At 42.6% G+C, this 57,384-nt stretch carries 58 protein-coding genes, 4 pseudogenes and 1 other annotated feature (1 of these 63 cut by a window edge); of the genes and pseudogenes, 46 read left to right on the top strand and 16 right to left on the bottom strand.

The genetic code is table 11. The annotated features are described in order from the left end of the window. Positions 1–67 precede the first annotated feature (67 nt). The 3 genes from trmB (at position 68) to AU387_RS10260 (ending at position 3,407) form a co-directional block, all read left to right on the top strand. Positions 68–709 carry a tRNA (guanosine(46)-N7)-methyltransferase TrmB gene (gene trmB / locus AU387_RS10270; RefSeq protein ID WP_044153822.1) on the top strand — a complete coding sequence of 214 codons (642 nt, stop codon included), beginning with the start codon at positions 68–70 and terminating at the stop codon, positions 707–709. A 69-nt stretch (positions 710–778) separates the two neighbouring features. After that, complete coding sequence (locus AU387_RS10265; RefSeq protein ID WP_059335605.1) at positions 779–1,624, top strand: YtnP family quorum-quenching lactonase; 846 nt, start codon at positions 779–781, stop codon at positions 1,622–1,624. A gap of 82 nt (positions 1,625–1,706) precedes the next feature. Further along, a complete protein-coding gene (locus AU387_RS10260; protein WP_044153824.1) occupies positions 1,707–3,407 on the top strand; it encodes an NAD-dependent malic enzyme in 1,701 nt (566 codons plus the stop codon). Positions 3,408–3,461: 54 nt separating this feature from the next. On the opposite strand, the gene AU387_RS10255 is transcribed toward AU387_RS10260, so the two are convergent. After that, a complete protein-coding gene (locus AU387_RS10255) occupies positions 3,462–3,779 on the bottom strand; it encodes a PepSY domain-containing protein (protein ID WP_010331516.1) in 318 nt (105 codons plus the stop codon). A 157-nt stretch (positions 3,780–3,936) separates the two neighbouring features. Between AU387_RS10255 and AU387_RS10250 the strand changes: the two genes are divergently transcribed. Beyond that, positions 3,937–5,010 (top strand): M42 family metallopeptidase, encoded by a 1,074-nt coding sequence (locus AU387_RS10250; RefSeq protein WP_059291824.1) that lies wholly within the window; start codon positions 3,937–3,939, stop codon positions 5,008–5,010. A gap of 58 nt (positions 5,011–5,068) precedes the next feature. Here the strand turns inward: AU387_RS10250 and AU387_RS10245 are convergent, their stop codons facing one another. Further along, a complete protein-coding gene (locus AU387_RS10245) occupies positions 5,069–5,515 on the bottom strand; it encodes a YtoQ family protein (protein ID WP_024122523.1) in 447 nt (148 codons plus the stop codon). 77 nt (positions 5,516–5,592) lie between these two features. On the opposite strand from AU387_RS10245, the gene AU387_RS21610 reads away from it, so the two are divergent. The 13 genes from AU387_RS21610 to motS all read left to right on the top strand — a co-directional run bounded on the left by AU387_RS21610 (position 5,593) and on the right by motS (position 17,763). Beyond that, on the top strand, positions 5,593–5,709 hold the full coding sequence (locus AU387_RS21610; RefSeq protein ID WP_125825412.1) for a hypothetical protein: 117 nt from the start codon (positions 5,593–5,595) through the stop codon (positions 5,707–5,709). Between the two features lie 39 nt (positions 5,710–5,748). Beyond that, on the top strand, positions 5,749–6,072 hold the full coding sequence (locus AU387_RS10240) for a thioredoxin family protein (protein WP_010331513.1): 324 nt from the start codon (positions 5,749–5,751) through the stop codon (positions 6,070–6,072). Between the two features lie 15 nt (positions 6,073–6,087). Continuing rightward, positions 6,088–6,897 (top strand): DUF1444 domain-containing protein, encoded by an 810-nt coding sequence (locus tag AU387_RS10235; RefSeq protein ID WP_082687875.1) that lies wholly within the window; start codon positions 6,088–6,090, stop codon positions 6,895–6,897. A gap of 16 nt (positions 6,898–6,913) precedes the next feature. Beyond that, positions 6,914–7,519, top strand: coding sequence for a YtpR family tRNA-binding protein (gene ytpR / locus AU387_RS10230; RefSeq protein WP_059335604.1), 606 nt, complete (start codon positions 6,914–6,916; stop codon positions 7,517–7,519). Between the two features lie 160 nt (positions 7,520–7,679). Further along, the gene (locus tag AU387_RS10225; protein ID WP_059335603.1) at positions 7,680–10,595 is read left to right on the top strand and encodes a DNA translocase FtsK; all 2,916 of its coding nucleotides are present in this window, start codon (positions 7,680–7,682) and stop codon (positions 10,593–10,595) included. A gap of 246 nt (positions 10,596–10,841) precedes the next feature. Then, a complete protein-coding gene (gene murC / locus AU387_RS10220; RefSeq protein WP_024122519.1) occupies positions 10,842–12,140 on the top strand; it encodes a UDP-N-acetylmuramate--L-alanine ligase in 1,299 nt (432 codons plus the stop codon). A 162-nt stretch (positions 12,141–12,302) separates the two neighbouring features. Then, positions 12,303–12,722 (top strand): DUF948 domain-containing protein, encoded by a 420-nt coding sequence (locus tag AU387_RS10215; RefSeq protein WP_024122518.1) that lies wholly within the window; start codon positions 12,303–12,305, stop codon positions 12,720–12,722. 30 nt (positions 12,723–12,752) lie between these two features. Continuing rightward, entirely contained in the window at positions 12,753–13,208 is a 456-nt protein-coding gene (locus AU387_RS10210) for a YtxH domain-containing protein (protein ID WP_044153829.1), read from the top strand. Positions 13,209–13,232: 24 nt separating this feature from the next. Then, complete coding sequence (gene ytxJ / locus AU387_RS10205; RefSeq protein ID WP_059335602.1) at positions 13,233–13,559, top strand: bacillithiol system redox-active protein YtxJ; 327 nt, start codon at positions 13,233–13,235, stop codon at positions 13,557–13,559. Between the two features lie 234 nt (positions 13,560–13,793). Beyond that, entirely contained in the window at positions 13,794–14,870 is a 1,077-nt protein-coding gene (locus AU387_RS10200; RefSeq protein ID WP_024122514.1) for a bifunctional 3-deoxy-7-phosphoheptulonate synthase/chorismate mutase, read from the top strand. Between the two features lie 282 nt (positions 14,871–15,152). Beyond that, positions 15,153–16,157, top strand: a complete 1,005-nt coding sequence (gene ccpA / locus AU387_RS10195; protein WP_024122513.1) for a catabolite control protein A — start codon at positions 15,153–15,155, stop codon at positions 16,155–16,157. Between the two features lie 69 nt (positions 16,158–16,226). Then, entirely contained in the window at positions 16,227–17,045 is an 819-nt protein-coding gene (gene motP / locus AU387_RS10190; protein WP_044153831.1) for a flagellar motor protein MotP, read from the top strand. After that, a complete protein-coding gene (gene motS, locus AU387_RS10185; protein WP_044153832.1) occupies positions 17,035–17,763 on the top strand; it encodes a flagellar motor protein MotS in 729 nt (242 codons plus the stop codon). The genes motP and motS overlap by 11 nt, the downstream gene beginning before the upstream one ends. A gap of 11 nt (positions 17,764–17,774) precedes the next feature. On the opposite strand, the gene AU387_RS10180 is transcribed toward motS, so the two are convergent. The 3 genes from AU387_RS10180 to acuA are packed head-to-tail and all read right to left on the bottom strand — an operon-like array spanning position 17,775 to position 20,208. Then, a complete protein-coding gene (locus AU387_RS10180; protein ID WP_059335601.1) occupies positions 17,775–18,941 on the bottom strand; it encodes an acetoin utilization protein AcuC in 1,167 nt (388 codons plus the stop codon). After that, positions 18,938–19,582, bottom strand: coding sequence for an acetoin utilization AcuB family protein (locus AU387_RS10175; protein ID WP_059335600.1), 645 nt, complete (start codon positions 19,580–19,582; stop codon positions 18,938–18,940). Before AU387_RS10175 ends, AU387_RS10180 begins: the two co-directional genes overlap by 4 nt. Positions 19,583–19,608: 26 nt before the next feature. Then, positions 19,609–20,208 (bottom strand): acetoin utilization protein acetyltransferase AcuA, encoded by a 600-nt coding sequence (acuA, locus tag AU387_RS10170; protein WP_059335599.1) that lies wholly within the window; start codon positions 20,206–20,208, stop codon positions 19,609–19,611. Positions 20,209–20,401: 193 nt separating this feature from the next. Here acuA and acsA point away from each other — a divergent pair, with 193 nt between their 5' ends. The 3 genes from acsA to sr7p all read left to right on the top strand — a co-directional run bounded on the left by acsA (position 20,402) and on the right by sr7p (position 23,996). Then, positions 20,402–22,123 carry an acetate--CoA ligase gene (acsA, locus tag AU387_RS10165; RefSeq protein WP_059335598.1) on the top strand — a complete coding sequence of 574 codons (1,722 nt, stop codon included), beginning with the start codon at positions 20,402–20,404 and terminating at the stop codon, positions 22,121–22,123. A gap of 54 nt (positions 22,124–22,177) precedes the next feature. Next, positions 22,178–22,419 (top strand) — a binding site (T-box leader). A 48-nt stretch (positions 22,420–22,467) separates the two neighbouring features. Beyond that, complete coding sequence (gene tyrS, locus AU387_RS10160; RefSeq protein ID WP_044153837.1) at positions 22,468–23,736, top strand: tyrosine--tRNA ligase; 1,269 nt, start codon at positions 22,468–22,470, stop codon at positions 23,734–23,736. Positions 23,737–23,867: 131 nt separating this feature from the next. Next, positions 23,868–23,996: a small protein SR7P gene (gene sr7p / locus AU387_RS22205; protein ID WP_024122505.1), complete on the top strand. Its 129-nt coding sequence runs from the start codon at positions 23,868–23,870 to the stop codon at positions 23,994–23,996. Positions 23,997–24,102: 106 nt separating this feature from the next. Here the strand turns inward: sr7p and AU387_RS10155 are convergent. Continuing rightward, positions 24,103–25,248 (bottom strand): annotated as a pseudogene (locus tag AU387_RS10155) (tyrosine-type recombinase/integrase). Between the two features lie 83 nt (positions 25,249–25,331). Further along, positions 25,332–25,877 carry a hypothetical protein gene (locus AU387_RS10150; RefSeq protein ID WP_139127441.1) on the bottom strand — a complete coding sequence of 182 codons (546 nt, stop codon included), beginning with the start codon at positions 25,875–25,877 and terminating at the stop codon, positions 25,332–25,334. Between the two features lie 25 nt (positions 25,878–25,902). On the opposite strand from AU387_RS10150, the gene AU387_RS10145 reads away from it, so the two are divergent. The 7 genes and pseudogenes from AU387_RS10145 (at position 25,903) to AU387_RS10120 (ending at position 29,357) form a co-directional block, all read left to right on the top strand. Continuing rightward, positions 25,903–26,130, top strand: a complete 228-nt coding sequence (locus tag AU387_RS10145; protein ID WP_232460774.1) for a hypothetical protein — start codon at positions 25,903–25,905, stop codon at positions 26,128–26,130. Beyond that, positions 26,130–26,303, top strand: coding sequence for an XkdX family protein (locus AU387_RS21205; RefSeq protein ID WP_082687874.1), 174 nt, complete (start codon positions 26,130–26,132; stop codon positions 26,301–26,303). The genes AU387_RS10145 and AU387_RS21205 overlap by 1 nt, the downstream gene beginning before the upstream one ends. Before the next feature lie 51 nt (positions 26,304–26,354). Next, complete coding sequence (locus AU387_RS10140; RefSeq protein WP_031600555.1) at positions 26,355–26,567, top strand: BhlA/UviB family holin-like peptide; 213 nt, start codon at positions 26,355–26,357, stop codon at positions 26,565–26,567. A gap of 14 nt (positions 26,568–26,581) precedes the next feature. Then, positions 26,582–26,845, top strand: a complete 264-nt coding sequence (locus tag AU387_RS10135) for a phage holin (RefSeq protein WP_059291834.1) — start codon at positions 26,582–26,584, stop codon at positions 26,843–26,845. Positions 26,846–26,900: 55 nt separating this feature from the next. Then, a pseudogene (locus tag AU387_RS10130) lies at positions 26,901–27,845 on the top strand (N-acetylmuramoyl-L-alanine amidase). Positions 27,846–28,050: 205 nt separating this feature from the next. Continuing rightward, positions 28,051–28,551, top strand: coding sequence for a hypothetical protein (locus AU387_RS10125; RefSeq protein ID WP_059291836.1), 501 nt, complete (start codon positions 28,051–28,053; stop codon positions 28,549–28,551). A 71-nt stretch (positions 28,552–28,622) separates the two neighbouring features. Beyond that, complete coding sequence (locus tag AU387_RS10120) at positions 28,623–29,357, top strand: DUF6060 domain-containing protein (protein ID WP_059291837.1); 735 nt, start codon at positions 28,623–28,625, stop codon at positions 29,355–29,357. A gap of 80 nt (positions 29,358–29,437) precedes the next feature. Here AU387_RS10120 and AU387_RS10115 read toward each other — a convergent pair whose 3' ends face one another. The 4 genes and pseudogenes from AU387_RS10115 to AU387_RS22200 form a co-directional block, all read right to left on the bottom strand. Next, entirely contained in the window at positions 29,438–29,626 is a 189-nt protein-coding gene (locus AU387_RS10115; RefSeq protein WP_059291838.1) for a hypothetical protein, read from the bottom strand. A gap of 49 nt (positions 29,627–29,675) precedes the next feature. Continuing rightward, on the bottom strand, positions 29,676–30,221 hold the full coding sequence (locus tag AU387_RS10110) for a hypothetical protein (protein WP_059335596.1): 546 nt from the start codon (positions 30,219–30,221) through the stop codon (positions 29,676–29,678). A gap of 191 nt (positions 30,222–30,412) precedes the next feature. Next, complete coding sequence (locus tag AU387_RS10105) at positions 30,413–30,874, bottom strand: SMI1/KNR4 family protein (protein ID WP_059291840.1); 462 nt, start codon at positions 30,872–30,874, stop codon at positions 30,413–30,415. Between the two features lie 15 nt (positions 30,875–30,889). Then, a pseudogene (locus AU387_RS22200) lies at positions 30,890–32,654 on the bottom strand (T7SS effector LXG polymorphic toxin). Positions 32,655–33,003: 349 nt separating this feature from the next. Here AU387_RS22200 and AU387_RS10095 point away from each other — a divergent pair. Together AU387_RS10095 and AU387_RS21760 are read left to right on the top strand one after the other, a co-directional pair. Next, positions 33,004–34,119, top strand: a complete 1,116-nt coding sequence (locus AU387_RS10095) for a Rap family tetratricopeptide repeat protein (RefSeq protein WP_059335595.1) — start codon at positions 33,004–33,006, stop codon at positions 34,117–34,119. Further along, positions 34,116–34,268, top strand: coding sequence for a PhrK family phosphatase-inhibitory pheromone (locus AU387_RS21760; protein WP_014479495.1), 153 nt, complete (start codon positions 34,116–34,118; stop codon positions 34,266–34,268). The genes AU387_RS10095 and AU387_RS21760 overlap by 4 nt, the downstream gene beginning before the upstream one ends. A 629-nt stretch (positions 34,269–34,897) precedes the next feature. On the opposite strand, the gene rpsD is transcribed toward AU387_RS21760, so the two are convergent. Beyond that, positions 34,898–35,500: a 30S ribosomal protein S4 gene (rpsD, locus tag AU387_RS10085; protein WP_024122504.1), complete on the bottom strand. Its 603-nt coding sequence runs from the start codon at positions 35,498–35,500 to the stop codon at positions 34,898–34,900. Positions 35,501–35,794: 294 nt separating this feature from the next. Between rpsD and AU387_RS10080 the strand changes: the two genes are divergently transcribed. Next, on the top strand, positions 35,795–37,537 hold the full coding sequence (locus AU387_RS10080; RefSeq protein WP_059335594.1) for a diguanylate cyclase domain-containing protein: 1,743 nt from the start codon (positions 35,795–35,797) through the stop codon (positions 37,535–37,537). Positions 37,538–37,582: 45 nt separating this feature from the next. On the opposite strand, the gene AU387_RS10075 is transcribed toward AU387_RS10080, so the two are convergent. Beyond that, positions 37,583–38,071, bottom strand: a complete 489-nt coding sequence (locus tag AU387_RS10075) for a GAF domain-containing protein (protein WP_059335593.1) — start codon at positions 38,069–38,071, stop codon at positions 37,583–37,585. 129 nt (positions 38,072–38,200) lie between these two features. On the opposite strand from AU387_RS10075, the gene refZ reads away from it, so the two are divergent. Then, positions 38,201–38,836, top strand: coding sequence for a transcriptional regulator RefZ (gene refZ / locus AU387_RS10070; protein WP_010335311.1), 636 nt, complete (start codon positions 38,201–38,203; stop codon positions 38,834–38,836). Here refZ and hisJ read toward each other — a convergent pair. Beyond that, on the bottom strand, positions 38,820–39,626 hold the full coding sequence (gene hisJ, locus AU387_RS10065) for a histidinol-phosphatase HisJ (RefSeq protein WP_059335592.1): 807 nt from the start codon (positions 39,624–39,626) through the stop codon (positions 38,820–38,822). The two genes, refZ and hisJ, sit on opposite strands and share 17 nt — an antisense overlap. A gap of 196 nt (positions 39,627–39,822) precedes the next feature. Between hisJ and ezrA the strand changes: the two genes are divergently transcribed. Beyond that, positions 39,823–41,511: a septation ring formation regulator EzrA gene (ezrA, locus tag AU387_RS10060; protein ID WP_059335591.1), complete on the top strand. Its 1,689-nt coding sequence runs from the start codon at positions 39,823–39,825 to the stop codon at positions 41,509–41,511. A gap of 88 nt (positions 41,512–41,599) precedes the next feature. On the opposite strand, the gene brnQ is transcribed toward ezrA, so the two are convergent. Beyond that, positions 41,600–42,940 carry a branched-chain amino acid transport system II carrier protein gene (brnQ, locus tag AU387_RS10055; RefSeq protein WP_024122500.1) on the bottom strand — a complete coding sequence of 447 codons (1,341 nt, stop codon included), beginning with the start codon at positions 42,938–42,940 and terminating at the stop codon, positions 41,600–41,602. A 196-nt stretch (positions 42,941–43,136) separates the two neighbouring features. On the opposite strand from brnQ, the gene AU387_RS10050 reads away from it, so the two are divergent. The 5 genes from AU387_RS10050 to AU387_RS10030 all read left to right on the top strand — a co-directional run bounded on the left by AU387_RS10050 (position 43,137) and on the right by AU387_RS10030 (position 49,179). Beyond that, positions 43,137–44,282 carry a cysteine desulfurase family protein gene (locus AU387_RS10050; protein ID WP_059335590.1) on the top strand — a complete coding sequence of 382 codons (1,146 nt, stop codon included), beginning with the start codon at positions 43,137–43,139 and terminating at the stop codon, positions 44,280–44,282. A gap of 3 nt (positions 44,283–44,285) precedes the next feature. Then, positions 44,286–45,491, top strand: coding sequence for a tRNA uracil 4-sulfurtransferase ThiI (gene thiI, locus AU387_RS10045; RefSeq protein WP_059335589.1), 1,206 nt, complete (start codon positions 44,286–44,288; stop codon positions 45,489–45,491). Positions 45,492–45,583: 92 nt separating this feature from the next. Next, entirely contained in the window at positions 45,584–45,799 is a 216-nt protein-coding gene (locus AU387_RS10040) for an alpha/beta-type small acid-soluble spore protein (protein ID WP_010335306.1), read from the top strand. Positions 45,800–45,977: 178 nt separating this feature from the next. Further along, on the top strand, positions 45,978–47,567 hold the full coding sequence (mbcS, locus tag AU387_RS10035; RefSeq protein WP_059335588.1) for an acyl-CoA synthetase MbcS: 1,590 nt from the start codon (positions 45,978–45,980) through the stop codon (positions 47,565–47,567). 19 nt (positions 47,568–47,586) lie between these two features. Continuing rightward, entirely contained in the window at positions 47,587–49,179 is a 1,593-nt protein-coding gene (locus AU387_RS10030) for an amidohydrolase (protein WP_059335587.1), read from the top strand. 35 nt (positions 49,180–49,214) lie between these two features. On the opposite strand, the gene AU387_RS10025 is transcribed toward AU387_RS10030, so the two are convergent. Beyond that, on the bottom strand, positions 49,215–50,018 hold the full coding sequence (locus AU387_RS10025) for an NAD kinase (protein WP_024122495.1): 804 nt from the start codon (positions 50,016–50,018) through the stop codon (positions 49,215–49,217). 184 nt (positions 50,019–50,202) lie between these two features. Between AU387_RS10025 and sppA the strand changes: the two are divergent. The 9 genes and pseudogenes from sppA to AU387_RS09980 form a co-directional block, all read left to right on the top strand. Next, positions 50,203–51,209 (top strand): annotated as a pseudogene (sppA, locus tag AU387_RS10020) (signal peptide peptidase SppA). Positions 51,210–51,221: 12 nt separating this feature from the next. Next, positions 51,222–51,716, top strand: a complete 495-nt coding sequence (locus AU387_RS10015; RefSeq protein WP_044153850.1) for an RDD family protein — start codon at positions 51,222–51,224, stop codon at positions 51,714–51,716. Positions 51,717–51,791: 75 nt separating this feature from the next. After that, on the top strand, positions 51,792–52,472 hold the full coding sequence (locus AU387_RS10010; protein WP_059335586.1) for a DUF2953 domain-containing protein: 681 nt from the start codon (positions 51,792–51,794) through the stop codon (positions 52,470–52,472). 13 nt (positions 52,473–52,485) lie between these two features. After that, complete coding sequence (ytfJ, locus tag AU387_RS10005) at positions 52,486–52,947, top strand: GerW family sporulation protein (RefSeq protein WP_044153853.1); 462 nt, start codon at positions 52,486–52,488, stop codon at positions 52,945–52,947. A 109-nt stretch (positions 52,948–53,056) separates the two neighbouring features. Next, positions 53,057–53,560 (top strand): thiol peroxidase, encoded by a 504-nt coding sequence (tpx, locus tag AU387_RS10000; protein WP_024122490.1) that lies wholly within the window; start codon positions 53,057–53,059, stop codon positions 53,558–53,560. Between the two features lie 61 nt (positions 53,561–53,621). Beyond that, positions 53,622–54,608 (top strand): class I SAM-dependent methyltransferase, encoded by a 987-nt coding sequence (locus AU387_RS09995; protein WP_044153854.1) that lies wholly within the window; start codon positions 53,622–53,624, stop codon positions 54,606–54,608. 346 nt (positions 54,609–54,954) lie between these two features. Beyond that, complete coding sequence (locus AU387_RS09990; RefSeq protein WP_024122488.1) at positions 54,955–56,142, top strand: acetate kinase; 1,188 nt, start codon at positions 54,955–54,957, stop codon at positions 56,140–56,142. A gap of 79 nt (positions 56,143–56,221) precedes the next feature. Further along, positions 56,222–56,734, top strand: a complete 513-nt coding sequence (locus tag AU387_RS09985; protein WP_059335585.1) for a MogA/MoaB family molybdenum cofactor biosynthesis protein — start codon at positions 56,222–56,224, stop codon at positions 56,732–56,734. A gap of 168 nt (positions 56,735–56,902) precedes the next feature. Further along, on the top strand, positions 56,903–57,384 hold the 5' portion of the coding sequence (locus AU387_RS09980) for an argininosuccinate synthase (protein ID WP_024122485.1). Its footprint extends 730 nt past the window's final position; only the first 482 of its 1,212 coding nucleotides appear in the window; its start codon is at positions 56,903–56,905; the stop codon falls past the right edge of the window.

Here is a 57,384-nt window from a genome sequence, read left to right as displayed (position 1 = left end):
AAGCTTGCGGGTCTTTTTAATTCATGGTATGTTGTTAGTCGAAATAATAGATAGAGGTGTCAATCATATGAGAATGCGCCACAAGCCTTGGGCAGATGACTTTTTGGCTGAAAACGCAGATATTGCCATCAGCAATCCTGCTGATTATAAAGGAAAATGGAATACAGTGTTTGGCAACAGCAATCCGATCCATATCGAGGTCGGTACAGGAAAAGGGCAATTTATTTCCGGGATGGCCAAACAAAATCCTGACATTAATTATATTGGTATTGAGTTATTTAAAAGCGTCATTGTGACAGCTGTCCAAAAAGTAAAAGATAGCGAAGTGCCGAATGTAAAGCTTTTGAATATAGACGCGGACACGCTGACAGACGTGTTTGAGCCGGGTGAAGTCAAACGGGTGTACTTGAACTTTTCTGATCCTTGGCCGAAAAACCGCCACGAAAAACGCCGTCTGACGTATTCCCATTTTCTTAAGAAATATGAAGAAGTAATGGGGAAAGACGGAGCAATTCATTTTAAAACAGACAACCGCGGCCTGTTTGAGTACTCGCTGAAAAGCTTCTCGGAATACGGTCTGCTGCTGACATATGTCAGTCTTGATCTGCATAACAGCGATATGGAAGATAACATCATGACAGAATATGAAGAAAAATTCTCAGCACTCGGCCAGCCGATCTATCGGGCTGAAGTTGAATGGAGAGCGTAAAACAGACTCTGACACAGGAGTCTGTTTTTTTATGCGCTGTTTGCTACGATGATGACAGGGGGGATGAAAATGGAAACGATGAAAATTGGAAACACGACGTTAACTTGGCTTGACGGAGGGGTGACTCACATGGACGGAGGAGCCATGTTCGGCGTTGTTCCAAAGCCGTTATGGTCAAAAAAATATCCAGTCAATGAAAAAAACCAGATTGAATTAAGGACAGATCCGATTCTTATTCAAAAGGACGGGCAAAACGTGATTGTCGATGCCGGTATCGGGTCCGGAAAGCTGACTGAGAAACAAAAAAGAAACTACGGTGTGACCCTAGAATCCAATGTGAAAACATCATTAGCAGCGCTCGGGTTAACAGTTGAAGATATCCACGTGATCGCCATGACACACCTTCATTTTGACCATGCGTGCGGATTGACGGAATACTCAGGAGATAAACTGGTGCCAGTTTTTCCAAATGCCGTTATTTATACTTCATCTGTGGAATGGAATGAAATGCGCCATCCGAATATCAGATCGAAAAATACCTACTGGAAAGAAAACTGGGAGGCGGTTGCCGGCCAAGTGAAAACCTTTGACGACACTTGCACGATAACAGAGGGGGTTACAATGCATCATACCGGGGGCCACAGTGACGGTCACTGTGTTCTTGTATGTGAGGATGCGGGTGAAACTGCGGTACATATGGCGGATTTGATGCCGACACACGCCCACCGCAATCCATTATGGGTGCTGGCTTATGATGATTATCCGATGACCTCTATACCGCAAAAGCAAAAGTGGCAGGCGTATGCAGCGGAAAAAGACGCATGGTTTATTTTTTATCATGATGCCGAATATCGCGCACTGAAATGGGACGGGGACGAAAGAATGATAGAATCACTCAAACGAAAGAAACAATAGCATATTTTCATGTTTACCCTGCATGATTTCCGGCTAATAAAGCAAACCTAGTACTAATTATGCTCAGAAAGGAAGAGGCAGGGTGAAACAATTTGAAGTAACGAACGAAGGAGACATTCAGACAACATTAAGAGGCCTTGAAGTACTCTCTGTTCCTTTTTTGAACAAAGGAGTGGCTTTTACAAACGAGGAAAGAAAAGCGCTCGGATTGAATGGCTTTTTGCCGCCGAAGGTATTGACCATTGATGAACAGGCAAAAAGAGCGTACGAACAGTTTTCCTCACAGCCTGATGATTTAAGTAAAAACGTTTATTTGACAGCGCTGCACGATCGAAATGAAACGCTGTTTTACCGTTTGTTAAATGACCACTTAGGGGAAATGCTCCCGATTGTATACACGCCGACAGTAGGTACGGCCATTCAGAGATACAGCCATGAATACAGGAAGCCGAGAGGGCTCTATCTGTCCATCGATGACCCGGAAGGCATGAGAGAGGCATTTAAACAGTTTAAAGATAAAAGTGATGCTATCGATTTAATTGTCGCAACCGATGCTGAAGGAATTTTAGGAATCGGAGACTGGGGAGTCGGCGGTATCGCGATATCAATTGGCAAGCTTGCGGTATACACGGCCGCTGCGGGAATTGATCCGAGCAGAGTGCTGGCTGTCGTTTTGGATGCGGGCACAAATCAAGAGAGCCTCTTGAACGATCCGCTTTATGTCGGCAACCAGCATTCCAGAGTGCGGGGTGAACGCTATGACCAATTTATTGATGAATATGTCTCACTTGCGAGAGAGACATTCCCGAATGCATTGCTCCACTGGGAGGACTTCGGAGCGAAAAATGCGCGCAGCATCTTGAAACGCTATAAAGATAAAGTATGTACGTTTAATGATGATATCCAAGGTACAGGCGCTGTTTCACTGGCGGCAGTCTTATCCTGTGCAAAAGCATCAAAAGTCCCGCTGAAGGATCACAGAGTCGTGATATTCGGAGCGGGGACAGCAGGAATCGGAATTGCTGAACAGCTGCGGGAAGCATTGGTGCGCGAAGGGCTGAGTGAGGAAGAATCATACCAGCGATTCTGGTGCATAGACCGAAACGGGCTGTTAACAGATGATATGGATCAGCTTCTCGATTTCCAAAAGCCTTATGCCCGTTCGGCTGATGAAGTGAAGGATTATCAGCGTAACGGAGAAGGCGGGGGCATTGATCTCCTTGAAGTGGTCCGGCAGGCGAAACCGACGATCCTGATCGGGACATCTACGGTTTCCGGTGCCTTTACTGAAGAAATTGTCAAAGAAATGGCGTCACACGTAAAACGTCCGGCGATTTTGCCAATGTCGAATCCGACGACTCTTTCTGAAGCAAAGCCGCAAGATTTAATTGAATGGACGGAAGGCCGTGCGCTGATTACGACAGGAAGCCCGTTCCCGCCAGTGGAATATAACGGCGTAACATATCATATCGGACAGGCCAACAACGCACTTGTCTTCCCAGGGCTTGGGCTTGGAACGATTGTCACCAAATCAAAATTAATCACCGATGGCATGTTTGAAGCATGTGCCCGCGCGATCGCAAGTATGGTCAATGTCGGCATGCCTGGCGCGCCGATGCTTCCGAAGGTGGAGGATTTACGGACTGTATCGGCAACGGTTGCAGTTGAAGTCGCTAAAACCGCCATTAAGGAAGGCGTGGCCACTGAAGAGCCTGAGGACATCATTCAGGCTGTGCAGGACGCGATGTGGTATCCGGTATACAAACCAATTCGCGCGATATAATATAAAAAAGAGCCGCTGCATGGGCAGCGGCTCCTATTTTACGCTTGTCCGGTGTTAAGACGCGATTGTATCGATGACATCTACAATTCTCCCCGTTTTCGCATCCACCATCACTTCATATTGCTCTAGTTCTCCAAAAGCTGACCGTGTAACACCGGTCTTATACACCTGCACGGTTTCTCCATTCACATTGTAGGGCTCCGGCTGGGTGTAGATCCATGATCCATCAATCGGCCCCCGCTGTTTAAAAGCGGATTTTACGATACGAAGCGCTCTTTCTGAAGAAATATAAGGCTTCATCACATATTGCTTCACAACAACAGCCGTACAAATTCCAAGTCCTGCTCCTAAAAGAAGATGACGCAATTTCAAAATAAAGCACCTCCTGATTGATCGTACTTTCATTATACAGAAACCGCCAAATCCTGTTAAGCGATACGCGGCTCATTGAGCAGATTCAATCAGAGTGCTTGGAAAACAAAATTTTTTCTAATAAAATAAAAGAACTACATAGAAATGAGGGGAAAACATGAATCAAGAAACGAAAGCGCTTTTCCAAACACTGACGCAGCTTCCCGGAGCGCCGGGCAATGAGCATCAGGTCCGTGCGTTTATGAAGCAGGAGCTTGCCAAATATGCCGATGATATCGTTCAGGACAGACTGGGAAGTGTTTTCGGAGTCAGAAAAGGCGGAGAGGACGCGCCGAAAATTATGGTGGCTGGACATATGGATGAAGTCGGATTTATGGTGACATCCATTACAGATAACGGATTACTGAGGTTCCAAACGCTCGGCGGCTGGTGGAGTCAGGTGCTGCTGGCGCAAAGAGTGGAAATTCAAACAGATAACGGCCCGGTTCCGGGGGTTATTTCAAGCATACCGCCGCATCTGTTAACAGATGCTCAGCGAAACCGTCCGATGGATATCAAAAACATGATGATTGATATCGGAGCGGATGATAAGGAAGACGCCATCAAAATCGGCATTAAACCGGGCCAGCAAATTGTCCCTGTATGCCCGTTTACCGTTATGGCGAATGAAAAGAAAATATTATCAAAAGCGTGGGATAACCGGTATGGCTGCGGATTGAGCATTGAATTGCTGAAGGAATTGCAAGGAAAAGAACTGCCGAATACGCTTTACGCTGGCGCAACCGTTCAGGAAGAAGTCGGCTTAAGAGGCGCGCAGACAGCGTCTCATATGATCAAACCGGATTTGTTCTTCGCGCTTGACGCCAGTCCGGCTAACGATATGAGCGGTGACAAAAATGAATTTGGCCAGCTTGGAAAAGGCTTTTTGCTCCGCATTCTTGACAGAACGACAGTCATGCATCGAGGAATGAGAGAATTTGTTCTGGATATGGCTGAAACGCATCAGATTCCATATCAATACTTTGTTTCCGGCGGCGGAACAGATGCAGGCAGAGTGCATATTTCAAACAGCGGCGTTCCGTCAGCAGTTATCGGAATCTGCTCCCGCTACATTCATACAAATGCGTCTATTATCCATATTGATGATTACGCTGCGGCTAAAGAAATGCTGATAAAGCTCGTAACTGCCTGTGACAAGCAGACAGTTGAAGCAATTAAAGAAAATATGTAAAATCTGGAGAAAAAGCTTGTTGAGCAAGGCTTGTAAGCCATGTCGACAAGCTTTTTTCTTATTTTGTTTCAAATACATAGGAAAGTGCTTTAATGGCTTGGTTCACCGTTTCAACAGTCATATTCGCTTTGTTTGAAAGCTCTTTTAATGGGTGGTGGAGCGATTCAGGACGAATGATGATCAGGGGTTTGCCTTTTGCGATGGCATAGGAAGCATCCATCGCTGTGTTCCATTGTTTATACTTTTCGCCAAACAAGGCGATTACAAAGTCGGCTTTATTCATCAAGACGGCAGTTCTGAAGTTATTGATATCAGAAGCCTTGTCGTCCTTATAAACTGCGTTTGGCTGAGCGCCCATGATTTCTTCTCCGATATTGTCTGAACGGTCGTGATGCTCCATCGGACCGACAAACGTAATCGGCAGCTTCAGTGACTTCGTTTTCTCCTTTATTTCCTCCCGCCAATTGCTGTGGATTTCTCCGGCTAAATAGACGATAAACTCCAAACTGGATCCCTCCTTATGTATGACCATTTGTCAATTTTACCCTCATGTAAAAGATGTTAAACGAAACGTGCTTGATAATGCAAATAAAATATGATAATGATAATGGGAAAGCTTATCTTACATATTCATTCGTTGCATATAAGTGGTTTTGCCGCAAGCAGTTTGGTATGATCCAAATGGACGAGTATCGATAAACTAACATGTAAGAACATAAACAACTGGAGGGATATCCGATGAAAAAAATCGAGACAACGCAAGAATTGGAAAAAGCGGTAAAGGATGATTGGGCAGTATTTATGTTTTCTGCCGACTGGTGCCCGGACTGCCGTTTTGTAGAGCCTTTTCTTCCGGAATTGGAAGCAGACTTTCCTGAATTCACTTACTACTATGTAGACCGCGACAAATTTATTGATACATGCGCAGAGTGGGAGATTTACGGCATTCCAAGCTTTGTTGTGTTTAATGAAGGAAAAGAAGTGAATCGTTTTGTGAGCAAAGACCGCAAAACAAAAGAAGAAATTGAACAGTTTTTAACTGACTCTCTCGCAAAAGCGTAAAGGAGGATATCCGGTTTGAAAATGACCTCAAGGAAGCTGTCAGACATATTGAAACAGCGCCTTCAGCACGAGAATCGCTCCTTTTTATTTGACAGAGAAAAAGACACCCTCCGTGTTGAGGATGAAACAACTAAAAAAGGAATTACGCTCGACCTGCCGCCGATTATTGCAAAATGGGAACTGAAAAAAGACGAAGCCATTGATGAGATCGTTTACTATGTATCAGAAGCCATGACAGCTATGGAAGGGAAGTCGCAGGAAATAACCGGGAAGGAAAGCCGCATTTATCCGGTCATCCGCTCAACCTCTTTTCCGGGAAAGTCCAGCGAAGAGATTCCGCTTATTTATGACGATCATACCGCAGAAACAAGAATTTACTACGCGCTTGATCTGGGCAAAACCTATCGTTTAATTGATCAGCGCATGCTGGAGAAAGAAAACTGGACAAGGGAGCGGATCAGAGAAACGGCTGCGTTTAACCTCCGCTCTCTGCCGACGGTTGTCAAAGAGGATACAGTTGCCGGCAATCTCTTTTACTTCTTCAGAGCAAACGACGGTTACGACGCCAGCCGGATTCTGAACGAAGCGATTTTAAATGAGTATAAACAAAATGCTAAAGGTGAGCTTGCGATCTCTGTTCCGCATCAGGACGTTCTGATACTTGCTGACATTCGGAATGAATCAGGGTATGATATTTTAGGACAAATGTCGATGAGCTTCTTTGCAGGCGGCACCGTTCCGATTACGGCGCTTTCTTTCCTGTACAATGAAGGAAAGCTGGAGCCGGTGTTTATCTTGGCAAAAAGCCGTCCGAAAAAGGATTAGAAAGGATTTTTTACTTATGAACGCTTTTTATAATAAAGAAGGTGTGGGAGATACACTTCTGATCTCTCTAAAAGACGTAACGCGCGAGCAAGTAGGCTATGAAAAACACGGCGACGTCGTCAAAATTTTCAATAGCGAAACAAATGAAACGACGGGTTTTAACATCTTTAACGCGTCTTCATACTTAACCATTGATGAAAACGGCCCTGTTGCCCTTTCAGAAACATTCGTTCAAGATGTGAATGAAATGCTAAACAGAAACGGCATTGAAGAAACATTAGTCGTTGATTTATCGCCAAAGTTTGTTGTCGGATATGTTGAATCAAAAGAAAAACATCCGAATGCGGATAAATTAAGCGTATGTAAAGTCAACGTAGGAGATGAAACGCTTCAGATCGTTTGCGGCGCGCCTAATGTTGATCAAGGTCAAAACGTTGTCGTTGCCAAAGTCGGCGCTGTGATGCCGAGCGGACTCGTCATTAAGGATGCTGAGCTTCGGGGCGTACCGTCGAGCGGAATGATCTGCTCCGCAAAAGAGCTTGCATTGCCTGACGCTCCGGCTGAAAAAGGAATCCTTGTATTAGAAGGAAACCATGAGGCTGGAGACGCATTTCAGTTTTAGACTCCCATAAACGCGCCGAAAAAATCGAATCATGTTAAAAAAGCCGCTAAGCCCTTGTTTAGCGGCTTTGTTTTGCTGAAAGCTTAATCTTTTCTGGGCCGACAAGCAGTGGTATACTAAAAATCGTCCCAGAAAACTATAAGGGAGTTAGAGATGAATTATGAGTTGGCTTCATAAATTTTTTGATTTGTTTTTAGGAGAGAGTGAAGAGGACGCTGAACGGGAGACAAAACCTGCTCAAATTCCGAAACAGCCAGAATCGCATCACTCCGAAGGACAATTAAAACGAATGGAAGATCCTAAAATATATTACGAATATCCTAAAGGCAAGTTCCGTTTTCCGGTTGTGCCTGACGGATACCAAAAAAATGATTTGAGAAGGCGCCGACCGCCATCGGAGGAACCGCAAGCGGAGCCTCGTGCGAGCGCTGCTCAGCACAGAGACCGCACAAATAATGAAAAAGAGCATCATACATATGAAAAATCAGAGCCGGCCAAGAAACCTTTTAAACCGACAAATATACCTTCGCCTGTATATGGATTTAATCAAAAACCATCTGTGAAAAAGGACGTGCCGAAACAATCTGCGGAAAAAAAAGGTGTGCAAAAAAAGCCTGAACCTGCAGAAGAGAAGGTAACGCTGCTTTCAGAAGAAATCGAACGCGAACGCAGCTATCCGATGCCGGACCGGCCGCCGCAGCAACAGAAGAAGGAGCCTCTCTTTTCATATGACCGATTTGAAGAACAGCCTTCTGGCGTCCTAAATAGTACGAATGAAACAATGGCAAAGCACTCCGCAGAGGAGCTGTCAGACAAAAAAGTAAACGCTGGAGACGAAATGGCTCCAAAAGCTGCTGAGATGCGGTCAGAAGAAACAGAACAAATGAATATGCAGCAGGAAGAATCCTTCTTGCGCGAAGAAAAATCTTGGGAAGAGACTGTGACAGGTGCCGGAATGGAAGCAGAAAAGCTGTCAGGTAACGAAGAATATGCCCGCGAAGAAGCTGTTCCAGAAACTGCTGAGACCGCCTCAACTCAAGCAGAACAAACGGAAAACCATGAGCCTGAAAAGGAAGAGCATTTCTTACCCGATGAGCGATATGGGGAAGAGGCTGTGACAGGTGCTGAAACTGAGGCAGAAGAGCCGTCAGCCAACGAAGGAAACGTTCGTGAAAAAGCTGTTCCAGAAACTGCTGACACCATGTCAGCCCCAGCAGAAAAAATGGAATTCCATGAGCATGAAAAGCCTTTCTTGCATAATGAACGATACGAGGAAGAGACTGTGGCAGATGCCGGGCAAGAAGCAGAGGAACTGTCAGGCAGCCATACAGCTGCTCACGAAGAAATCATTCCGGAAGCTGCATCAGCTCAAGTGATAGAGGAAAACAGCCAGCCTGAAGCAACCGCGGCCCAGATAAATGACTATCCAGAACCGGAACATAGCACAGAAGAGGATTCTCAATCCTATTCTGCGGTGGATGAAAGCCGGGAGGAAGAAGTTCCTGCGGGTGAAAGACGCACGGCCCCAGCAGAACAGCAGAACAGAACCGAGAAGTCGCGTAACAATCCTGAACGAAGTCCAGCACTTCAGAAGGGACCGTCTGTTCCTTTTAATGTTATGATGCTGAAAAGCGATGCGCATAAACAGCAAAAAGCAGGGGAGCGCCGCGGAAGCTATGTGTTCCCAAATGTCGCACTGCTTGATGTGCCGCCAGCACAAGTTCAGGACGATTCTGCGTGGATAGAAAACCAGTGTCAGCTGCTTGATTTAACTTTGAAAAACTTTAACGTTCGGGCCAATGTGGTTCATGTAACGCAAGGGCCGTCAGTCACAAGATTTGAAGTACACCCTGAACCGGGTGTAAAGGTGAATAAAATCACCAACCTGTCTGATGACATTAAACTCAGCCTGTCCGCCAGAGATATTCGAATAGAAGCGCCGATTCCGGGGAAAAACACGATCGGAATTGAAGTGCCGAACCGCATGAGCAAGGTGGTTGATTTGCGCCAAATGATTCGCAGCTCTGCTTTCAGGACGAGCACGTCACCGCTTACGGCAGCACTTGGATTGGATATTTCGGGGAATCCTGTTGTCATTGATCTGAAGAAAATGCCGCACGGTCTTATTGCCGGAGCTACAGGATCGGGAAAAAGCGTGTGCATCAATACGATTTTAGTGAGTCTGCTTTATAAAGCTGATCCGAGTGAAGTGAAGGTGCTGCTGATTGATCCGAAAATGGTAGAGCTTGCGCCTTACAACAAAATTCCTCATCTCGTCAGCCCTGTCATTACCGACGCCAAAGCGGCCACAGCTGCTTTAAAATGGGTCGTTGAGGAAATGGAGCGCCGCTATGAACTGTTTGCCCATTCCGGTGTTCGCGATATTGACCGTTTTAATCAATTAACCTCAGATCACCAAACGGGCGAAAAATTGCCGTATTTAGTTGTGGTCATTGACGAGCTTGCCGACTTGATGATGGTAGCTCCAAATGATGTAGAAGAAAGCATTGCCCGGATTGCTCAAAAAGCAAGAGCCTGCGGAATCCATTTGCTAGTCGCGACTCAGCGTCCGTCAGTCGATGTCATTACCGGTCTGATTAAAGCGAATATCCCGACGAGAATTGCGTTTTCTGTCTCCAGCCAGGTTGATTCCCGAACAATCATTGACATGGCTGGTGCGGAAAAACTTCTCGGCAAAGGAGATATGCTCTTTTTAGAGAACGGTTCTGGAAAACCGGTCCGTCTTCAAGGCAACTTTGTATCGGACCGGGAAATTGACCGTGTCGTTTCCCATGTCAGAAACCAGCTGCCGCCAGCTTATTTATTCGAACAGGAAGAATTGGTCAGACAAGGCTCTGCCTTAAAGGAAGAGGATGAGCTGTTTTATGAGGCGTGCGAATTTGTTGTTGAGCAGAACAGTGCAAGCACGTCAAGCCTGCAAAGAAGATTCAGAATCGGATATAATCGGGCTGCAAGGCTGATTGATATGATGGAAGCGGAAGGTATGATCTCTGAGGCGAAAGGAAGCAAGCCTCGAGAGGTGCTGATCACTGCAAGTGATTTAATAAACGAATAATATAGGTTCATTTTCACAGCAAACATGGTATGATAATGGATAGAGCATTTAACAGCTATGCCGCTTTACAGCAAATGGGCATAGAAATCGTGATATTCAGGTTTAATCGGAAAGAAATAACCGGATACTGAACATAACAAAAAATATAAGGATACGCCGTCAGGCGGCTTTTCAGCCGCCGCGGTCGCAAATTGAAATGAACGTCATATACTGGGGAACAGATAGACGTTTGTTGGAGGTACAATTATGACTGTTTATCATTTTGTTGGAATAAAAGGGACGGGTATGAGTCCGCTTGCCCAAATACTTCATGATAATGGATATACTGTCCAAGGATCGGATATCGAAAAATTCATTTTTACACAAACGGCGCTTGAAAAAAGAAACATCACTGTTCTTCCTTTTAGCGCGGATAACATCAAACCCGGCATGACAGTTATCGCCGGAAACGCATTCCCAGACACGCACCCTGAGATTGAAAAAGCGATGTCTGACGGAATTCCGGTGATTCGTTATCATAAGTTTTTAGGTGACTACATGAAAAAATTCACCAGTGTCGCGGTTACTGGTGCGCACGGTAAAACGTCGACTACGGGGCTGCTGGCTCACGTCATCCAAAACGCAAAACCGACGTCTTTCTTAATCGGGGACGGAACAGGCCAAGGAAATGAAAACAGCGAATACTTCGTATTTGAAGCGTGCGAATACCGCCGCCATTTCTTAAGCTATCAGCCTGACTACGCGATTATGACGAATATTGATTTTGATCATCCTGATTACTTCTCAAATATTGACGATGTGTTTGACGCTTTTCAGGAAATGGCTCTTCAAGTTAACAAAGGCATTATTGCCTGCGGTGATGATGAGTATCTGCCGAAAATCCATGCAAATGTGCCTGTCGTTTATTACGGCACAGGAGAAGAAAATGATTTTCAAGCGAGAAACATCGTAAAAAGCACAGAAGGGACAACTTTCGATGTCTTTGTCCGCAATACATTCTATGACACATTTTATATTCCTGCGTACGGCCATCATAATGTATTGAACTCATTGGCGGTCATCGCGTTGTGCCATTATGAAGAAATTGACGCCAGCGTTATTAAACATGGCCTCAAATCATTCGGAGGCGTCAAACGCAGATTCAATGAGAAACAGCTCGGAAACCAAGTGTTAATTGATGATTACGCTCATCATCCGACAGAAATAAAAGTGACGATTGAGGCGGCAAGACAGAAATATCCTGATCGTGAAATCGTTGCGGTATTCCAGCCACATACATTTACGCGGACACAGCAATTCCTTGATGAATTTGCTGAAAGCCTGAGCGGGGCAGACTGTGTGTATTTATGCGACATCTTCGGGTCAGCCCGGGAAAACGCAGGAAAGCTGACGATCGGCGACCTGCAGGGAAAAATTAATAATGCCAAGCTGATTGCAGAAGATGATACATCTGTTTTAAAAGCTCATGATAAAGCCGTTCTCATCTTTATGGGAGCAGGAGATATCCAAAAATATATGAGAGCCTACGAAAACGTCATGGCATAATAAAAAGCAGTGATTTCACTGCTTTTTATTTATCTGAAGAGACATCCTCTTAAAGGATTTTTCAAATGTAATGGAGAATAATATGTATACAGCCCAACAGATATGTTTATGATTTTACAAATCGGGTAAACAGCAGTATATCCTGCAGCAAGGAGGTTTAAGATGATTATCATTCTTTATTTAAGCGTTGCACTAATCGCAGTAGCATTTCTCGTTTTAGTGATCTATTTGTCTAAAACACTAAAGTCACTGCAGCTGACATTAAAACATGTTGCATCCACGCTCGAAGGGCTGGAGGGACAAATGAAAGGCATTACCACTGAAACTGCCGAGCTTTTACATAAGACCAACCGCTTGGCTGAAGATATTCAGGAAAAATCAGAAAAGCTGAACACGGTCGTTCATGCTGTTCAAGGGGTGGGAACCTCTGTGCAGCAGTTCAATACATCAATGAAGCAGGCGGCAGGGTCTGTATCGGCATCAGTGAGAGAAAACCAAGATAAAATCAATCAGGTTGTCACCTGGAGCCAAGCAGCAATGGAAATTTGGGAGAAGTGGAAGCGAAAGAAATCAGCTCTTTAAGAGAGAAAAACACTTTGAGGAGGAATAATGATGAGCAAAGATGGAATTAATAGTAAAGATTTTTTAATCGGTACTTTAATCGGAGGAATCATCGGAGCCACCACTGCGCTTTTCCTAGCACCTAAATCTGGGAAAGAACTACGCGACGATCTCGGAAATCAAGCTGTTGCTCTGCGGGATAAAACAGATAAAATGACGGCAGACGCAAAAGAAAAAGGCACACAATATGTCAGCATTGCAAAAGACAAAACATCTAACATCACACAGCTTGTCGCCGATCAGTCAGGACAGATCATGAACAAGGTCAAAGATTTAAGAGACCGTTCAAAATCTGCAAATACCGAGTCATCATCTGCTATGCAAGATATGAAAAACGAAGCAATGCAGGCGGCTGACGAAGCAAAAGATCAAGTCCTCCAAACGAAAGAAGACGTAAAAGACGAGCTGAAAGATGCACAAAAACAGGCCGAGCACATCAACCGCTGAGCCCGGAAGGAGCAGACTTGACTAATGGCAAAACAGCTAATTCAATCTGAGGAAGAGTTTAAGCGTATTGCAGAAAAGGAAGGCACATTCTTGTTTTTTAAGCACAGCTTAACATGCCCGATCAGTCAAGCCGCATTTCAAGAATTTAATGCCTTTGCAAATCATCATGAAGAAGTGCCGGCTTACTATCTGCAAGTACAAGAGGCACGGCCCCTGTCAAATTTCATCGTAGAAACATACGGAGTCAAGCACGAAAGCCCTCAAGTTTTCGTGATCCAAAACGGTGAAGTAAAGTGGCATACCTCACATTCACAAATTACAGAAGCGGCGATTGAGCAGCATCTGTCCTAGAAAAAAGCGTCCAGATATGATCTGGCGCTTTTTTTTTGAAAAAAACTATTGATCATTTTCTTCACATCATGTACGATAGCATCATACATTACTTTATCACTTAAAAGCGTTTGGGTAATAAAGTAGACTTTTTTAAAAATTTTGTATTTCAGTATTTCCATTTGGTTTTACTTATAGTAAGATGCATGTTAACTACAAAATAAAAAATGAATGTGCAGGGAAAGGATGAAAAAAATGAGCAACACAGAATTAGAGCTTCTAAGGCAGCAGGCAGACGAATTAAACTTGCAAATTTTAAAATTAATCAACCAGCGCGGAAATGTTGTGAAAGAGATCGGTAAAGCGAAAGAAGCGCAAGGTGTCAATCGCTTTGATCCTGTCAGAGAACGCACAATGTTAAATAAAATCATTGAAAACAATGACGGACCTTTCGAAAATTCTACTATCCAGCACATTTTTAAAGAAATCTTTAAAGCAGGTTTAGAGCTTCAGGAGGAAGATCACAGCAAAGCGCTGCTTGTTTCCCGTAAGAAAAAACCTGAAGATACAATCGTTGATATCAAAGGTGAAAAAGTCGGAGACGGCCAGCAAAGATTTATCGTCGGACCATGTGCGGTTGAGAGCTATGAGCAGGTGGCGGAAGTGGCTGCGGCTGCTAAAAAACAAGGGATTAAAATTCTCCGCGGAGGAGCCTTTAAGCCTCGTACGAGCCCATACGATTTCCAAGGCCTCGGTGTAGAAGGACTCCAAATCTTAAAACGTGTAGCGGACGAATTTGATCTGGCTGTTATCAGCGAAATCGTAACGCCGGCTCATATTGAAGAAGCGCTTGACTACATTGATGTAATTCAGATCGGTGCGCGTAATATGCAGAACTTTGAATTGCTGAAAGCTGCAGGTTCCGTGAAAAAGCCTGTCCTTCTGAAACGCGGACTTGCTGCAACGATCTCGGAATTCATCAATGCAGCTGAATACATTATGGCACAAGGCAATGATCAAATTATCCTTTGTGAGCGCGGTATCAGAACATACGAAACAGCAACGAGAAACACGCTCGATATTTCAGCTGTGCCAATTCTGAAACAGGAAACGCATTTGCCGGTCTTTGTTGATGTGACGCATTCAACAGGCCGCCGCGACCTCCTTCTTCCGACAGCTAAAGCCGCTTTAGCGATCGGTGCTGACGGCGTAATGGCAGAGGTTCATCCTGATCCATCAGTCGCACTTTCTGACTCTGCTCAGCAAATGGCGATCCCTGAATTCGAAAAATGGCTGAATGAACTGAAACCAATGGTGAAAGTCAACGCCTAATGGAATGAGATCAATACAAAAGGCCGCATATGCGGCCTTTTTTTTGCGCTTTCTCGTTTATTTAATTATAAAACTCAAGTATACGTTTTCATCATCTATAAAAACGTGTATAATTTCATGAGAAGTATTTAAATTTGATGAATAATGAAAAATAATGTAGACTACTGACTTACGCTTACAAATCATAAACGACATAAATTCGGACATTATGACATTTCTCTACATAAAGTGTTTATGCTATAGATAAGGATAAGTGTATCCAGTAAAAGGAGTGGTTTTAGGATGAGCAATATTACGATCTACGACGTAGCGAGAGAAGCTAATGTAAGCATGGCAACCGTTTCCCGTGTCGTGAATGGAAACCCGAATGTAAAACCGACAACGAGAAAGAAAGTCTTGGAAGCCATTGACCGTCTCGGCTACCGTCCAAACGCGGTGGCAAGAGGGCTTGCAAGCAAAAAAACAACAACTGTAGGTGTCATCATTCCTGATATCTCAAGCATTTTCTATTCAGAGCTTGCGCGCGGAATTGAAGATATCGCGACAATGTATAAATATAACATCATTTTGAGCAACTCTGACCAAAACTTGGAGAAAGAGCTGCACTTATTAAACACAATGCTCGGCAAACAGGTCGACGGCATCGTATTTATGGGCGGAAACATTACGGACGAGCATGTAGCGGAATTTAAGCGTTCGCCAGTGCCGATCGTGCTTGCCGCTTCTGTTGAAGAGCAAGGTGAAACACCATCAGTCGCAATTGATTACGAGCAGGCGATTTATGACGCGGTGAAGCTTTTGGTTGATAAGGGGCACACTGATATCGCATTTGTTTCCGGCCCGATGACAGAACCGATCAACCGCTCAAAGAAACTGCAAGGCTACAAACGGGCGCTTGAAGAGGCGAATCTTCCGTTTAATGAACAATTTGTCGCTGAAGGTGATTACACGTATGATTCCGGACTTGAAGCGCTTCAGCATCTCATGAGCCTGGACAAAAAACCGACAGCGATTCTTTCCGCAACTGATGAAATGGCGCTCGGCATTATTCATGCCGCACAGGATCAAGGCCTGTCCATTCCTGAGGATCTCGACATTATCGGCTTTGATAATACGAGATTAAGCTTGATGGTTCGGCCGCAGCTTTCAACAGTAGTTCAGCCGACGTATGATATTGGCGCGGTTGCCATGAGACTGCTGACAAAGCTCATGAATAAAGAGCCGGTGGAAGAGCATATTGTCGAATTGCCGCATCGCATAGAGTTAAGACAGTCAACCAAGTCATAAGAAAAACAAGAAAGCAAGCTTCACCTCTAAGGTGGATTCTTGCTTTTTTCGTATGAGTGAGGAGAAATGATGAAACGTTTTGATTATCTTACACCTGTTGGTTTTGTGTTAGGAACGATTATTATTGTGATTGGAATTATTTCCGGATCGGGAATAAGCGGTTTCCGCTCTTTTCTAGATCTGACTTCTTTCTTTATCGTAACAGGAGGGCTTTGCGCCGCTGTTTTTATCAGTTTTCCGCCGAGAGAGCTGAAAAAAACGCCCACTGTGTTAAAACAGGCATTTATCCGCCAAGAAGACAATGTAAAAGATCTTGTGAAAACCTTCGTATCCCTTTCCGATCATGCGCGAAAACATGGGCTTTTATCACTGGATGACCAGGCCAGAGAAATCAGAGATCCATTCTTGAAAAAGGGGCTGCTTCTGGCGGTTGACGGCTGGGATGAAGAAACGATTCGGCTTGTCATGGATTCAGAAATTGCAGCAATGGAGGAACGTCACCGCAAAGGCCGGCGTGTTTTGGAGAAGGCGGGGGAATTTGCTCCGGCGTGGGGCATGATCGGGACACTGGTCGGGCTGGTGCTGATGCTCAAAAACTTAAATGACCCTGATATGCTCGGTCCGAATATGGCTGTTGCACTTTTGACGACCTTATACGGATCATTGCTGGCAAACATGGTATTTAACCCGATTGCGGCTAAGCTCGAAGAAAAAACAGAAAGTGAAATTTTCATCAAACAGGTGATGGTGGAAGGTATCATCGGGATACAATCCGGGAAAAATCCGCGCAATCTGGAAAGCCAGCTCGTCGTTTTCAGTTCTCGGGAAGAATGGCGGAAGCAGCATAGTCAAGTAAAGACAAAAAAGGGATCTGTACATGAAGCTTAGAAGAGACCGCTTTGAACGAAGGAATGGAAACGGGAAAAACAATCAATCATCCTCGGGCTGGATGGTCACCTTTACAGATCTGGTGACGCTGATCCTTGTGTTCTTTATTTTACTTTTTTCGATGTCGCAGATCGATCTGCAGAAATTTAAAGCAGCGGTGGACTCAATCCAAAAGGAAGGCAGCGGGCTTCAGCCAGACCAAACAGCCATCGATCAAAAAGACACGCCGTCAGCTGATGCAAAGAAGCAAGAGAATCAGCAGGATCAACTGCTGCAAAAAGTGAATACATACATTCAAGAGCACCAGCTGAATGCGAAAATGACAGCAAAGCGGGATGAACGCGGTGTCGTGCTCGTTCTTCAGGAAGCGGTGCTGTTTGATTCAGGCGAGGCTAAAGTGTTGGAAAATGCCGAAACGCTTCTTCACCAAATTGCAGTGCTTCTTCAGACTATTCCAAATGATATTCAGGTGGAGGGCCATACAGACAGCCGAAATATTTCAACGTACAGGTATCCGTCCAACTGGGAGCTATCCGCAGCACGGGCAAGCGGAGTCATTCAATATTTCACAGCAAAAGAGAAACTCCCGTCGAAACGGTTTATCGCTGTTGGCTATGCGGATACAAAGCCTGTAAAGGATAACAAAACAAATGAACACATGAAGGAAAACAGACGTGTAGAAATCGTTATCAAAAAATCAAAAACGACCTCTTCGTGAAGGTCGTTTTTTTATTTTGTTTTTTCCTGACGCTCTGAACGTATCGCATATAACGCTTTGCTGACGGTTTGGGCATTTTTTTCTGTAATTTCTGGCTTGCGTGGAATCGGCGGATATAAATCGGCGGGATCGCTCCAGCTGGACGGAAGGGTGACTGGGCATTGCTTTTGCCATTTTGCGATCCATTCAGATGGAATGTCATGTCCCGGATCGATCCCTTTCATTTCAAGCCATACTCGGGCCCAGGCACGGGGCACCACACGCCAAATATCATATCCGCCTCCTCCGACGGCGATCCATCTTCCGCCGCAATATTGATGCGCTAAAGCGTGAGCAAGCCGCGGAATCTGTTCGTAAATGGCAATCGTTGCCGACAAATGCGTCAGCGGATCGTAGTAATGGGCATCAGCTCCATTTTGACTGATAATCACATCCGGCTGAAAATAAGCGGCGATTTCTGAAGCTGCTGTCTGGTAAGCCTCAATAAATGAATCATCCTCCGTAAAAGCATCAAGCGGGATATTAAAGGAATATCCGTAGCCTTTTCCGCTGCCTTTTTCCTGAATCTGACCGGTTCCGGGGAATAAATACCGTCCCGTTTCATGAATGGACAGGGTGCATACGTTGGGATTATCATAAAACGCAAATTGCACACCGTCTCCGTGATGGGCATCCGTATCAATATACAGCACCTTGGCTTGATATTTTTTCTGAATATATTGAATCGCTACAGCGCTGTCGTTGTATATGCAAAATCCAGAAGCCCTTCCTCGAAACCCGTGGTGCAGGCCTCCCCCAAGGTTGGCAGCATGCAGTGCTTGTCCAGACATGACATAATCCGCAGCTGTTAAGGTTCCGCCGACTAATAGCGAGGCCGCTTCATGCATGCCTGCAAAGACGGGTGTATCTTCAGTGCCGAGCCCGTAGCTTTCCCCTTCTTCGGGTGGAAGTTTTCCGGCGCCGGCAAGCTGTACTGCCTGAATATAATCGTCCGTATGCACAAGAGCCAGCTCATCTTCCGCAGCAAGCCGCGGACTGACGATATCCCCCTCGTCAAAGGCATCCATCGATTTGAGCAAATCATATGTCAGCAGAACACGCTGCTGATTAAAGGGGTGCTCCTGATGAAACATATAAGTCTGATAAGAGGGAGAATAAATAAACACACTGTCCCTCATAGCTGATCCCTGTGCTCTGACGGCCATACGATGAGATGCCCGTTTTTTTGCAATTCCTGCAAAAACGGCAGCGGATTCATCGTCTTGACACGGAATACAAGCACCTTTGCGCCGGAATCGTCATGGGGATAGACAAGAACGCTCAGTATTTTGACCTGAAGTCTTTGGCAGAGGCTGCTGACATCGGCGAGGCTTTTTGTGATGTCATTTACTTTTATCTCAACCTGCGATCCGGGCTGGTCAGCGCCTGTCAGCTTCACAAAAGTCCGCAGCAAATCGGTTTTTGTCAGAATGCCGATTAACTTTTGATGCTGCACGACTGGAAGGCAGCCGATGCCATGCTCATAGAAAACGGCTGATATTTCTTCAACAAAATCAAGCGGATGGGCGCACACGACGTCTTTTTTCATAATGGATTCAACGCTTCGTGTGAGAAAACGGCTGCGTTTGCTTTCTTCAAAAATGCTGGGGCTGGCCTGTTTCATATCTCTGTCTGTAATCATTCCAATCACATGACGGTCTTCATTAATAACAGGCAAATGCCTGATATGAAATTCCTTCAGCTTGTGTATTGCCGTTTCAAGCGTATCCGTTTTCGTTAATGTGATGACATCCTTTTTCATGATTTGCTCAACAATCATTATCTTTTCCCCTTTGTCAGTGTCAGTTAATACATATAACGATGATAAAAACGGAGCCTGTCAAATCGTTCAAGTGATTCCTGGCTGACGTTTTTTCCGATGCGCGCCATCAGGCAGTTCGCAGGATGGGAGCTGATCTCTGGCTCATCGGTAGCAAACCAGACCAATCCGCCTGCGTTCATCATTTTTTCCATGATCTTTCTGTACTCCCACACATCCTTTTTCATCCCTTTTAAATCCCAATGCCAGTAATATTCTGTCGTCATCACAATGTAGTTCTCCATTTGTTCGTCCATCATGCTGACGGTCAGAAGTGTTTTTCCGACAGAACATCCCCGGTATTCCGGCGCCACCTCAATGGCTCCGAGCTCAAGCAAATCCTCCATATTTCCTTCTGACCATCTTTCGAGCGGGTCAGGGTATAGATACGTCACATAGCCGACAATGGCCTGGCCGTCTCTGGCAATGATAATGCGTCCCTCAGGAAGGCCGGCAATATCGACTAATGCTTCATGCTGTTCCCGGGGCGGCCGAAATGCGGTCAAATCCTTATGAAACTCATAACCTGCCAAGTCTTCTGGAGAGACAGGCCCTTCTATCAGTAAGGAGCCGGTTGCTGTTTTGATGTTTGCAGAGTGATATGTTTTATGATGTTCCGCTGATTCACCGTCCCATCAATTTCTATAAAAAATACATGCCTCCTTTAAGAATAACAAATTATAAAGCGTTTTCAACATGGTTTATATTTTAAAAATTGAGAAGAATATGAATATATACTATAATAAATGTGACAACTTCAGCAAAGGGGGATGTTTGGACATGAATTTGAAAGCGTTGCCAGCGATAGAGGGGGATCATAACCTAGAAAACTACGATGAAACGTATCGGCAATTTGATTGGTCCGAAGCGGAGAAACATTTCTCTTGGCATAAGACAGGGAAATTGAACGCGGCTTATGAAACGATAGACCGCCACGCCGAATCTTTTCGGAAAAACAAAGTAGCACTTTATTATAAGGACGCAAAACGGGATGAAAAATACACATTTAAAGAAATGAAAGAAGAAACAAACAGAGCCGGGAATGTGCTGAGACGGTATGGAAATGTGGAAAAAGGGGACCGCGTTTTTATTTTTATGCCGAGATCACCCGAGCTTTATTTTATTATGCTAGGCGCTATCAAAATCGGCGCAATCGCCGGGCCGTTATTTGAAGCGTTTATGGAGGGGGCTGTTAAGGACCGGCTTCAAAACAGCGAGGCAAAGGTTGTTGTCACGACGCCTGAGCTTTTGGAAAGGATTCCGGTTGACAAGCTGCCTGATTTACAGCATATATTCATAGTCGGCGGCCAGGCTGAACAGAGCGGAACAAGCATCATTCATTATGATGAAGTGGCAAAGCATGAGAGCACAAGACTGGACATTGAATGGATGGACAAAAAAGACGGCTATTTGCTTCACTATACATCAGGATCTACGGGTACGCCAAAGGGTGTGCTTCATGTCCATGAGGCGATGGTTCAGCAGTATCAGACAGGAAAGTGGGTCCTTGATTTAAAGGAAGAGGACATTTACTGGTGCACGGCCGACCCAGGCTGGGTGACTGGAACGGTGTACGGGATTTTTGCGCCGTGGCTGAACGGAGCGACAAATGTTATTGTCGGCGGACGATTCAGCCCGGAAAGCTGGTATGGAACGATTGAGCAGCTTGGCGTAAACGTCTGGTACAGCGCGCCGACTGCCTTTCGAATGCTGATGGGAGCCGGAGATGAGATGGCTGCCAAATATGATCTGACTTCACTCCGCCATGTGCTGAGTGTCGGTGAACCTTTAAATCCGGAAGTGATCAGATGGGGGCATAAAGTTTTTCATAAACGGATTCATGATACATGGTGGATGACAGAGACGGGCGGCCAGCTGATCTGCAACTATCTTTGCATGGATATTAAACCAGGCTCGATGGGAAAACCGATTCCCGGTGTAGAAGCAGCAATCGTTGACAATCAGGGGAACGAGCTTCCGCCGTATCGAATGGGGAACCTCGCCATTAAAAAGGGCTGGCCTTCTATGATGCACACGATTTGGAACAACCCTGAAAAATACGAATCTTATTTTATGCCTGGCGGATGGTATGTGTCGGGTGATTCTGCCTACATGGATGATGAAGGGTATTTTTGGTTCCAAGGCAGAGTGGACGATGTCATCATGACCTCCGGTGAGCGTGTCGGGCCATTTGAAGTGGAAAGCAAGCTTGTCGAACATCCGGCAATTGCGGAGGCGGGGGTCATTGGAAAACCTGATCCCGTGCGCGGCGAAATCATCAAAGCCTTTATCGCTCTCAGAGAAGGGTTTGAGCCGTCTGATAAACTGAAAGAAGAAATCCGCCAATTTGTCAAACAAGGCCTTGCAGCTCATGCGGCTCCGCGTGAAATTGAATTTAAGGATAAGCTGCCAAAAACACGGAGCGGTAAAATTATGAGACGTGTGCTTAAGGCGTGGGAGCTGAATCTTCCGGCCGGAGACCTGTCAACGATGGAGGATTAAAAGGCGCCGTTGACACGGGATTTTATTTATGTTAAAAATGATATAGCTTCATATGAAAAGGTAAAGATTGAGACAAGTAGAATATCCTTACGTTCCAGAGAGCTGATGGCCGGTGAAAATCAGCACAGACGGATATATCGAATACACTCATGAACCGCTTTTGCAAACAAAGCCGCTCAGGCTTTCAGTAGTGAAAGAACGGACCTGATCCGTTATCAGGCAAAGTGATAAGAGCGAAAAGCTGCATGTATGCTCTTATTAGTAGGGTGGTACCGCGATAATCAATCGTCCCTTCGTTTACACGAAGGGGCGTTTTTATTTTATTAAAAAAGGAGCTTTATCTCATGACAAACTTACTTGAAGATTTATCCTTCCGCGGATTGATTCAGCAAATGACGGATGAAGAAGGACTGAATAAACAGCTGAACGAAGAAAAAATCCGCCTGTACTCAGGCTTTGATCCGACAGCAGACAGCTTGCATATCGGGCACCTGCTGCCCATTTTAACACTCCGCCGTTTTCAGCTTGCGGGGCACCATCCGATTGCGCTTGTGGGCGGCGCGACGGGTTTAATCGGCGATCCGAGCGGAAAAAAAGCTGAGCGTACGTTAAACACGGCTGATATCGTTGTCGAATGGTCGCAAAAAATCAAAAATCAGCTTTCAAGATTTCTTGATTTTGAATCAGCGGAAAACCCGGCTGTTATGGCAAACAACTACGACTGGATCGGAAACCTGAATGTGATCGACTTCCTTCGTGACGTCGGCAAAAACTTCGGCATCAATTACATGCTGGCAAAAGATACAGTCAGCTCCAGAATCGAATCCGGCATTTCTTACACGGAATTCAGCTACATGATTCTTCAATCCTATGATTTCTTAAACCTGTACAGAGAGAAAAACTGTAAGCTGCAAATCGGCGGAAGCGATCAATGGGGCAACATTACAGCTGGCCTTGAACTGATCAGAAAATCTGAAGAAGAAGGATCAAAAGCATTCGGTCTTACCATTCCGCTTGTAACGAAAGCGGACGGCACAAAATTCGGAAAAACCGAAGGGGGCGCAATTTGGCTTGATAAAGAAAAAACGTCTCCATATGAGTTCTATCAATTCTGGATCAATACAGACGACCGTGATGTAGTGAAATATTTAAAATACTTCACGTTCCTTTCAAAGGAAGAAATCGAAGAATATGCTGAAAAAACTGAAACAGCACCTGAAAAGCGTGAAGCGCAAAAACGCCTGGCAGAAGAAGTGACAGCGCTCGTGCACGGACGCGAGGCACTGGAGCAAGCGATCAATATTTCCCAAGCATTGTTCAGCGGCAATATTAAAGAGCTTTCTGCCCAAGACGTAAAAATCGGTTTTAAAGATGTGCCTTCTCTAGAAAAAGACAGCGCTGAAGAACTGTCACTCGTAGATGTGCTGGTTGAATCGAAACTGTCACCGTCTAAACGCCAAGCCCGTGAAGATATTAAAAACGGAGCTGTTTACATTAACGGTGAACGCCAGACAGAAATTGACTATATCTTATCTGCTGAAGACCGCATTGAAGATCAATTTACTGTTCTTCGCCGCGGGAAGAAAAAATACTTCCTTGTCACATATAAATAAGAAAAAAACATCCTTTGCTTAATTGGCAAAGGATGTTTTTGGTTTAGCGCATAGGAATTTGAGGGAAAGAGTATATTAGATAGGGCAAACACGACCATTCACCACCTTTTCAATAGGAGGGAGAGCTCACCGTGAATCTCATGTGTACGATCGCCAAAGAAAGATTACAGCGGGATTATTGGGAGCAGCAGACCAGAGAAAGTGTTGTCCAGCAGGAAACGGTAGAAGAATCAGACGAAAAAAAACCCCCGACCGCATAGCGGCAGGGGGTTTTTTAAACGATTAACGAGAGTAGAACTCAATAACGTTATAAACCCTAGTATTAATAGGTTTTAGAGGGCTCTTTTTAAAAACCTCCCCCAATCTTTAAAAATTGAGTGCCTGGTCGAAAGCCAGTACAGATTGTTCTTCCAAGTCTTTGAAAGAATGTCCGTATATATCTAAAATCATTTGCGGAGTATTTCCAAGCCGATCCGCTATGACTTTTACAGGCGTTCGTTTACTAATTAATATTGTCGCGTGAGAATGTCTTAATCCATGCGGAGTTATCTTTTTTAAACCAGTTTTCTTTGAGAGACGTCGCATAGAATACATGATTGTGTTATCAGTTACAGGTAGCCCGCTTTGAAAAGAGATGAAAATAAAATCCTCATCTGATAAATATAACCCGTAAGTGAACTTTATCTCTTTACACCATTTGCGGTATAATTTTAGCTGTTCAATCAGTTCCTCAGCAATTAAAATAGTGCGGTAGCTACGTTTAGTTTTTGGGGAACGAACCCCTTTATTATCTCTGGTCCTGTTAACGGTGAGAGTCTTATTATCAAAATCTAAATCCTCCCACTTTAAGCCTAATGCTTCACCTTTTCTCATGCCGGTATATGACAGCAAGAAAATGAGTGTATAATTAGTTATATTTTCATATTGCTTTGCAGCAGATAGAAACTGTTTCAATTCCGCGGCTGTGTAAAAGTTATCACTAACCTCATCACTTTCGATTGTTATTTTATTAAAACGATTTCGCGTTAATATCTCATCATCTACTGCTGCATTTATTGCTACTTTAAAGAGCCGATGGAATAACAGGACCGTGCTGGGCTTATATCTTTTTAACAGCTCATTAATGTAAACTCTTTTGTAAGTGCTCTTATCTAAATCAGCAAGTTTGTATCTGCCTAACAAGGGTTTCATTTGATATTTAATTGCATTCTGTCTTTGTAGCTGCGTTGTGATTTTCCATTGGTTTTTATAGGAATCAAACCAAGTATCAAGCCATTCAGCTACAGTTAAATTCGAGTTTTCAACTTTTTTTGTTTCACCTGATATGATCCCTGTCTTAACTTCTAATAAAGCTCTGTATGCTTCATTTTCCGTTTTAAAACCTTGCCGCGACTTTTCCTTACGTTTATTATTTTTGTCATAATACCGGTGTCTATAACACCAACGTTTTTCTTACTTTGCATTAAAGTAATAAAATAATTCGTTATCTTTTTTTGACTTATATAATTTCATATAGCATCCCTTTCTAACGTGGACAGACGCAATAAAGGGGGCTTTTTAAATTTAGTATCACCTCCTTTCAATTAAAAGGAGAATTAATCTTTAAGAAATTTTGGGTTTGTTTGTCTTAAATGATTTATCTGGTTTTGGATCTTTCTTGAATCATCTTCAAATTTCTTGCTCGCCATTTTTTTAAAATCAAGTCCGTGTCTACCAAAAGCATCAACCATTGGCGAAAAAATTACATACACTACTTTTCCAAGTATTGAAATTTCTTCTTTTGTACAAATGAGCAAATTTTGGCTCCCCAATTGATCAGGAATCAAAATAAGTAATTCATCTATATTTTTTTGTTTAAGTATACTTTGTAATTTTTTATTTGTTTTTTCATCGTCTACACTTCTAATTATATCCATGAATAGATTCGAATCGAGAAATCTTCGTACATAGTAACGATCTTCTTGATGATTATAGATTAAATAAGTATCCAAAGTTCCTGGATCTTCGTCTGGAGCAACACCCTCACAATAAAGTAAATCCCCTATTTTTAATCTTTCTGGAGAATATTCGGCATCCTTATTTTCAAAGAAGAAAAATTCATTTCTATTGTAATCAATTTCACTATTATAGTTGTCAGCCAATTCCACCATCTCATAACCGAACCCTGTGTTTCACCCCGAAGAGCAAAAATGGTCAGAAGTAGCAACTCAAGCAGAAAAAGATGAGATTTTAAAACAAGTTGAAAAAGGAAGAGTTCCGTCACCTTTAGATGAATTAAAGTTTCAAAACGCTCAAATCATGGTGCAGCTGGCTGAAGCCCAGAACTTGATAGATTCTCAAGCGGAAATGATAGCGGACTTATTATTAATGCTGGCTGAAGGAGGGGAAGCGTGATGGATTGGTTCAAAAATATCCAAACCATTTATGGATGGGGAAGACAGTATTACACAAATGCTGACGTCGCCCGTTTTGTTGTCTTGAATAGAATCACAGAAGAACAAAATAAAGAAATCACCGGCCTGACCTATCCAGCCACAGAGCCGGTTGTCATAGATTTAGGAAGTTAACCAACACCCATTGAGGTGTTTTTATTTTGCCATGAGGGAGGTGAGGGCTTTATGGAAATGGATATTACACAATATTTAATCACTCAGGGGCCCTTTGCTGTGTTGTTTTGCTGGCTCCTATTCTATGTCATGAAAACGAGTAAAGAAAGGGAAGCAAAACTCTATAATCAAATTGATTCCCAAAATGAAGTCTTGGGGAAGTTCAGTGAAAAGTATGATGTTGTAATTGAAAAGCTAGACAAAATTGAAAGCAAAGTACAATAGGAGGCATAAATGATATGAAAAACTATGACAAAGGCACATTCATTCGGACGGTGCTTCTTTTGATTGCACTTATTAACCAAACAATGCTGATGCTTGGTAAGTCACCGTTGGATATTTCAGAAGATCAGGTTAATCAGCTTGCGGATGCTCTTTACACTGCTGGTTCTCTAATCTTTACTATCGGGACTACAGCTGCAGCATGGTTCAAAAATAACTATGTGACTACAAGAGGTCACCAGCAAAAAGCAGTTCTCAAACAAAATAATCTAACAAAATGAAGCTGCTGGATAACCCAGTGGCTTTTTTATATTAAAAATAAAGGAGAGAACACTCATGACAATCTCAGTGAAAAAGAATCTTGTATCAGAAGCAAAATACGCTTTGAAATGCCCAAACGCTATGACAGCAGAATACATCACCATCCACAATACAGCGAATGACGCGTCAGCTGCCAATGAAATCAGCTATATGATCGGGAATACAAGCTCGACAAGCTTTCACTTTGCAGTCGATGACAAAGAGGTTATTCAAGGGCTGCCGTTAAATCGTAACGCATGGCACACAGGAGACGGCACAAACGGCACCGGAAACCGTAAGTCTATAGGCGTTGAAATCTGTTACAGCAAGTCAGGAGGCCCTAGATACAAGGCGGCAGAAAAACTAGCAATCAAATTTGTGGCGCAGCTGCTCATAGAGCGCGGCTAGGGTATTGATCGTGTGCGCAAGCATCAAGACTGGAACGGCAAATATTGTCCGCACCGTATTTTGTCAGAGGGAAAATGGGACGAGGTTAAGACTGCCATTGATGCAGAATTGAAAACGCTAGGCGGGAAAACAACTTCTAAACCGTCATCATCGATGTCAAAAACTTCCGGGAGCACTTACACAGTCAAAAAAGGCGATACTCTTTCTGCGATTGCAAAAGAGCATGGGGTAAGTGTGGCAAACCTTCAGAAATGGAATAATATTAAGAATCCGAATGAAATCAAAGTCGGCCAAGTGCTAAAGCTGACGGGATCATCCGGCTCTTCTAAGACGTCATCCAGCGGTAAGAAATACGTTTACCTTCCGGCTTCAGCTGATTCATGGCGCATCTATCCGACAAACAAGGCGCCGGTCAAAGGGAACGAATGCGGCTTATTGCGTCCTAAGAAATTCGGCGGCCTGAAGTTCGGGGTTCTCGGTAATCCACAAACGGACGTTTACACGATCAAGACGGATCAGTTCGGAAAGGTAAACATCTATGCTGCGAAGCACACAGGCGCAACAGTAAAATAAACGAAAGCAAAACTTGAATCTTTATTGAAGTGAAAAAAGACCCTCTCTATGAGAGGGCCTTTTAATTAATGCTTTAATGAGTAACTTAATTAACGAGAGCTAATGACTGACTATTTCGAAACTAAATTAATAAGATCTTTATTTTATTACTCTAACATTGTTATACTAATAACTAACATATTTTCTAAATTGGAGGACTATTGTTATGAAAGGGAAAAAGATCATCATTTGTTTATTGGCCATCTCTATTATTTTCATAGTTGGCTTTTATTTTATTAAGAATAATGAAACTCCTGATTCAGCGAAAAAATTTAATAGTGAACAGGAAGCTTTACAGTATGCTAAACAAGAATCACCTTATATTACTGACTTTATAGATGAAACAAAGGAAATTGATAATGAAAAAGTTGTGATATATACATTTGAAAAAAATAAACAAATGGGTATAGGTACAGGAACATTGGCATGGAAAGATAAAAAAGTGACATGGGTAAAGAACGGGAATGATATAGTACTTGATAGTAAGAATAATAAGACTGATATTTCAGGTGATGTAAAGTCGTATTCAGGTAAAAAGTATAAATTATATGCTGGATTTAACAAAACAAAAAATCTAAAAATTGAAACCCAGACAGATAATAATGTAACTCCTCATGTGGATAAGAAATCAGGAATATATTATTTGTTAATTCCTAGTATAAATTAATCACATCTCATTTACAAAACTCTCCTCCTTTGGTAATATTTTAATGTATCATAAAAATGAGGAGGGTGTATATGAAAAAGAAAGTTGCGTTTTTGATTACTGTTTGCGTGGTATGTTTGATGATTTTTGGAAATCCTACGAAAGGATTTGCAGCCGAGCAAAATACTATCAATCTATCTGATTCAAATGTTGAAAAATTTTATGATGAGGAACAAAATGCAGTAATTGCACCATTCAAAGCGACAGAAAATGGTCTTGTACCTGTTTCAAAAGATGAATATGAAAAAGCGACTAAAACGACAGAAAACGAAGATTTAGAGAATGAGTTTGTTGTTTCTGAGGAAAATAATGACGAGCCAGGATTTAATGCCTATGCTGACGTTGATATTAGAACTTGGCGTTATAAAGAAAAATCAGCCACTAAATATTATGGAAATCCTATTAAAGTTTCAGCATCAATTAAGTGTACTTCATCATCGTGTAGAGTAGATAAACAATGGCAAGCTACTGTATCTAAGTCTTACAGTGTTAATGCTTCATCAGAAATTAAAGCTATAAACTATGGTGCTAGTTTTAATTTTACGTCAGCAAAATCTAGTTCTAGTACATATTCCTTTACAATAAAAAAAGGTCAATCAGGATATATAGCTTTTAAACCATACAAAAGAAAGTCTACAGGTACCTTAACGCAGTATTCTACAATGCATGGTAAAATCAGTAGCAAATCAGCCTACGGAAGATCAGCAATTAAGCTGAGAACTGGAGAAGCTGATGGATACTATTCTTTTGTTTTTACTAAAAAATAGTATGATAGATCAGTTTAATAGAGGAAGGGTAAAAGTAATACCCTCGCTCAAAAAAGCCCTTCTCATATGAGTTGGGCTTTTTAAATAATCCATATTTTCTTTTCTTCATCCCATGAAAGAGTTCCTTTGCGGATTAGGCTTTTTGTGGCATCCCGTATTTCCTGTTCGCTTTTCCCAGTCTTTCTTTTCAGTTCGGGAAGAGTTGGATTCTTTCCGTATAGACGCATATTAACAAAGATTTGATATAACTTGTGCTCAAAATCAGTCACACAATATCAACTCCTAGAGCTAGGTACATCGAAAAAACAATTGTAAGTATTAGTTGGTTTTGTCATAAAATAGACCAGTTATTAGTGGTCCTCCATTTTCAGCTTTTTCCTTCTGAACTGATCCATAAAGAATAATGGTTTGGTTCTCCTTTAACTTTGTAGGGAATAGCGCAAAAACATTATAAATACCATACCCATTTTTCTCTTTAGATGAAATAATAAATTTTCCTCCAGCTTCGGCATTTTCGATTGCAGAAACTTCTCCTTTGATACGAACTATTTTATCTGGAGGGTCCTCAACATTGATTTTTTTGAAATCAGCATCTTCAGCTTCTTTTCTAATCTGTTGCTGCTTTTCCTCAGTTGAAATATCGCCCAGTCCATCTTGCTGAGAGGTGCTCGAGGTAACGGATTTTTTCTCAGTTGGCGAATTATCTGATTGAGCCATATAAGTAAATCCACAGATGGATAGTAATAAGCTTATTGGCAATATCCATATTCCTTTTTTTCTTGTTTTTTTGAAGAATAAAAAAATTACCCCAGTTACGATACCAATTGCAGATAATATCGAGAGAAATCCCATAAATAAAATCATAAAAACCTCCAGTTGTTTAAAGATCTAACATTTTCATTTTAAAACGAAATGAGTGTAATTTTCTATCCTAAACAGAGGATTAGTCAGGATAACATTTTGGAACCGAAAACAAAAGCGAAACTTGAAGCGAAATTGAAGTAATAAAAAAGCCTCTCATATAATGAGGGGCTCTAAATTGCAATTCTTTTGACTTAATTGTCCCATTCTTCATCTTCTTCCCAGTTGTCTTTCATTCGTTGAAGCTTATCGAAGAAAAATTCAATAAAATTATCCGCAACAACTTCTTGGTAACCAATTACTCTATCCCACGTAAATACAGGACATTCTTCATTATTCATCTTATTGGTATCTAGACAATATGCAAAGTAATCAACATCCTCTATTACAACAAGTCCTTTGGTTAACTTATAGTGTTCTTGATACTCGTTGGTATATTCAACAACTGATGGGCCTCCAAAATCATAGCCAAGAATATCAATTCCATAAACTCCACCAGAACCATAGTTCCTCAGAAACCATTTATAGCTCTCTGGAAGTTTCACTTTAAGATCTTGTTCTATTTTAGAGATTTTGTCCTCTCCAATTCCTCCTGTGAAATCTTTATCTTTTGCATTTTCATCTAAAAACTGTTCCACTTGCGTGTATAGTTCCATTTTTACCAACCTCTCTTACTCTGTATATTGAGTGGCTCTCCATTTCCAATATCTCGCTCTAAAATATTCATATTGAACTTTCAATTCTGGATCATTTCTAAAACTCTCTCCATCAGTTTTAAGTTTATGTATGACCTCACTATATTTTGTGTGTAAACTGTTTGGAATTTCAACAATATTTCCAGGTTCTTCCTGAATTAAATGGTGCAAATTGATTTTTGTACCGTCTTTGGCTAGAGGTGCCTTACCGTCTTTCATTAATTCAAGGTTTGTTCGACCTTTACGATCTTTTTGATTAATATCGATATCTTTCATTGTATAAACTCTTCGGCTTACATCTTTGATATTTCCTTTTACTTTTACCTTGCCCTTAACCTCATAAGCACCATACTTTTCTTTATTTAACCAAGGGACATTTACTTTCTGACCTGTAAATGGCTTTCTTGTTTCATCTAATTTTTTAGCAAGCTGAAGCAGCCTGTCTTTTGCGCTCACATCATTGATGACATTATAAGGCATGCCGCCTGCTACAACAACATCTTCTTGCATGACAAACGGTTTGATTGCTGTTAGTGGATCAGGAGTTTCATCCAGTTTTTTAGACGCTTTTTTAACTGCTGCTTTTCCGGCTGTTTTCACTCCAATTTTAGCAACTGAACCAGCACCTTTTAAACCAAAGATGTTTACTGCTGCATATGTAAACCAGTGAGCCTTTGATTCTGTGTCTCCGTTCTTTACATCTCTAACATAGGAGGTTATTATTGCATCTTTAATTGAATTAAACGTGGAATCATAGTGATAAACTGCAACTGCAGAATTAATAAACATGTCGACAGGATGATTATGTGCCATATAGTCTAATGTTTCAGCTGTCATATCATAAAGAGCTGTAACAGTACCTTTGGCTCCGGCCATCAACTCACGTGTGTTTTCAATCTGTGTGAAATATCTTTGCTGATCCTCTGTTAGGTTATCGTAACCAATAGTTTTAGCCATTGAATAGAATTCATCTGCATCAGCATAGTCGTAATTTTTCAGTCTTTCTTTCAGCTTTTCGATTTCTTGTTCTTTTTCTTCCTTCTTCTTAATTGTCAAATAAGCTTCAGTATGTTTTTCAATATCGCCTTTTTTCTTATGTATGTCACTTTCTCTGTACGCTTTGGCGTTATAGTGAATCGGTGTGGCGTTTTTCCCTTTGCCTGTTGATTCCTGCAGCTTTTTAAAATCTTGCTGAATGAATTGTTCGTTTGGTTCTGTTAGTGCATATTCAGTTGTTAATTCATCATCTACTTCCCCAATTTTATCAATTGTTTTTTTTTCGTTTCTTATCTGCACTTGCAAGTTCATCTTTAAAGTTTTCAGTTGAAAACAAATCAAGTGGTAGGATCTCGTCAATATCGTTCAGAATGTCCTTCATTGCTTTCTTCTGCTCGGACATAATAGCCTTTGATTTTTTATATGCATTTGCAAGTTCATGCTCTAAAAAGGACTCCTCGACGTATGCATCTGACAAGCTGGCTTCCTCTACAACTCCAGAGATACTTGTAAGGAAAGCAATTTTCATGTCAATCAGATCGATCCATTGGTCTGTAACACCGACATGATCATGATAAAATGCTTTAATGTTGTCTGCGCCCTTACCTGAAAACTCGCTGTCATCTAGGTTTGCTACGTCTTTAAATGCTTTTCTGAGCTTAACCATTTGTGATCTGAGTTCCTTGTACTCTTTTGCACGTTTATCCGCTTCAGAAAGTAATGACTTTGCTTCAAATACCTTCATACCATTCTCCTTTTTTCTGACACTCAATACTCAAAATTTTACCATAGTTTAGGAGAGTTAACGGCTTTAAGATCGGACAAATACCGGAAATCCTCAAATAGAAGTAGTTATTTTTACTCAATTCATTTGTCCGAAAAAGGACATTTCCTTATAATCGATATACAAGACCTAGGTGATCTGTTCTTTCGCATCCTAAAAATTAGGCATATTATCCCTTGAGTTTAATTGCGTCATCACGAAAGCAGAATTGCGCTATGTCGAAAATTTTTTCTATATATTACATTTAATGTTAAAGTTGTGTTAACATTTGTTTGATAATTTAGAATTTTGACAGAAAGAGGGGTTTATTATGAGTAAACTTGCTTCTGAATATGTTGCTAATTTCTTAAATGAATGGTATATGGCCATAAAACAGCAGAATGTTGAGGCTGCTGAAAAATATTTTAAAGAAGTCAGATCTTTATTTGATGACATGGAAGAAGATCAGGAAGTATTAATGTATTATTCTCTACTTGAAGAGAGACATAAAATGATGATGTATCAAGTAAAAGGAACAGACTTTCCAAAGCATTCATACTTCAACAAAAGACATGCGAGAGAAATTCAAAAAACAGATAACATGATAGAGTACTATTTCTTTTTGTTTGAAGCGTTATACGAATCCTATAATCGAAACTTCGAGAATGCCATAAGCTTATTTAAAATTACTGAGAAAAAGCTATCCATTATTCCTGATGAAATTGAAGCTGCCGAATTTCATTCTAAAGTGGCCTCAATGTACATGATGCTCCGTCAGAGTATTGTTTCATTAAATTATATAAACAACGCACTTAACATTTATAAAGGGAATGAAAATTACAAAAGAAAGTACGCAACAGCACTGATGGTTGTTGGAACTAACTATACAGATCTAGGACAATTCGATAAAGCTGAAGAAGCTTACTTCCAAGCCATTAGAATTTCAAAAGAGCTTGATGATAAATTTTTCGAAGCTCAAATCCATCACAATCTTAGTATTACATACTCAGCAGCAAACAGATCCCAAGACTGTCTCAACGCTCTGAGAAAAGCCATAAGAAATAAAGAGTGGAGACAATCAGTTTATTACATTAACTCTCTTTACATGGCTACCAAAGAGTTATTCCTCATGGATCAAAAAGATAAAGCTGTATATTATTACAAAAAAGGACAGGAAAATTTAACCCAGAAAGAGAATAAAGTGTATGAGGCTAAAATAAACATCATTTATGCACTTCTTCAAGATAATCAAAACGAAACCATTGAGGAATGTGGGAGTTTCATTCATTTCCTTCAAGAAAAGAATGACTTAGACAGTGTTCTTGATCTTTCCTTGATTATCTCTCAGTACTGCGAGGAGAAAGAATGTTATAAGGATGCTCTTGAATTTTCTAAGCGAGCTATTTTAGCCGAAAAGAAAATGAGGCAGTTGGAGGGAATAGGATGAAGAGATTAATACTTCGTGTGTCTGTTACAGCTATTATCTTAAGTGGGTTAGCTGCTGGCGCTAGTTTGTTTACTCAGTCAGACATTCAATTTAGTGAAAAACCAGTCGGAACTGATATTCAAATCGCAGAGAGACCAGTTGGAACTTGATAAAAAGTGAGGGGCATAACATGACAAAAGGCGTTAAAATAACATTGTGGAGCATCCTAGCCGTATTCATCGTGTTAGCAATAATAGGAGTTGTATCTTATTATCAGACCCCGTCAGCGTAAAAAAGCAGATCTCTAAAAAGCAGCCCTATAATGGGCTTTTTTGTATTAGATAAGCATTTAGGCTATTAAGTGTGAGGTGAAAAAGATGAGCAAGGAGATAAATACAAAAGAACTTGATGAGGAACTAAAAAGAGTACTCAAAATGTTTGATGATGTATTAGAGGTTTATGAACAGCATGACGGCGAACCTAGCATTAAACCTGGTGTAACTTGCCCTTCATGTCAAAAAAAATCAACTAATTATGTTTGTAACTGGAATGGGAACAAGCATGTACACTTTATTTGTGAATGTGGCCATCGAGTATACCAATAAAAAAGTTATTATATGAAAGGGGAGAAGCGTCCGTCCAAAATTTTTTATGCCTCCAAACCTCCCCCAAACCTCCCCCAAATAATTATGGAAGAATACACAATTCTACATAGCAGAATATAAAAGAAAAACCCTAGAAACGTTGATTTATCAAGGTTTCTAGGGTTTAGGTGAATGCTCTTTAAAGAGCACTTCAATTAACGAGAGTAGAACTCAACGATAAGCGCTTCGTTAATTTCCGGAGCAAGTTCAGAACGCTCTGGAAGACGAGTGAATGTACCTTCAAGCTTTTCAGCGTCGAAAGTAAGGTATTCAGGAACGAAGTTGTTTACTTCAACAGATTCTTTGATGATAGAAAGGTTTCTTGATTTTTCGCGAACACCGATTGTTTGACCAGCTTTTACTTGGTAAGACGGGATGTCAACGCGGCTTCCGTCTACAGTAATGTGGCCATGGTTAACCAATTGGCGAGCTTGACGGCGAGTACGCGCTAAACCTAGCTTGTACACAACGTTATCAAGACGAGAATCTAAAAGAATCATGAAGTTTTCGCCGTGTTTACCAGTCATTTTTGCAGCTTTGTCAAACAATGTGCGGAATTGACGTTCGTTTACACCGTACATGTGACGAAGCTTTTGCTTTTCTTGCAATTGCAAACCGTATTCTGATAATTTTTTACGTTGTCCTGGGCCGTGTGGACCTGGAGCGTAAGGGCGTTTTTCTAATTCTTTTCCTGTTCCGCTAAGAGAGATTCCTAGACGGCGGGACAGTTTCCAAGATGGACCTGTATAGCGAGCCATAATGTGACTCCTCCTTTGGTTTTATTTTTGTGGAAAATAAAAACCGTCTGTTCTATTCGACCATGAACATTTTGTTTTCATGTATCCTCGCTCCAGCAGCAGAGAGTTACACGATACACCTTATTGATAAGGAACAAAATGAAAACATAGAAGCTGAACAAAAAGGCTGCAATATTTCACACAAAGGTCATTATATAATTTATTTGTTTTGAAGTCAACCATTCATCCATTATCGCTTTGCTGTTTATGATATAATAAACAAAAATTAGTGGTAAACTTTTTAGGTGATAAAACATGATAGAACAAACAAAAGATCAATTACCCGCCTTTCGTTATCATATGCTCGATTTTTTATTAACCAAATCTGTAAAGGTCTCATTCACCGACTCTCTTATATGGCTGACATCGGCTATTCAAACATATTTTCCATCACTTTGCGTATCCCTTATACCGTCTCCATCTGATCGCATGGCACAAATGACAGAGGATGAAGTGCATTTTTCTGCATCGAAAATAAATGCTTCATTTTATGTTATCGAGGATCATGTCTCCGGCAGGAGCTTTCATTTAACATGCAGGCAGGACGGAGTGTTTCCGGAAGAGCTTCCGGATTTGATTTCTTCTTTTTTGAATCAGTCAATGAAACAGGAAAGAATTTATATCAAAACAATCTATCAAAAAAAGATATACAAGATGACAGAACTGTTCCATTCGCTGCTCGATCAGACGGAAGTGTTAAAGAAGCTTCTTGAAAGCTTACACACCACGTTTCCCCTGTTTCAATTTTCTCTGTTTATTTCTCATGATCAGGACCAATGTATAGGTGTTCCTGCAAAGGAACTGTATATGGAAGAGGAAGATGCCGATTCCTTTGCGCTTAAAGTCTATCTATCCGGGGACATTTTGCGGAAAAATGAAACGGTCGCTTACATTCCAATTAAAGGGCAGCAGGGAACGTACGGCGTTCTGATGGCAGGTGGGGCGGGAGACAGTCCTCTTACCGACGTGTACCTTGATGAAATGTCACTGATAGCAAATGCCGCGGGAAAGGCGTTTGAAAATGCCCAGCTCTATGAACAATCCAAAACAAGTATTGCAAACTTGGAATTAATTAATGAAACATCGCGCCGTCTCAACCAGCGGCTGACGCTGACGGATACGATGAACGATCTTGCTGTGAGAATGGCTGAATCATTTCATGCTGAAGAAGTGGGCTTTTTCCATATTGACCATTTTGAACAGCAGACACTGCTTCCCGGGAGCACAGCATTTTTTAAAGAAACGAAGTCGTCTGATATATATAATGAAATAAAAGAAAAACTGTACGAAGGAGAGAATGGCGTTTTTATCGGAAATGGACAGTCTGTGTTTGGAAAAGCCGGATACGGTTCACTTATGGCTGTTCCGATGATGGAGAATGACCAGCTCCTGGGATTCGCCGTTTTGCTGAAAAAGGAAATGTACGCTTTTACATTTGAAATGTACAAGCTGTTCCAAGCGCTGATTCATCATGCAACGCTGGCTGTGACCAATTCGATGCTTCGCGACCGCCTTGAGCATCTGGTGAAAACGGATCAGCTGACAGAGCTGTATTCAAGAGTCTATTTAGATGAAAAAATCCAATACAGCATGAAAATTCATCAAAAAGGCGTTTTTATTCTTGTTGATATTGATAATTTTAAAAATGTAAATGATACGTACGGACATCAGACAGGGGACGAGATTTTAATACAAGTCGCTTCCGTTATCAAAAGCAATATCCGAAAGCATGATGTCGGTGCCCGCTGGGGGGGCGAGGAGCTGGCGGTTTACCTTCCGAATGTGACGGTAGCTGTAGGGAAACGGATTACCGAAAGGCTTGTTTGTGCGGTGAGAAAAAGCACGAAGCCTGAGGTGACGATTTCATGCGGAATCTCCTGCTGGGACTCAGAATCGAAAAAATCCTTGAAGGAGCTTGTTCACGAGGCCGACGAAGCGCTTTACACCGCGAAACGAAACGGGAAAAACCGTTTGATGATTCACGAGTCGATAAAATGAAAAAAGCCCAAAACGCTACATGTTTTGGGCTTTTGTTGTATGGCTCTACACTAAAGCTTTTTCAAGGATTTCTGCAAATTGCGTAAGATACTTTTCATCGATCTCATCAAAGCGGTTTTTGACAGGGCTGTCAATGTCCAAAACGCCGACTAGGTTTCCGTTTACATGAATCGGAAGCACAATTTCTGATTGAGATGCTGCATCACAGGCGATATGTCCCGGAAATGCGTTTACATCCGCAACTCGCTCCACTTTTCCGTTTGCATATGCTGTTCCGCAAACGCCTTTGCCGAAAGGAATACGGACACATGCCGGCAGACCTTGGAACGGCCCTAACACAAGCTGTTCTTCCCCTTCTTTAGCAAAATAGAAACCGGCCCAGTTGACCTCAGGCAATGAATGATAAAGCAGTGCTGACGCATTTGCGTAGTTTGCAATTTGATCTGTTTCATCTTCTGTTATGGCTTCAAGCTGTTTGAGCAGAAGCTGATAGTCTTTTTCTTTATCTCCAGATTGTTGTTCGACATGAAACATGGAAAACCCTCACTTTTTCTATAATATAAAACAAAATCCCGGCTTTTCTGCCGGCATTTGTCGATAAGTTCTTACAGGAACAGCCGGTCTCCGCCTTGAATTTGTAACAAGAGGAAGGAGTGAGCCGGTATGAAAGTAAGCACCAAAGACAAAATTATTGAATCTGCTGTCATGCTCTTTAACCAAAAAGGATTTTCTGGCACATCTGTCCGTGAAATTGCAAAGTCAGCTGATGTAAATGTTGCGCACATCTCCTACTATTTTAAAGGCAAAGGAGGTTTGATGGAACACTTAGTTTCAGAGTTCTACGAAGGCTACAATAAAACACTTGAAACAGCGGCAGGCAACATCTCTTTTCAAAGCACGCAGGAACAGCTTCTCCAATTGGTTTTCGATATTTTATCCTATCAGCATAACAATCGTCAATTAACTCGGTTTGTCTACCGGGAAGTCACCATTGATTCGACTTTAATAAGGGAAATTATGTCGACGTACCTGATGAAGGAAAAGTATATCTTCCAGCTGATTATTGAGGAAGGAGAAAAACAGCGAGAACATTTAACGCTGCCGCTGCCTCATTTTATTCTTCAATTAAAATCTCTCTTGATGATGCCCTATCTCCAGCCTCAATATATTTCAGAAGTGCTCTATATGCAGCCGCACGAGCCATACTTTTATAAAATGTATTTTGAAGAAATCAAGATTTGGATCAGAAGCGTATTCCGGACAGGAGACATGCGGTCACAAATTAGCGCAGTTCAGTAAATTTCTCATACGCGTATCCGACATCACCCGCTTGATGGGCATCAGACCCGAATACAAGCGGGATGTTTTTTTGCTTCGCCTCCTCAATCATCCAATCCTCCAGATAAATATTCCCCGCGTATGTTTTTCTCAGACCTGATGTATTAAAGTCGAGCTCCATTCCGTTTTCCTTAACAGCGTTCAGGCACTCAGAAGCAAGTCTGCGAATATGATCGGACATTTTATAAGGAAACAGCCTGATGAATTTTTTAACGAGTGTGATGTGGCCGACTCTTTTTGGCTTATAGGCGCCGAGAGATGCTACAATAGAAGAATAAATGCTGCGGTAATAGAGTTCATATACAGCTTCGATGCTTCCGCACTCTGAGATCAGCTTTTTAAATGTATGCTCATCATAGTCGAGGCACAGATAAGATGAGCCCGTGCGCAAAAAATGAACGGATAAGATGCTGTCATCTAAAAATGGGCCGTATGTATTCAGGAACGATTTGATTTCATCTTCGTATTCAGCAATATAATCGACCTCAAGCCCGGTCTGTATGTCAAGCTGTCCGCGATATTCTTTTTTTAATCCGGAAATTTCATTAATGTAGCGTTCCAAAGAGGCTTGCGCCATCGCGCTGTCTTTTTGCGGTGTCGGATCGGTAAAAGAGGGAGGTAAAGGAGCGTGCTCTGTAAACGTAATTGATTGAAAGCCTTTTTTTATCGCTTCCTCCGCATATTGTCTGAGTGTGTCTGTTGTTCCGTGAGGGCAAAATGGTGTGTGAATATGTCCGTCTCGCTTTAGCATTGGTGTCACCCCGTGAAAAAATAGTCAAATCCTGCCGATTTTGCACAAAAAGTTTTTGATTTCTGGTCAAAAAATGTTGGTTACATGGTATCATAATAACAATGAAAACGACAGTTTTTCTCAATACATATCCTGAAATCTTTCTGAATAAATAAAACACCCTGACAGATTAAGGTTAACAGCAAGGGGGCTCATTATGGAGTTTGTCATTGGATTATTAATTGTACTGCTCGCGCTGTTTGCGGCGGGCTACTTTTTCAGGAAAAAAATCTACACGGAAATTGATCGTTTGGAATCTTGGAAGATTGAAATTCTCAATCGATCGATAGTGGAAGAAATGTCCAAAATTAAACATCTGAAAATGACGGGGCAGACAGAAGAGTTCTTTGAGAAATGGCGTGAAGAATGGGATGAGATTGTCACTGCCCATATGCCGAAAGTTGAAGAGCTCCTTTATGATGCCGAAGAATGCGCGGACAAATACCGGTTTAAAAAAGCCAATCAAGTGCTCGTTCATATCGACGATCTCCTGACAGCGGCGGAATCGAACATTGAAAAGATACTCCGGGAAATCAGCAATCTCGTCACAAGTGAAGAAAAGAGCCGCGAAGAGATTGAACAGGTAAGAGAACGCTACTCAAAGTCCCGAAAAAACCTGCTGGCATACAGCCACCTTTACGGAGAGCTTTATGACAGCCTTGAAGCAGATCTTGACGAGATTTGGAGCGGGATCAAACAGTTTGAAGAAGAGACAGAGGGCGGGAACTATATTACTGCAAGAAAAGTTCTCCTTGAGCAGGACCGCAATCTAGAACGGCTTCAGTCGTACATAGATGATGTGCCGAAACTGTTAGCCGACTGCAAGCAGACGCTGCCGGGCCAGATTGCAAAGCTCAAAGACGGATATCGCGAAATGAAAGAGAAAGGGTATAAGCTTGAGCATATCCAGATTGATAAGGAACTGGAAAACCTGTCAAATCAGCTGAAACGGGCAGAACATGTTTTGATGACTGAGCTGGATATTGATGAAGCGTCTGCCATACTGCAGCTCATAGACGAAAATATTCAATCTGTTTACCAGCAGCTCGAGGGTGAAGTTGAAGCAGGCCAATCTGTGTTAAGCAAAATGCCTGAGCTGATCATTGCTTACGATAAGCTGAAAGAAGAGAAGGAGCAGACAAAGGCGGAAACTGAACTGGTGAAGGAAAGCTACAGACTGACAGCTGGTGAGCTAGGCAAACAGCAGGCCTTTGAAAAGCGTATTGATGAAGTCGGCAAGCTGCTAGCGTCAGTAAAAGATAAGCTGGATGCAGAGCATGTCGCCTACTCTCTTTTAGTTGAAGAGGTCGAATCAATTGAGAAGCAGATTGAAAAAGTGAAAAAAGACCATACGGATTACCGTGAAAAGCTGCAGGCTCTTAGAAAAGAAGAACTGCAGGCGAGAGAGACACTTGGCAATCTGAAAAAAACAATTTCTGAAACAGCAAGACTGCTGAAGACAAGCAACATCCCGGGCATCCCGAGTCATATTCAAGAGATGCTGGAAAACGCGCATCATCACATTCAAGAAACGGTCAATCAATTAAACGAAATTCCTTTAAATATGGAAGAGGCCGGAGCCCATCTGAAACAAGCAGAAGATATCGTGAACAGGGCAAGCCGGGAATCAGAGGAACTGGTAGAGCAGGTTATGCTGATTGAAAAAATCATTCAGTTCGGAAACCGATTCAGAAGCCAGAACCATATTTTATCTGAACAGCTGAAAGAAGCGGAAAGACGGTTTTACGCTTATGATTATGAAGAATCCTATGAAATTGCGGCTGCAGCTGTAGAGAAAGCTGCGCCAGGTGCTGTGAAAAAAATAAAAGCTGATTTATCCGCTTAAATTCAGATCGTAAAAAGAGCCCGCAGTTTATGAGCGGGCTCTTTTTCATTAAAAAAACGCCTGCGCAGTAACGCAGGCGACCATAACATTAACTTATTTCTTTAAGCTGTTGTTTGGATGTACCGATGAAAAAGGTAAGAATATAGCCGATAATGGCGGCGATGATTCCAGGAATCACCCAGCCGATGCCAAGGCTGTATAGCGGCAGATTCTCATTTAAAAACGTATTTAGAGCTCCGAGCGAAAAGCCGGCTGCTTTTATTCCGTCTAAAATACTGAATAACCCTGTACCGATTAAGCATGCAATGTAAACTTCACGTCTTTCTTTAAAGAGCTTATCAATAAATGAAAGAACGATAATGACAATGGCAAGCGGATAAATAGCTGATAAAATAGGAACTGAAAAAGCGATAATTTGAGCAAGCCCGAAATTAGAAATCATCAGGCTGAATAAAGTGACGATGGTAACGACAACTTTATATGATAACGCAGGGATAAGCTTTGAAAAATATGTGCCGCAAGAAGTGACAAGCCCAACGCTTGTGGTTAAACACGCGACTGTGATAGCTGATCCGAGTACGATATTTCCTAATGAACCGAATAAATAATGGGACGATGCTGATAAAATTTTAGCTCCTTCACCAACAGGCCCGATTGCGTTTGTGCTTGTTGCACCCAGGTAGGCAAGAGAAACATAAATGAATGTCAGCCCTAATGCAGCAATTATTCCGGCTTTAATACAAGCTGCCGCAAGAGCTTTTGATTGTGTAACGCCTCTGCTTTTCACAGCATTTACAACGACAACACCAAATACGATTGAAGCAAGCGCGTCCATTGTTTTGTAGCCTTCCAAAAATCCTTTAAATACCGGTGTTCCTTTATATGCTTCCGTTACTGCACCTAAACCGCCCATTGGCGTGATAATCGCTTTGAGAACAATCACTAAAATAATTGTGAATTTAATTGGAGTAAGAATTTTTCCGATTCGATCCACGACTTTAGTTGGGTTTAGCGCTAAATAGTAAGTAATGCCGAAAAAGATGAGTGTAAAAATTAATAAAGACAGTCTTTCAGGAACGCCAGCCAGAAACGGAACCGCACCAATTTCATAAGAAACGGTTCCTGTTCTCGGGATGGCGAATAATGGTCCGATTGATAAATAAAGCACAACAGTAAATACTGTACCGAATGCAGGGTGAGCTTTATCAGCAAGTCCTTTAGCATCCTTGCCGGTTAATGCGATAGCGATAATTCCGAGAAGCGGCAGGCCTACCCCGGTCAGTAAAAATCCGCCGATGGCTTTCCAGACATTGTGTCCGGCTGCTTGTCCAAGTTCCGGCGGATAAATCATATTTCCTGCTCCAAAGAATAGCGCAAATAGCATGAAACCAATAATAATGGTATCTTTGACAGGCAGTGAGTGTTTCATGAAAAAAATCCTCCTAATAATTATGTTAAAATATTCAGTCAATTAATTGTCAGATAATATGACGAAACGAACAAATCTTATTATATGGTAAAAAAAATTAGAAGTCAATACTAGCTTTTTGTAATTTTCTATTAAATTTTGTTATGGTAACATAAATATCATACCTTGTACCGCTTTCATAAAGGAGTAAAAAAAGATGATATATTTAGATAATAGTTCAACGACCAAACCGCATAATGAAGTCTTGAACGTTTATGAACAGACTAGCAGCCGATATTTTGGCAATCCTTCATCTTTGCACCGATATGGAGCCGAAACGGAACAGCTGCTTCAGGCAGCCAAAAATCAAATAAAAAGAGCCTTGGGCCTAAAGAATTATGATATTGTATTTACGTCAGGTGCTACAGAAGCTAATAATGTGGCTTTAAAAGGAGCCGCTTTGTCAAAGATAAAAACAGGCAAACATATCATTGCCACTTCTATCGAACATCCGTCCGTTACTGAATCTTTGGAGCAGCTGACAGAGCTATTCGGGTTTGAAGTAACTTATCTTTCAGTAAATGAAGATGGATTTGTGTCCATTAAGGAACTGAAAGATGCGATTCGGCCGGATACCGTGCTTGTCAGCATGATGCATGTGAACAATGAAGTTGGCTCCGTGCAGCCGATTGAAGAGGCCGGGGAAGTGCTGAAGCAGTATCCGAACATTCTGTTTCACGTTGATTATGTGCAAGGCATCTTTAAAGTTCCCTTGGCGATCGAGAATGCCGGCATTGATCTTTGTTCCATATCCGGCCATAAATTCCACGGACTGAAGGGGACAGGTGCACTTTTAGTAAAGGAAGGAACGCGTCTTATCCCGCTGATAACAGGCGGCTCTCAGCAAAAAGGCATACGTGCAGGAACCGAGCATACAGCAGGTGCGGTTTCACTGGCCAAAGCCATCAATCTTGCGGCTAATGATTATCATCATCACCTTGAAAGAATGGAGGCCGCAAAGGAATTGTTTATGGAAAGGCTGAGTGATTCAGACGGTGTTGTCTTAAATACGCCTCAATTCAATAGCGCTCCGCATATCATTAATTTCTCTGTGCCGGGCATAAAAGCGGAGGTGCTTTTGCACATGCTGGAGGAAAAGGATATATTCGTTTCAACAACATCAGCCTGCTCGGCAAAGGAACATAAACCGAGCAAAGTTCTGTTACAGATGGGCAAGGGAGAGCAGATCGCCGGAAGCAGCATCAGAATCAGCTTAAACTACAGCCAGACAAGCGATGTGACAGAGCCATTTATGAACGCGCTTGTGCCTGGCATCAAAAAACTAAAAAAAATGATGAGGTAGAACATGAATTACGATCATATATTAATTCGTTTTGGGGAGATATCAACCAAAGGAAAGAACAGAAAAAGCTTTATTGAACGTTTAAAGCAAAACGTCAGGCTTGTCCTGAAAGACTATCCGACATTAAAATACTTTTCTAATCGGGATCGTATGACGATTACATTAAATGGAGTGGACCCTGAGGCTCTTTTTCCACACTTGAAACAGGTGTTTGGCATTCAAAGCTTCAGTCTGGCCATTAAGTGTGAGAGCCGCCTTGATGATATTAAGACAACTGCCCTGCAGGCGATCAAGGATCAATATCAGCCTGGTGATACGTTTAAAGTCGAAACGAAGAGAGCGTATAAACAGTTTGAATTAGATACGAATGAAATGAACGCTGAAATCGGCGGCCATATTTTGCGAAATACAGAAGGGCTGACAGTTGATGTCCGCAATCCAGACATACCGCTCAGAATTGAAATCAGGGAGGAAGCAACCTTTTTGACAATTCGCAATGAAAAAGGCGCCGGCGGACTTCCTGTCGGTTCAGCGGGGAAAGCGATGCTGATGCTTTCCGGCGGTTTTGACAGCCCGGTAGCCGGTTTTTACGCAATGAAAAGAGGACTCTCAGTAGAAGCTGTCCATTTCTTCAGCCCGCCATACACAAGCGAACGTGCGAAACAAAAAGTGATGGACTTAGCGAAGTGTCTGTCTCGCTTCGGAGGAAGCATGACGCTTCATATCGTCCCGTTTACAAAGACGCAAGAGCTGATTCAAAAACAAATTCCTGAAAACTATACGATGACGGCAACCCGCCGCTTAATGCTTCAAATTGCCGACAGAATCAGAGAAAAAAGAAACGGGCTCGCGATTATTACGGGGGAAAGCCTCGGACAGGTAGCGAGCCAGACGCTTGAAAGCATGTACGCGATTAATGCGGTTACGTCTACACCTATTCTGCGTCCGTTAATCGCCATGGATAAAACAGAAATCATCGAAATATCACGGGAAATCGGCACATACGAAACAAGCATCCAGCCATTTGAAGATTGCTGCACGATCTTTACGCCGCCAAGCCCGAAAACACGCCCGAAAAAAGAAAAAATCGAACACTTTGAGAGCTTTGTGGATTTTGAACCGCTGATTCAAGAGGCGGTTGATCACATTGAAACAATGACACTATATAGCGAACAAGAAGCAAACGACAAATTCGCAGAACTCTTTTAACGAAGAGCCGGCTCCTGTATACAATTACCAAAGATTTTCTGTATGAAGCCATGTGTTTTAACACATTCTATACTCACAAGGAGGTGAGACACATGGCACAAAACAGTCAAAACGGTAACAGCAGTAACCAACTTCTAGTACCAGGAGCTGCTCAAGCGATCGACCAAATGAAATTGGAAATCGCTTCTGAATTCGGTGTAAACCTTGGAGCAGAAACAACTTCTCGCGCTAACGGTTCTGTTGGAGGAGAGATCACAAAACGTCTTGTATCTTTTGCTCAACAAAACATGGGCGGAGGACAATTCTAATTTACAATTTCACATAATGGCTTTGGAGTGGGGGAATCCCCACTCCTTTTCATTTTTTACATATAAAAAAGGACCAGCGGCCTATAAAATCTATGTTTACAGAGGTTGTTTTTAGGCATATCCTTACGGAAAGAGCCTGTATTTATGTATAATGGGTGGAGAAAGTGAGGAGTTGTTCGTGTTGAAACGAGAAGATTTAATCGCCCCTATGCAATATAATTTAGTGAATGAAATGGAAAAGTTCAGTGCCGCTGGACAAAAAACCGCTCTTCTATGGGAGGATGAGTCGGGCAAACAAGAATCGTGGTCGTATGAAAAGCTGATGGAAGAAACAAATAAAATCGGAGCCGTCTTAGCTGATCTTGGATTTAAAAAGGGAGACAAGCTGATTGTAATGGTTCCGCGGGTGCTTGAAGCCTATGCCGTTTATTTGGCTATCCTGAAATCTGGAATGGTCGTCATTCCGTGCTCTGAAATGCTTCGCGCGAAGGATCTTGAATACCGAATTGAACATGCAGAGGTAAAAGGCGCCATCGTCTATTCCGAATTTATCGGCGCTTTCCGTGATGTCAGTACGGCTGACAAACTGATTACACTGTCTATTGGTGATAATGATGCCGGCTGGAAAAATCTCTTATCAATTGAAGCGGACGGAAGCCAATTTAAAACAGCTGACACAACAAGAGATGATATGGCTTTCTTATCTTATACTTCCGGGACAACAGGTCAGCCGAAAGGTGTTGTACATACACATGGATGGGCATTTGCTCATTTAAAAACGTCTGCCGGCGCTTGGCTTGATATTTCTGAAAAGGATATCGTCTGGGCAACTGCTGCCCCTGGCTGGCAAAAGTGGGTATGGAGTCCGTTTTTAGCGGTGCTTGGGAGCGGAGCAACGGGTTTTGTGTACCACGGCAGATTCAAAGCAGAAAAATATCTAGAGCTTTTAAATCATTACAAAATCAATGTTTTCTGCTGTACGCCGACGGAATACCGCTTAATGGCGAAGGTCGAAGGCTTGGACCGCTTTGATCTTTCTGCACTTCACAGCGCTGTTTCTGCAGGCGAGCCGCTCAACCGTGAAGTCATTGATGTTTTCCAAAAGCACTTCGGCATTAAGGTACGGGACGGATACGGCCAAACAGAAAGCACGCTCTTAGTCGGTGTTTTGAAAGATACGGCTATTAAACCGGGAAGCATGGGAAAACCAACACCGGGAAATCAGGTAGAGATCATCAATGAAGACGGTGAAATCTGCAAAACTGGTGAGGTTGGCGATATCGCTGTTCACCTCAGCACCCCGGCGCTCTTTAAAGAATATTTTAAAGATCCGGAAAGAATGAAAACACAAATTCGCGGCGATTATTTCCTGACAGGAGACAGAGCAAGAAAAGATGAGGATGGTTACTTCTGGTTTGAAAGCCGAAATGACGATATCATTATCAGCTCCGGCTACACGATCGGGCCATTCGAAGTGGAAGACGCGCTCGTGAAGCACCCTGAAGTCAAAGAATGTGCTGTTGTCGCAAGCCCGGATGAAATAAGAGGTTCCATCGTTAAAGCATACGTTGTCCTGCAAGATCACGAAAAACGCAGTGATGAGCTTGTCAAAGTTCTGCAAAATCATGTGAAGACCATTACGGCTCCATACAAATATCCAAGAGAGATTGAATTTGTCGAAAGCCTGCCGAAAACGGCTTCTGCAAAAATCAGACGAGTGGAATTAAGAAAACGTGAAGAACAGCTCAAAGCCAATAAAAAGGCGTAAAGAAAGAGAGTGAACGTGAATGAAGGCGATATGGCACGGCGGTTTCATTTATACGATGCTCGAAGAAGGCCGCCAAACGGAGGCTGTTTATGTTGAGGATGGTGTCATAAAAGGCACCGGCAGCTATGAGAGTCTGAAGAAGAAATACAGTTCACCGGAAACTAAAGACATCAGTTTGAACGGAGCAGTCATGTTTCCAGGATTTGTGGACAGCCATTTGCATCTGATCGGGCACGGAGAAAAACAGCTCCAGCTTGATCTGTCTTCGTTTACATCTAAAGAAGCTGTGCTGCAGGCTGCGAAGGCAAGAGAAGAAAGCCTGTCTGAAGACGATTGGCTCATTGGAGAGGGCTGGAATGAAAATCAATTCGAGAAGCCGGCTTATTTGACGAAGCATGACCTTGATCCTTTATTCCCGGACAGGCCCGTCCTGCTCAAACGGGTATGCAGGCATGCAATAGCGGTCAATTCTGCGGCGCTGCAAGCCGCAGGAATTTCAAAAGCCACTCCTGATCCCGATGGCGGAGTCATTGGCAGAGATGCAGACGGCGAGCCGACGGGGCTTCTGTTTGATAAGGCGCAGGATCTGGTCCTTCAAGCCGTTCCGCCTGTATCTCAGCACTATGTTGATCAGGCGCTTACAGCGGCCATTCAGGATTGCTGGACAAAAGGCCTGACAGGCGGCCATTCGGAAGATTTGTCTTATTACGGCGATGTGTCCGTTCCGATGAAAGCTTATGAGACGGCTGCGGCAAGCGGAAAGTATCCGTTTCGCTGTCATTTGCTCGTTCATCATGAAGCGGTTGATCGGTGGGAGAAAATGAAGAAGCCGTCTGGTCCGTACGTTGAATTCGGTGCGATGAAACTATTTTCTGATGGAGCGCTTGGCGGGAGAACAGCTTTGTTAAAAGAACCGTATCATGACGATCCTTCCACAAACGGTGTTCAAGTCCATGATGATGAAACACTGAGCGGCCTCGTTCAAAAAGCGAGAGAGAAAGGAATGGAGGTTGCCGTCCATGCCATCGGCGACCTTGCCTTTGAAAAAGTGCTGCAGGCTGTCGAGCAGCATCCGCCAAAAAGCGGCCGACATGATCGTCTGATCCATGCTCAGGTGCTGAATGAAGAGCTGATTGAAAAAGCAGCACGCATGCCGATTGCTCTTGATCTTCAGCCTCATTTTGTCGCCAGTGATTTTCCTTGGGTGATTGACCGTCTTGGAGAAGACCGTATGAAAACAGCTTTTGCTTGGAAAACACTGATCTCTAAAGGCATTTTATGTGCAGGGGGTTCTGATGCTCCGATTGAGCCTGTTGAGCCGCTTCTCGGCATTCAGTCTGCGGTGCTTCGGACAAGCAGCCGCGAACAGAACGGTCCGAGCTATAACGAAAGCGAGTGTTTAACAGTATATGAAGCTATCAGGCTTTATACAGCAGGAAGTGCAGAGATCATTTACAAAGAGCAGACACGGGGAAAAATAGCTGAAGGGTATGACGCGGATTTTACCGTTCTCAGTGAAGATCCGTTTACAATTGACCCGAAACAGCTTCATCTTTTAAAGATAGAAAAAACCGTTATCAACGGTCAGATTGTATATGAGAATCAACAATAAATAAGGACAGGCGAATAGCCTGTCTTTTTCTTTTTCTATAAAAATGTCCGTTTTACTTTTTCCCAAAATGAATTGTCCTTTAGTTTCACAGTTTTTATTTTTTTATCAGACAGCTTGATTTCAATCGTTTTCACGTTTCTTGTGCTCAGTGCTTCATTGTCCAAACCGATAATCGGGTGTTCATTTCCGGCTTGCACCACACGAAGCGTCAGCTTTCGTTCAGAGCTGAGGACAAACGGAGAGCCTAGAGTGCGGTAGGTATTATTGTTAAGCGAAGCAAGCTCCGTCACCTGCATGCAGGGAAGCAGCGGATCAACGACAGCTCCGGCCACAGACTTATTATAAGCTGTGCTGCCTGTAGGCGTGGAAATAATCATCCCGTCTCCTCTGAACGTTTCGAAGTGCAGATCGTCAATCAGCACATCCATCACAAAGGTTTTAATTATGCTCGAACGAATGGAAACTTCGTTTAAACAATGAAAAGGACTGGTCTGATCCACTGTCACTTCAATCAGCGGATATTTTCTGACCTCAATTTGTTCAAACGTCATCGCATCCACCATTTTTTCATGCTCATCACTATTAAAATCACAGTATAAATGAGCTTTCCCCTTTTTGGTGATGCCGACGTATAAGCAGTCGTCACGGAAATTCGTCTTTCTGACCGCCTGCAAAAATGTACCGTCTCCGCCTACACTGGCAATAATATTGGCGTCAGAAGGCTGATTGACAACAGTAAATCCGTTCTCTTCAGCCAATTGTGTCAAGGAGCTGACTTGTTTGTTTGTTTCCTGGTCCTGTTTGTGAAAAAAATAAACATTACGGCGATGATCGGTCATATCCCATTTCCCCTTTGCTGTCATATTTAAGTTTTTCTGCCATCCAGTATTTGTGATAAAATACCTTTGGTCATAAGTGTACCACGTTTGCCGGCAGCCCGTTAAGCCGGAGCTTTCTCATCAATGAAACATTTTTTCATTTGAATCGTATAATGAGAGAGTTTGGGAAAAAGGAGGAGAAAAAATGAATGCAAAAAGATGGATCGCATTAGTGATCGCCCTTGGAATTTTTGGCGTGTCCATCATCGTCAGTATCTCAATGAGTTTCTTTGAAAGTGTCAAGGGTGCTCAAACAGACCTTACGTCACTGACAGATGAATCCCAGGAAGTGACGCTTGAAAACGGAAGCCTTTCCAGCAAAATCGCCGTTTTGGAGGTCAGCGGCACTATTCAGGATAATGGTGATTCAAGCAGTCTGCTCGGTTCAGACGGATATAACCACCGAACATTCTTAAAAAATCTTGAGCAGGCAAAAGAGGATGATGCGGTTAAAGGGATCGTACTCAAGGTAAACTCTCCGGGAGGCGGAGTGTATGAAAGTGCCGAAATACATAAAAAACTGGAAGAAGTAAAAAAAGAAACAAAAAACCAATCTATGTGTCAATGGGATCGATGGCAGCTTCCGGAGGTTATTATATCTCAACAGCTGCCGATAAAATTTTTGCGACACCGGAAACCCTGACAGGATCTCTTGGGGTTATCATGGAGAGCGTGAATTACTCAAAGCTGGCTGATAAGCTCGGCATCTCTTTTGAGACCATTAAAAGCGGGACTCACAAGGATATTATGTCTCCTTCCCGTGAGATGACAAAAGAAGAAAAAAATATTATGCAATCTATGGTTGATAACTCCTATGAAGGCTTTGTCGATGTCATTTCAGAAGGCCGCGGCATATCGAAAGCGGAAGTAAAGAAAATCGCGGACGGACGCGTGTATGACGGGCGGCAGGCGAAAAAACTGAATCTTGTGGATGAACTCGGATTTTATGATGATACAATTGCGGCCATGAAAAAAGATCATAAAAACTTGAAAAACGCTTCTGTCGTCTCTTACGAGGAAAGCTTCGGATTAGGCTCTCTGTTTACCATGGGAGCGAACAAAATGTTTAAAAGTGAAATTGATTTTCTGAATATGAGAGAAGTTCTTTCACAATCCGGTTCGCCGAGAATGATGTATCTCTATGCGAAGTAGGAGGGGTCAATAATGGATGCGACATATGAAGAGTTAGAGCGCAGCGACATCGCAGGCCCGGATCAAGCGGAACAGCTCACACACGCATATGCGGGCTTTTGGGTCCGTTTTTGGGCTTTCCTGCTTGATTGGCTCGTTGTGTGGGGGTTAAACCATTTAATCGTTTCTCCCATCTTTACTTTACTGGATCTGCCGAAAACATCCGGCATGTTCACCATCTCAGCGTACAGCATCACAACGCTTTTCGTTTATCTGGCGTATTTTGCGCTGATGACCAAATACTTCAGGCAAACGCTTGGAAAAATGGTGTTCGGCCTCAAAGTAATTTCTGTCAAGCAGGGCCATAAGCTGACATGGAGCACTGTGATTTTCCGTGAAGTGGTCGGGCGGTATATTGATAAGATTTGGATTTTATATATCGTCATCGCTTTTTCTCCTAAAAAACAGGGGATTCATGATTACATTGCTGATACAACTGTGGTGCACGAAAAATTATATCGTAAATAACAAATAAACCCGGACCCCGTCCGGGTTTATTTTTTGCTGAATGGGCGATAATGCTTCCTAGAGGAAGTGAAGAATATGGTATATGTGCTGTCAGCCATTCTTATTCTTATAGGTATCGTGCTGCTTCTCAGAATGAAAATTCATGTTGCCGCGGAGTATCTTCATGCTGAGGATAATGACAAAATAACTTTGAAAATTACAATGCTGTTTGGCCTGGTTCGGATTAAAAAAACAATTCCGGCGATTAAGGTGAACAAAGATGACGGAACAGTCAATATCAGACAGAACACAAAATCGAAAGTGAAAAAAAGCAGCAGCAAGAAAAAAATTACGTTTGATGATGTGCAGCAAAGCATCAATAAAATTGAAATGCTTCTGCATCATGTCACTAAGTTAAGGAAAATCAGCGCCTCTTTTATGGCGCATTTGCATATCACAAAACTCGAATGGATCACAGTTGTCGGGATTCATGACGCAGCGGTGACAGGTGTGTTAACGGGTGCCGTATGGGGAGTCAAAGGCGCTATCGCAGCTATGCTTCATGACCATTTAGACTTTGTGAACAAGCCTGTTTATGAAGTGATTCCATCGTTTCAAGTCCCTGTTTCCAAGACCCATTTTCAGTGTATATTCTTTTTTCGCTTTGGACATGCTATGCTTGCAGCTTTCAAATTCGTCAAATACGGACGGGAGCTTTCTGTATTAAAGAAGAATCCGTCAGCTCGAATGACTTCAAAGAATGATTCATCAGTTTAAGGAGGAAGCGTATATGGCAGACCATCCCATCCAAGGTTTAATGAAAACCGCAATGGAAAACTTGAAGGAAATGATTGATGTTAACACAATCATCGGGGATCCGGTTGAAACACCGGATGGAAGCGTGATTTTAACCGTTTCTAAAGTCGGATTCGGATTCGCTGCAGGCGGCAGCGAGTTTGGCGGCAAGCCGGCTGAGAAAAAATCGGAAGACGATGAAACAAGAGAACAAAAACTGCCCTTCGGAGGCGGAAGCGGAGGCGGTGTGTCCATTACGCCGATCGCGTTTTTAATTGTCGGTTCGACTGGCATCAGAATGCTTCATTTAGATGAAAATACTCATTTGATTGAGAAAATTCTAGACGCAGCCCCTCAAACACTGGAACGCATACAGCAAATGTTTAAGAAAAATAACAAGAATCAAAACCAAGGCCAAAATCAAAACCAAAACCAAATGAACAATATGAATTATTAAAGAAGGGTTAACTGCGGCGGCCGCAGTTAACTTTTTTTTGGCATAAACTTTGCAGTTTGCAAGAAACTTTACTATGATAGAGACATACATACGAAAGGGAGGAATTATAATGGCTGAAATTACATTCAAAGGCGGTCCGGTTACGCTTGTCGGACAAGAAGTGAAAGTAGGGGATCAAGCTCCTGATTTCACAGTGCTGACAAACAGCCTTGAAGAAAAATCGTTAGCTGACATGAAAGGAAAAGTAACGATTATTTCTGTTATCCCTTCAATTGACACAGGCGTTTGCGATGCACAAACCCGCCGCTTTAACGAAGAGGCTGCAAAGCTTGGAGATGTCAACATTTACACAATCAGTGCGGACCTTCCATTTGCACAGGCGCGCTGGTGCGGAGCAAACGGAATTGACAAAGTGGAAACTCTGTCAGACCACAAAGACATGTCATTTGGCGAAGCGTTCGGTGTATACATAAAAGAACTTCGTCTGCTTGCGCGTTCCGTATTTGTGCTTGATGAGAACGGAAAAGTCGTTTACGCTGAATATGTAAGCGAAGCAACGAACCACCCGAATTATGAAGAGCCGATTGAGGCTGCCAAGGCATTATTGAAGTAAGCAGGTGAAAAAAGCTCCAGGCTGCCGCCGGAGCTTTTTTCATGGCAAGGAGGAACACATTATGCAAAACGATCATGTAGGTGCGGTATACGGGCTGCTGGATGATGCCGCGATCATCATAAAAAATGAATTGCAGATTTCATATATAGAAGCGCTTGCCGAAGCGGGAGAAATGTATTTTCTTGAAAAAACGGATCAGCTGAAGCTGCCGAATGAGAAGGCTGAAAAGCTTCAAGCACTGCTTGAAAAAGCCGAATTTGACACATATGAGCACGAGTGGGTGCGCAAAGCATTCCAGCTTGCCGTCCTAAAGGGATTAAAGGATATATCCCATCCAAACAGACAAATGACGCCGGACACGATCGGGCTTTTTATCAGTTATCTGGTAAATAAGTTTATGGCGGGAAAAAAGGAGTTAACGCTTCTTGATCCGGCTGTCGGAACGGGAAATCTTCTGTTCACCGTGTTAAACCAGCTGTCTGAAAATACGGCGAAAAGCTATGGCATAGAGATAGATGACGTGCTCTTGAAAATCGCCTATGACCAGGCGAACCTTCTGAAAAAAGAGCTGGAACTGTTCCACCAGGACAGCCTCGAGCCGCTGTTTATCGATCCGGTTGACACAGTGATATGCGATCTGCCGGTTGGCTATTATCCGAATGACGAAGGGGCAAAAGCCTTTGAACTGAAAGCGGATGAAGGCCATTCCTTCGCTCATCATTTGTTTATTGAGCAAAGCGTTAAGCATACGAAACCGGGCGGCTACCTGTTCTTTATGATCCCGAATCATTTGTTTGAAAGCTCTCAAAGCGATAAGCTGAAGCAGTTTTTCAAGGACAAGGTTCATATCAATGCATTATTGCAGCTGCCGAAATCAATTTTTAAAGACGAAGCCCATGCCAAAAGTATCCTTGTGCTTCAGAAAACAGATGAAGAGACGAAAGCGCCGAACCAAATTCTGCTTGCGAATCTGCCTTCTTTCTCCAACCAGAAGGCGATGCTCGACATGATGGCGCAAATAGATGCGTGGTTTACTAAGGAAAAATAGAAATGAAAAAACAGTTTGAGCGTCCGTCATATGAGGAAGCTTAAGCTGTTTTTTTGTATGAATATCTGGGGGCAGATAAACGAATTGAATAGGGTTTCAAAACACAAAATACGAAAGGAGAAACTGCAGAATGTAAGCGTTAATCAATGTTAAGCGCATAGGTAATGTGTCTGAAAATAACGACTTCTTTTTGTAAGCGTTATCAATACGTAAGTTGACTTGAAAAGCCGACATGACAATGTTTAAATGGAAAAGTCAGATATTTTTCGGGAGAAAATGATGATTCACCCGGGAAAAAAGTACGAAAAACGAAGATGTTGATACAGAGTAAAAAGGAGCGTCAATCATGTCCAAAATTATTGCAATTAACGCAGGAAGCTCGTCTTTGAAATTTCAGCTTTTCGAAATGCCTTCAGAAACCGTTTTAACGAAGGGCTTAGTTGAACGAATCGGTATCGCCGACAGTGTGTTCACGATTTCTGTAAACGGCGAAAAAAATACAGAAGTAACTGATATACCTGATCATGCGGTAGCGGTTAAAATGCTGCTTAATAAGCTGACAGAATTCGGCATTATCAAGGATTTAAATGAAATTGACGGAATTGGACACCGCGTGGTACACGGCGGAGAAAAATTCAGCGATTCCGTTTTATTAACGGACGAAACAATTCAGGAGATTGAAGATATTTCTGAATTGGCGCCGCTGCACAACCCGGCAAATATCGTCGGAATTAAAGCCTTTAAAGAAGTGCTTCCAAATGTTCCTGCGGTTGCTGTTTTTGATACGGCATTCCACCAGACAATGCCTGAGCAGTCTTACCTGTACAGCCTGCCATACGAATATTATGAAAAATTCGGTATTCGTAAATACGGCTTCCACGGCACTTCACATAAATATGTGACTGAGCGTGCGGCAGAGCTTCTCGGCCGTCCGTTAAAAGATTTACGCCTGATTTCCTGCCACCTTGGCAACGGCGCAAGTATTGCAGCTGTTGAAGGCGGAAAATCAATTGATACATCTATGGGCTTCACGCCGCTTGCCGGTGTTGCAATGGGTACACGCTCTGGAAACATCGACCCTGCCCTGATCCCATACATTATGGAGAAAACAGGCCAGACAGCTGACGAAGTACTGAATACATTAAACAAAAAAAGCGGACTGCTTGGCATCTCCGGTTTCTCAAGCGATCTTCGTGACATCGTTGAAGCAACGAAACAAGGAAATGAGCGCGCGGAAACTGCGCTTGAAGTCTTCGCGAGCCGCATCCACAAATACATCGGTTCTTACGCTGCCAGAATGAGCGGTGTTGATGCGATTATCTTTACTGCCGGTATCGGTGAAAACAGCGTAGAAGTCAGAGAACGCGTTCTTCGCGGTCTGGAATTTATGGGTGTATACTGGGATCCTGCGCTTAATAACGTACGCGGTGAGGAAGCGTTCATCAGCTACCCTCATTCTCCAGTAAAAGTTATGATCATTCCGACTGATGAGGAAGTCATGATTGCACGAGACGTTGTTCGTTTAGCTAAATAATGCAAAAAGCACATTCACTTGAATGTGCTTTTTTGTTGAAGCATCATAAAGGTAGACAAAAATACAAAGAGGTGAGCCAATGAGCGTTCAAGAGCATAAACAAGAAGCACCCGATATTGTCCGGTGCAAAGTGATTACTGTCAGTGATACGAGAACGGAAGAAACGGATAAAAGCGGCAGGCTGATGATCTCATCTTTAGAAGAAGCCGGCCATCAGATTACTGCATATGAAATTGTGAAAGACGAAAAGGATGCCCTGCAGCGGTCTGTCTTAGCGGGATGCATGGATGATCAGACGGACGCGGTCCTCTTAAACGGCGGGACGGGTATTGCAAAGAGGGACGTCACCATTGAAGCCATTTCGCCGTTGTTTTCTAAAGAGCTGCCCGGCTTTGGAGAAATATTCAGGATGCTCAGTTATACAGAAGACATCGGCTCCAGTGCGATCATGTCGAGAGCCGCAGCCGGCGTTATCCAACATACAGCCGTTTTTTCAACGCCAGGCTCCAGCGGTGCGGTAAAGCTGGCGATGAATAAGCTGATTATTCCGGAGATCGCCCATGTGGTCAGAGAAATCAGAAAAGACAAGTAAATGAATAAATACTACGAAACTTCACCCGGAAAAATGGGTGAAGTTTTTTTAATAAAAGGCTTGAAAAAAAGGAACTTACTTGTTAAAGTGTATACATACAAAATGTATTTTTATTAAATATAATTTATTTTTATACAAAAGAAACAGGGTTGAGAGGAGATTTTTATCATGGCAGAACAGAAAAAAGTCGTATTAGCATACTCAGGGGGTCTCGATACTTCCGTCGCGATAAAATGGCTTCAAGAGCAAGGGTATAATGTCATCGCCTGCTGTCTGGATGTCGGCGAAGGCAAGGACTTGGCGTTTGTTCAGCAAAAAGCGCTTGAAGTCGGCGCAACAAATTCTTACGTGATCGATGCAAAAGAAGAATTCGCCCAGGATTACGCGCTGTTATCTTTGCAGGCTCACACGATGTATGAAGGGAAATATCCGCTCGTGTCCGCATTGTCTCGGCCGCTTATTGCAAAAAAATTAGTCGAGATCGCAGAAAAAGAAGAGGCGCAGGCAATTGCGCACGGATGCACAGGGAAAGGAAATGACCAGGTGCGTTTTGAGGTATCAATTAAATCATTGAATCCTGACCTTGAAGTCATCGCTCCGGTTCGGGAATGGCAATGGTCTCGTGAAGAAGAAATTGAATATGCGGCAAG

The sequence above is a fragment of the Bacillus halotolerans genome (genome assembly GCF_001517105.1).
Lineage (GTDB): Bacteria > Bacillota > Bacilli > Bacillales > Bacillaceae > Bacillus > Bacillus halotolerans.
Note: the sequence above shows the minus strand (reverse complement) of the source record. Positions and strands in the feature narration are given on the sequence as shown.

Excerpts from the sequence above, each read along its gene's own strand:
- AU387_RS10030 (WP_059335587.1), top strand. The coding sequence starts at position 47,587 with ATGAAGGCGATATGGCACGGCGGTTTCATTTATACGATGCTCGAAGAA.
- AU387_RS10120 (WP_059291837.1), top strand. The coding sequence starts at position 28,623 with ATGAAAAAGAAAGTTGCGTTTTTGATTACTGTTTGCGTGGTATGTTTG.
- AU387_RS21760 (WP_014479495.1), top strand. The coding sequence starts at position 34,116 with ATGAAGAGATTAATACTTCGTGTGTCTGTTACAGCTATTATCTTAAGT.
- tyrS (WP_044153837.1), top strand. The coding sequence starts at position 22,468 with ATGACAAACTTACTTGAAGATTTATCCTTCCGCGGATTGATTCAGCAA.
- rpsD (WP_024122504.1), bottom strand. The coding sequence starts at position 35,500 with ATGGCTCGCTATACAGGTCCATCTTGGAAACTGTCCCGCCGTCTAGGA.
- AU387_RS10080 (WP_059335594.1), top strand. The coding sequence starts at position 35,795 with ATGATAGAACAAACAAAAGATCAATTACCCGCCTTTCGTTATCATATG.
- refZ (WP_010335311.1), top strand. The coding sequence starts at position 38,201 with ATGAAAGTAAGCACCAAAGACAAAATTATTGAATCTGCTGTCATGCTC.
- AU387_RS10250 (WP_059291824.1), top strand. The coding sequence starts at position 3,937 with ATGAATCAAGAAACGAAAGCGCTTTTCCAAACACTGACGCAGCTTCCC.
- thiI (WP_059335589.1), top strand. The coding sequence starts at position 44,286 with ATGAATTACGATCATATATTAATTCGTTTTGGGGAGATATCAACCAAA.
- ccpA (WP_024122513.1), top strand. The coding sequence starts at position 15,153 with ATGAGCAATATTACGATCTACGACGTAGCGAGAGAAGCTAATGTAAGC.
- AU387_RS10215 (WP_024122518.1), top strand. The coding sequence starts at position 12,303 with ATGATTATCATTCTTTATTTAAGCGTTGCACTAATCGCAGTAGCATTT.
- ezrA (WP_059335591.1), top strand. The coding sequence starts at position 39,823 with ATGGAGTTTGTCATTGGATTATTAATTGTACTGCTCGCGCTGTTTGCG.
- tpx (WP_024122490.1), top strand. The coding sequence starts at position 53,057 with ATGGCTGAAATTACATTCAAAGGCGGTCCGGTTACGCTTGTCGGACAA.
- AU387_RS10015 (WP_044153850.1), top strand. The coding sequence starts at position 51,222 with ATGGATGCGACATATGAAGAGTTAGAGCGCAGCGACATCGCAGGCCCG.
- AU387_RS10210 (WP_044153829.1), top strand. The coding sequence starts at position 12,753 with ATGAGCAAAGATGGAATTAATAGTAAAGATTTTTTAATCGGTACTTTA.
- AU387_RS21610 (WP_125825412.1), top strand. The coding sequence starts at position 5,593 with ATGCAAATAAAATATGATAATGATAATGGGAAAGCTTATCTTACATAT.
- AU387_RS10105 (WP_059291840.1), bottom strand. The coding sequence starts at position 30,874 with ATGGAACTATACACGCAAGTGGAACAGTTTTTAGATGAAAATGCAAAA.
- acsA (WP_059335598.1), top strand. The coding sequence starts at position 20,402 with ATGAATTTGAAAGCGTTGCCAGCGATAGAGGGGGATCATAACCTAGAA.
- AU387_RS21205 (WP_082687874.1), top strand. The coding sequence starts at position 26,130 with ATGGATTGGTTCAAAAATATCCAAACCATTTATGGATGGGGAAGACAG.
- AU387_RS10095 (WP_059335595.1), top strand. The coding sequence starts at position 33,004 with ATGAGTAAACTTGCTTCTGAATATGTTGCTAATTTCTTAAATGAATGG.
- ytpR (WP_059335604.1), top strand. The coding sequence starts at position 6,914 with ATGAACGCTTTTTATAATAAAGAAGGTGTGGGAGATACACTTCTGATC.
- AU387_RS10110 (WP_059335596.1), bottom strand. The coding sequence starts at position 30,221 with ATGATTTTATTTATGGGATTTCTCTCGATATTATCTGCAATTGGTATC.
- AU387_RS10025 (WP_024122495.1), bottom strand. The coding sequence starts at position 50,018 with ATGACCGATCATCGCCGTAATGTTTATTTTTTTCACAAACAGGACCAG.
- AU387_RS10200 (WP_024122514.1), top strand. The coding sequence starts at position 13,794 with ATGAGCAACACAGAATTAGAGCTTCTAAGGCAGCAGGCAGACGAATTA.
- AU387_RS10225 (WP_059335603.1), top strand. The coding sequence starts at position 7,680 with ATGAGTTGGCTTCATAAATTTTTTGATTTGTTTTTAGGAGAGAGTGAA.
- murC (WP_024122519.1), top strand. The coding sequence starts at position 10,842 with ATGACTGTTTATCATTTTGTTGGAATAAAAGGGACGGGTATGAGTCCG.
- AU387_RS10180 (WP_059335601.1), bottom strand. The coding sequence starts at position 18,941 with ATGAGGGACAGTGTGTTTATTTATTCTCCCTCTTATCAGACTTATATG.
- AU387_RS10140 (WP_031600555.1), top strand. The coding sequence starts at position 26,355 with ATGGAAATGGATATTACACAATATTTAATCACTCAGGGGCCCTTTGCT.
- ytfJ (WP_044153853.1), top strand. The coding sequence starts at position 52,486 with ATGGCAGACCATCCCATCCAAGGTTTAATGAAAACCGCAATGGAAAAC.
- AU387_RS09985 (WP_059335585.1), top strand. The coding sequence starts at position 56,222 with ATGAGCGTTCAAGAGCATAAACAAGAAGCACCCGATATTGTCCGGTGC.
- AU387_RS10010 (WP_059335586.1), top strand. The coding sequence starts at position 51,792 with ATGGTATATGTGCTGTCAGCCATTCTTATTCTTATAGGTATCGTGCTG.
- trmB (WP_044153822.1), top strand. The coding sequence starts at position 68 with ATGAGAATGCGCCACAAGCCTTGGGCAGATGACTTTTTGGCTGAAAAC.
- AU387_RS10240 (WP_010331513.1), top strand. The coding sequence starts at position 5,749 with ATGAAAAAAATCGAGACAACGCAAGAATTGGAAAAAGCGGTAAAGGAT.
- AU387_RS10075 (WP_059335593.1), bottom strand. The coding sequence starts at position 38,071 with ATGTTTCATGTCGAACAACAATCTGGAGATAAAGAAAAAGACTATCAG.
- AU387_RS10265 (WP_059335605.1), top strand. The coding sequence starts at position 779 with ATGGAAACGATGAAAATTGGAAACACGACGTTAACTTGGCTTGACGGA.
- hisJ (WP_059335592.1), bottom strand. The coding sequence starts at position 39,626 with ATGCTAAAGCGAGACGGACATATTCACACACCATTTTGCCCTCACGGA.
- ytxJ (WP_059335602.1), top strand. The coding sequence starts at position 13,233 with ATGGCAAAACAGCTAATTCAATCTGAGGAAGAGTTTAAGCGTATTGCA.
- motP (WP_044153831.1), top strand. The coding sequence starts at position 16,227 with ATGAAACGTTTTGATTATCTTACACCTGTTGGTTTTGTGTTAGGAACG.
- AU387_RS10040 (WP_010335306.1), top strand. The coding sequence starts at position 45,584 with ATGGCACAAAACAGTCAAAACGGTAACAGCAGTAACCAACTTCTAGTA.
- AU387_RS10125 (WP_059291836.1), top strand. The coding sequence starts at position 28,051 with ATGAAAGGGAAAAAGATCATCATTTGTTTATTGGCCATCTCTATTATT.
- brnQ (WP_024122500.1), bottom strand. The coding sequence starts at position 42,940 with ATGAAACACTCACTGCCTGTCAAAGATACCATTATTATTGGTTTCATG.
- AU387_RS10135 (WP_059291834.1), top strand. The coding sequence starts at position 26,582 with ATGAAAAACTATGACAAAGGCACATTCATTCGGACGGTGCTTCTTTTG.
- AU387_RS10175 (WP_059335600.1), bottom strand. The coding sequence starts at position 19,582 with ATGATTGTTGAGCAAATCATGAAAAAGGATGTCATCACATTAACGAAA.
- AU387_RS10050 (WP_059335590.1), top strand. The coding sequence starts at position 43,137 with ATGATATATTTAGATAATAGTTCAACGACCAAACCGCATAATGAAGTC.
- AU387_RS09995 (WP_044153854.1), top strand. The coding sequence starts at position 53,622 with ATGCAAAACGATCATGTAGGTGCGGTATACGGGCTGCTGGATGATGCC.
- AU387_RS09990 (WP_024122488.1), top strand. The coding sequence starts at position 54,955 with ATGTCCAAAATTATTGCAATTAACGCAGGAAGCTCGTCTTTGAAATTT.
- motS (WP_044153832.1), top strand. The coding sequence starts at position 17,035 with ATGAAGCTTAGAAGAGACCGCTTTGAACGAAGGAATGGAAACGGGAAA.